The organism is Paraburkholderia sp. SEWSISQ10-3 4 (genome assembly GCF_030464785.1).
Lineage (GTDB): Bacteria > Pseudomonadota > Gammaproteobacteria > Burkholderiales > Burkholderiaceae > Paraburkholderia > Paraburkholderia aspalathi.
Genome location: NZ_JALPRI010000007.1, coordinates 171884 through 229554 on the forward strand (window position 1 = coordinate 171884; position 57671 = coordinate 229554).

The window sequence follows — 57671 nt, forward strand, 5'->3', positions numbered from 1 at the left end:
CATGCCGGCCGTCAGCAAGCTGATGATCGACACATTGAGCAACACATCGCGCAGATTCTGCAGATTCAGAAACTGCGGTTTCGCGAGCCCCGTACCCACGATCAACAGAATCAGCACGACGAAAAGCGTCGTTTCGCGGCTCTTCGCGACGCCCGCAATAAAACCGCCTGGCGCACTGCCGGTGCGCTTGGGGGCTGACGCCTGAACCGGCGCGGGATGGGTCGTCGAATGGCGCATCATGCGGCGTTCCCCAAGGGTGGAATCGGTTGACCGAGCGCCGCACCCATGATGCGTTCTTCATCGGCTTCAGCGCGCGCTATGTCTGCGCTGATACGTCCCTCGTGCATGACCAGTACGCGATCGGCCATGCCGAGTACTTCCGGCAGCTCGCTCGAAATCATCAGTACGGCCATGCCATCGCGCACCAGTTCCGCCAGCGCGCCATACACCTCGGCCTTGGCGCCGACGTCGATGCCACGCGTGGGTTCGTCGATGATCAGGACCTTGGGATTCGTGGCGAGCCACTTGCCCAGCACGACCTTCTGTTGATTGCCACCTGAAAACGTGCCGACTGGCGCGTTCGGGTCACCCGCTTTGAGGCGCAAACGCGTGCCCCACTGATTGGCCAGTTGCGTTTCGCTTCGCGTGGAAATCAGCCCATGTTTGACCAAACGCCCGAGTACCGTCATCGAGGCATTGCGCGCGATGCTCAACTCCAGTGCCAGGCCTTGCTGACGACGGTCCTCCGGGACCAGCGCGAGACCGGCACGCACCGCGGCGGCCGGACTCCCTGCAGCGAGCCGTTTACCGCCAAGCGAAATTTCACCCGAATCGAGGGGATCGATGCCGAAGATTGCGCGTGCCACCTCACTGCGTCCCGCGCCGACGAGCCCCGCCAGCGCGACGATCTCGCCCGCACGGACGTCGAAGGAAATATCCTTGAATACGCCGATGCGCGTGAGTCCACGCACGGACAATCGCACTTCGCCCGGTGGCCGGTCGGCCTTCGGATAGAAGGTTTCCAGATCACGGCCCACCATCTTCGCGACGATGGATTCAGTGGTGAGATCGGCGGTGAGTCCGTCAAATACTTTCGCGCCGTCGCGCATGATCGTCACGCGTTGCGTCAACGTGAACACTTCATCGAGCCGGTGCGTAATGAACAGAATCGCTACGTCACGCTCACGCAGCTTGCGCACGATCGCGAAGAGCCGCTCCACTTCGGGCAGCGACAAGGCGGCGGTCGGCTCGTCCATGATCAGCACGTTCGCGTTCAACGACAACGCCTTCGCAATTTCGATCACCTGCTGATCGGCAATCGAGAGCCCTCGCACCAGTTGATCCGCACGCAGATCGACCCCGAGCGAGGCCAGCAAACCATCCACTTCGCGGCGCATGGCGTCGTACTGAATGCGGCCGATCCGGTCGACCGGCTGCCGTCCCATGAAAATGTTCTCCGCGATCGAGAGATCGAAGAACAGCGTCGGCTCCTGATAGATCACGGCGAGGCCCGCATCGCGCGCTTCGGCAGGCGTCGCGAAGCGGCGCGCCACGCCGTCGACCAGCAGTTCACCGGTATCCGGTTGATGCACACCCGCGAGAATCTTCACGACCGTCGATTTGCCCGCGCCATTTTCGCCGAGCAGCGCATGCACTTCGCCCGGCCACAACGCGAGATCGCCGTCGGACAACGCGCGGACCCGGCCGAATGATTTGCTCGCGTGCCGTAGTTCGAGCCTGGGCACAGCGGATGGGGATTGCTGCACTACGTGTCTCCTTCTTTTTTGCTTTCGGGAATGCGTCAGACGCGGCAGGTACGTCAGATACGATAAAAACGCTCCGCGTTACGGCAAAACAGCGCTTCTTTTTCAGCGTCGCTCGCGCCGTCGACGATCGCCGCGTACGCGTGCCATAAATTCTGGTAAGAGCCGAACAGCCGATCGACCGGAAAGTTCGACGCGAACATCGCGCGCTCGACGCCGAACGTATCGATCGTTTCGAGCACATAAGGCCGTAGGCTTTCGACGCTCCACTGATGATCGAACATGGCGAGTCCGCTGATCTTCACCGCGACGTTCCTGCAACCCGCGAGCATTCGCATACCGTCACGCCAGGCGCGATATCCAGCGACGCTGCCGCGATCCACGAACATGCCCGCATGGTTGACGATAAAAATCGTATCGGCATGCGCGCGCGCCAATGCAGCCGCCTCCTCCATCTGCGACGGATACAGTTGCAGATCGAATGACATGTCGTAACGGTGCAGCAAGGCAAAATGTTCGCGCCACTTCGACTCGCGCATGAAATGACGGCCTACGTAATCGAACAGCTTGTTCTCGTGCACATTCAGGATCTGCCTGATGCCACGCGTATTGGCGAACGACGCGTGCGCTTCGAGCAGTTCGGGTGCGTTCGCCGCGGACAGATCCACGGCGGCGACAATCGCATCCGGCATGCCGCGCGACGCCGGGCGATCCGCAATGGACTGCAACCAGCGGGTTTCTTCGACCGGATCGGCAGGATCGTGGTTCGCTTCCACGTGCACCAGTTTCAGCACCTCGATATCGCCCGCCTCTCGAAGCAGATCGTCGAGCAGGTAGTCGTGCTTCAGGTCGCGCGCGTCCCCCACGAACGACACACCCGGGTTTTCCAGCCACGGATAGCGATGCGTCTTCAGATCCCACAGATGGATATGCGAATCGACAACCTGCATGCGACACCCTCCGCCCATTGGGCAAGCACAGTCAGCTAAGCGAATTCAGACGAAAGACCGGCTCCAGCGGTTGCTGAAGCGGAGTATGGTCAGGGGCCGTCTGCATGATGTCGGCCATGTAATCCCACCATTTGCGCATCACGTCGAGCTGCGGCAGCGCATTCATGGTGTGATTCGTGTTGCGCGTCAGAATGGCGAACAGGTGATGCGAGTCTGCGTCGAAGAAGATCCGATAGTCGCGCACCCCGGCGTTGTGCAATGCATCAACCAGTTCAGGCCAGATTTGCGCATGACGTCGTTCGTATTCCTCGCGCATGCCGGGGTTGAGCACCATCCGGAAAGCGATTGTTTCCATTGCGGCCTGTCTCCCGTCGTATCCGGGCGCTTTCCCTGAGAAGCGCAGAAGCGTCTGGTACGACTATAATTCCTGCGTCGATAGCTTCTCAATCCGTTGTTGGGATTGGGCGATCCACAAACCGAATCGCACCCGGAACCATGAGCCAACATTCAGCTGCCATCGCACTCGTCAATCGGCTCAAGTTCAAGCACCTCGCGCTGCTCGTCGCGCTCGACGACGCGCGCAATCTCCACCAGGCCGCCGAAGCCATCAACGTCGCGCAACCCAGCGCGAGCCGCATGCTCGGCGACATCGAGGAAGCGTTCGGCTTCCTGCTGTTCGAGCGCAACGCACGCGGCATGACGCCCACGCCGCTCGGCGTGGTCACGCTGGCGTATGCGCGGCGCGCACTCGCCGAGCTGACCCGTTTTGCCGAAGACCTCGACGTCAAACGCCGTGGCGGACATGGACAGTTGACCGTCGGCGCGATCATGGGCGCCGCGCCCGATCTGCTGGCCATGGCAGTCGCCGCCCTGAAAACCGAGAGCCCACTGCTCAACGTGCGCATTCTTGGCGAAACCAGCGACCAGGTCGTGCAATTGCTGCATCGCCGCGAAGTCGATCTGGCGCTTGGCCGCCTGACCAGTCCGTTGCAACACAACGATTTCAGCTTTGAGCCGCTCGCACGCGAGACGTTGTTGCTGGTGGTGCGTTCGGTGCATCCGCTGGCGCAGCACTCGCGCATCACATTGCGGGAGCTGATCGACTGGCCGTGGGTCGCGCAACCTGTTACCAGCCCGGCGCGCGTGCTGTTCGAAGAGGAGCTCGCGCGTGCGGGTCTGGCGACACCCGTCAACCTGACAGAGTGCGCGTCGATCTTCGCCACGCTGCAATTGCTCGAGAACTACGACGCCGTGGCCATGCTGCCTGAATCCGTGGTGCGTGATCACGTGCGCGGCAAACTGCTGGTCGCGCTGCCGCTCGAGATCGGCAAGAGCCTCTCCGGCTTCGGCATTCTCACGCGCAAGGAAGAAGCCCTCGCCGAACCGGCGCTGCGCTTTATCGATTTGCTGCGCGGTTTCTCGCGCAAGCTCGCACGCGATGATTCCAGCGCGACGGCGATTGAGCCTGTGATCGTATCCGCACCGGTTCATTGACGTCGACATCGCCCGTTACTGCAAGTTGACGAACAGGCCGCCGTCCACCAGCAGCGCGGCGCCTGTTACATAACGGGCACGGTCGGAGGCAAGGAATACCACGCAATCGGCGACGTCCTCCGGGCGGCCCAGTCTGCCCAGCGGAATACGTTTTTCGAAGTAGGCTTTTTTCGCTTCGTCGGCGAGATCTTCCGCGTTGAGGTCGGTCGCGATCGTGCCGGGCATCACCGAATTGCAGCGAATACCGTACGGCCCCAACGCCACCGCGCATGACTGCATCAACGAATGCACACCGGCCTTGGTCGGCGTGTAGTGGGTTTGCATGCCGCCGCCCACCAGAGCGCTGATCGAGCTCGTCGCCACGATCGCGCCGCCCGTGCCCTGCGCTTTCATCTGCTGCGCGGCGGCTTGCGTGACGTAGAACGCCCCGTTCAGATTGACTGCCACCGTCGACTCCAATATCTCGGGCGGCATGTCGAGAAAGGCGTGAAACGGGCAGATGCCTGCATTGCTCGCGAGCACATCGACTTTGTCGAAGGCTTCAACGGTGCGGCGAACAAGTTCCTGACCGGTTTCGCGTAAGGCAACGTTCCCTTCGATCGCGATCACGCGCCGCCCCAAGGCTTCAATTTCTCCGACCACTTCCGCGACGGCCGAACGGCGCCCATACGATGCGTCGTTATCGCCCCAGTAGTTGATCGCTACATCCGCCCCTTCGGTTGCGCACGCAACGGCTATCGCGCGGCCGATGCCACGCGAGCCGCCGGTAACGATCACGACCTTGTCCTTGAGCAACACGTCATTCTCCTGTTGGCTGGATCGATCAGATGTCTTGCGGGTTGAAATCCGGTCCAACCCACCTTCAATAAGCATTCAACGCGGATAAGGCCGCACCAGCGCACACTCCGGATTGAGCCGCACACCAAAGCCCGGTGTGTCAGGCACTTTCATCCGCCCATTCGCGGGGACCGGCTCATCGAGCAGCAGCGGCGTGAACATCGGCACGACTTCGTCCGCCTTCGGCGCCATCATCAGAAACTCGGCGAACGGTGAGTTGTGCCGCGTGACGACGAAGTGATAGCTATACACCGATGAACCATGCGGCACCACCATCACATTGTGGGCATCGGCGAGCGCGGATATCTTGATGAGTTCGGTGATCCCACCGCACCAGCCCACATCCGGCTGAATCAGATCGCAGCACTGCATCTCCAGCAGCATGCGAAAACCCCAACGCGTCGCTTCATGCTCGCCGGTCGACACCATCATGCCGCGCGGCACGTTGCGGCGCAGTTCGGCGTAACCCCAGTAGTCGTCCGGCGGCAGGCACTCTTCGATCCATTTCAGACCGTACTCGTGCGCCGCCTGCGCGAGCCGCGTTGCATACGGTACGTCGAGGCTCATCCAGCAGTCGTACATCAGCCAGAAGTCATCGCCAACGCGACTACGCATCTCGGCGAGTTTCTCCAGATTCTTCTTGAGACCCGCCTCGCCTTCAGCAGGACCATGCTGCAACGGCAATTTGCCGCCAATAAAACCCATCTCCTTCGCGAGGTCCGGACGCGCGCCCGTCGCGTAGAACACAAGTTCGTCGCGCACCGGGCCGCCCAATAGTTGGTACACCGGTTCCTTGCGCACTTTCGCAAGCAAATCCCACAACGCGAGATCGACGCCCGAGATCGTATTCAGCACCACGCCTTTGCGGCCGTAGTACAGCGTCGAGAAATACATCTGATCCCACATCTTCTCGATGTCGGTGACAAGCTGGCCCTCCAGAAAACGTGCGAGATGTTTTTCGACGATGAAGGCGCCAATCTCACCGCCCGTCGTCACCGCAAAACCGACCGTGCCATCGCTCGCTTCGATCTCGACCACCAAGGTGCCGAGCACATTGATGCCGAACGACTGGCGGCTCTGGCGATACTCCGGATAACGCGCCATCGGCGTGGAAATGTGATCGTCGATCCAGTGTCCGTCGGGTTGATCGTGATAGTCCGCACCGCCACCGCGGACGATGAAGGCACGCACGTGCCGGATAGTAGGCATGGCCATGAAAAGGGCTCCGTTATGGGTGCGTCGAACGTGCAGCCAGAAAATGCGCCTAGCGGGCGCGGTGCAGTAAATGTTGGAAAGACCAGCTTGATTCGGTTCCGTCACGACGCAACAGCGTGCCGATCAGGAGCGCAGCCAGCAGACTCGACGCGCCCAATACGATCAGCCCCGCCGAGGTCGACGAAAACACGCGTTCCGCCGCGGTGCGCAGGCTCGGCGCAATAAATCCACCGAGGCCGCCGAGCGAATTGATCAGCGCGATCCCACCCGCCGCTGCGGCGCCCGTGAGGTAGCGCGTCGGAAATGTCCAGAACAGCGGTTGCGCCGCGATGAAACCACTAGCCGCACAGCACAGCGCGATCAGGCCAATCGACGGGTTATGCGCGAGCCCCGAGGCACCGATGCCGAGACCCGCGAGCACCAGCAGCGCAACTGCCCAGCGCCGGTGTCCACCCGTACGATCCGCTCGACGCGGCACGTACCACGTCACGGCCAACGCACACAGCCATGGCAACGCACCGACGAGGCCCACGCGCAAACCGACCGTCGTGCCGAGCAAAGCCGCCACCTGCTGCGGCAAATAGAAGATCACGCCGTAGACACTCATCTGAATCAGCAGATAGATCGCTGACAGCAGCAACACACGGCGGTCCACCAGCGCCGCGAGAATATGACGCGGCCCATGCGCCGATGCGGCGAGCGCATCGTCGTCGAGCGCGCGGCGCAAGGTGGTGCGCTCCTGCGCGTCGAGCCACCGTGCGTCTTCGGGGCGGTTGTCGAGATACCAGAACGCCCATACGCCGACCACCGAGGCCATCGTCCCCTCGATCAGAAACAGCCACTGCCAGCCGGCCAAACCCATCGCGCCATGCAGTTCGAGCAAGGAACCCGACAACGGACTGCCGAAGATGAACGCCAGCGGCGCGCCGAAATAAAACACGCCCACCGCGCGAGCTCGCGCCGCTTGCGGAAACCAATGCGTCAGGTAATAGATCACGCCGGGGAAGAAACCCGCTTCGGCAACGCCGAGCAGAAAACGCAGCGAGTAGAAAGCGGTCGGCGTATGCGCAAGACACATTGCCGCCGAGACGAGCCCCCAGGTCACCATGATCCGGCACATCCATGCGCGCGCGCCGACCTTATGCAACAGAAGATTGCTCGGTACTTCGAATAATGCATAACCGACGAAGAACACGCCCGCGCCGAAGGCAAAAGCCGCATTGGACAAACCCGTATCGTGCTGCAACGCTTTCTGCGCGAAGCCGATATTGGCTCGATCGAGAAACGCCAGCACGTACATCAGCAACAGAAACGGCAACAGCCGGCGCATGACCTTGCTGTTGATCGCCTCCAGTGAAGCGGGCGAATGCGGATTCATGTCGTCTCCTTCGCAGAGCATGCGGGTCGCGCTCTGCGTTTTTCTACCTTTTGCACTGCCACTGCCACTGCAACTGCCCCTGCTACGGCTTAGGCGAGGCTATGACGACTCAATAAGTGGCGCGGCCACCGGACAGGTCGAATACCGAGCCGGTGCTGAACGCGCAGTCTTCGGAAGAGAGCCAGAGAATCAGCGACGCCGCTTCTTCCGGCAACAGGAAGCGGTTCATTGGAATTTTCGAGAGCATGTAGTCGATGTGCTGCTGCGACATCGAGTCGAAAATCTCCGTTTTCGCCGCTGCGGGCGTGACCGCGTTGACGAGGATGTTCTTCGTCGCAAGTTCTTTGCCGAGGGATTTGGTCAAGCCGATGAGCCCGGCTTTGGAGGCGCTGTAGTGCGAGGCGTTCGGGTTGCCCTCTTTGCCGGCCACCGACGCGATATTGACGATCCGGCCGTAGCCCTGCTTGAGCATCTGCGGCACGACCGCGCGGCAGGTGAGATACGGGCCGATCAGATTCACGTCGATCACGCGGCGCCAGACCTCGGGGTCCAGCTCCCATGTCGTGCCGTTGCCGCCGGTGATGCCGGCGCAGTTGATCAGCACATCGATCGCGCCATGGGCGGCGACCGTTTGCGCCACTGCCTGAACCACTGACGCTTCCTGGGTGAGTTCGACCGTGACGGCGGTGACTTTGCCCAGTTCGCTGAGTTCGCGCTCGCTGCGCGCGAGGCGTTCGGCGTCGATGTCCCATAGCGCGACCGACGCGCCCGAGTTCAACGCCCGTTGAGCCACTGCGTAGCCAATGCCGCGCGCGCCGCCGGTAATGGCGACAACACGCCCCTCCAGATCGATTCGATTCATCGCTGTGCTCCTGTAGCAGGCCCGGGAGGCTTGCCGTTCAGTTGTTGTATTTCTGCTGTCTCTGCTTTCGTCCAGCAAATATACGAGCGGTGCGATGCGCCAACAATCCGTGTATTGGAGAGGGCGATAACAAAAGCGGATCGGTGTGGGCGTGGCGCTCGACGCTTACCGGCTAGTCAGTACACGCCGGACAGACCACCGCTTTCGCGGGCACTTCCTGCTTGCTTCGTCCGAAACTCGCGAGCGCGGCGAACCCCAGCAACGCTAGGCCGCTGCCAAAGAGAAAGTCCGCGGAAATGCCGACATGGTCGACCACCACACCGCCAATGAGCGATCCCAGCGCGATGGCAACCTGAATGATGCTGACAAACAGCGCCGAGCCTGCTTCGGGCGAATCCGGCGTGGCGCGCTGAATCCAGATGCTCAAACAAAGCGGCAATGCGCCGAACGAAACACCCCACGCGAGCACGAGCGCGGCGACGCCGATCGGCGATTGTTCCAGCAAAGGCATTGCCAGCAGCGCGAACATGAGCAGAGAAACCATCACGCCCAGAGACACTTTCAGATTGTGCGTCACCGTCGACGATACGGCGAAGTTCGAGAAGAAGCCAATAATGCCGAAGCCGAGCAGCAGCCACGTAATCGTCGACATCGAAAAACTCGCGTTGTGCAGCAGGAACGGCGTGATGTACGTGTACGAGGAGAAATGCGCGCCGAAGACGAGCGCCACCATCAGCATGCTTCTACGCGGATGCGGGCGGCGCAGCAGCGCAACCAGATCGCGCAGCCGCAATGCGGTGCTCGACGGCAAGGACGGCACGAAAACGAACTGCGCCACGAGCGCGATCGCGACAAGCACGCCGGTTGCCATAAACGAAGCACGCCACGAAGCGAAGCTGGCGATGAACGTGCCGAGCGGCACACCGATCACCGTCGCGCAGGTCACGCCGGTCAGGATCGTCGCCATCGCTTTGGCCGAATCCTTCGGCTGCACGAGGCGCCCCGATGCCGCAGTCGCCAGGGTCCAGAAGCCGCCCAGCGCCGCGCCGAGCAACGCGCGTCCGACCAGCATGACCAGGAAATCGGGCGCAAAGGCCGAAATCAGATTCGACGCGAGCAGCAAGGCCGTGAGCAACAGAAACACGCGCCGGCGATCCATCCGTCCGGCCACCAGCATCAATCCGGGCGCCGAGATGGCGGCAATCACGCCCGGCACCGTGACCATCAATCCTGCAGTGCCAGGCAGCACACCCAGATCCGCCGCGATACGCGGCAGCAGGCCAACAGGTAAAAATTCCGTGGTCACGAATGCGAACGCACCGATTGCAACGGCCACGACGGCGAGCCAGGAACGCAGGGACGACGAAGCCCCATCGTCCGGCGAGGCAATGCTCGCCGGCAGATTATCTTCCATCAACATAGTATTGTTTGCGAGTAACTAAACAACGGGTGGGATTGGAGCAGTCACACCAGACTAATCAAATCGCAGACGGCAAGTCATGAATAAAAAAGCAGGCGGTATTGGCCTGCTTATGATTGCGATCGGAAAAGACAGCGGGTGAAAACCTGAATGGAAGACACCTTAACATCGTATTAATTCGCCCGCTGACGACTCCGTAAAATTGCACTCGGGCGTGTGGGTATTCCGATCAGGGTGCCGTACGTGGATGGAAGTGGAAGCGGTGCGCTCTGTCCCCACCGCCTCCTGAACTGCCGGCCTGCTACTGGCCAAAATAGATCCTGCATTGCGGCCCGGAAGCGCACGGCCGCTCCTGTCGGCCTCCCACTTCCGTCGCGCCTGCAGCCACTCCGCCATAGGAGACGTTCTGCACCGCCTGCCCGGCCGGCATCACGGTCCGCACAGTGTCACCGTACGACATGTCGGTGGTGGCTTGCGCTGATTCGTTTGCGTTCTGCATGAGGGCCTGGCCCGATACGGCCTGGCCCTGCTGGCTATCCAGTGCGCCGGCTGTGCTCGGCGCCAGAAACAGAGCGGTGCTTGCCAACGCCATCAATAAACGTAGTTTCATGTCCAGACTCCTCGAATCCGGCGCAGCAGCGCTTATCCCCTTCGAAAAAGAATTGATCCGCGAAAAAACGTCGTGTCATGAAATCGAACTAACTCACTGCCGAACTGACAAATGGGCGAATGCCTATGCGGGACTGCTGCGGCGAGTCACCGAACTAAATGAGTAAATAGTTGCCAGACCTGAAACCGATGTCGGGCGTGCGCGCACGGCTAGCCGGAAACGGTCGCCACCAGGCTGGAAACGCAGATTGTTGCTCCGCTGTTTCGTTATAGCTCGGCCACTCAGGATTTCAATCCCGGCGGTGCGGACGGCCTTAGTGGCACCCGCCGCCGCTCAATCGGCTGCATGCAGTAACAAAATCAGGCCGGCAGGCGCGTGCGTTACCCGAACAGTGCGTTATGATGCTGGCATAACGCACAAAAATCGGCCCCGCGCGAGGCACCGGCGAGAGACGGAGCGTGGACTTGAGGCCGACTGTTCGCAATCATTGCATTGTCATCACCGTTTTTTCCATTGCGGCCGTAGGGCTTACCCAGCCGTACCTGCCGCGCGGCGGAGCGCTTGAATATTCACTGATTGGCACAGTCAGCCTTATAGCCGGCCTTGTTGGACATATGCTGTACCGCAATGTATGGGGCGACGTTCTTTGACGCAGCCACTGGAATTTCCTTCGATCAATAACCTGACCGCGAGCGGACCCCATATACATGGGCTCGATGCTTTCGCGGCTTCCCCTTGCAATCTGTAACTGACAGAACGCCGGACGCTTTAGAAGGACGAATATCTTATGGACGAAAGGAAGCGAGATAGCATGATTGCGTATCTCCGCCACCGCATGGAAGAGTTTGGTATCAAACCAGAAGACCTCGCCGCCGTGCTGGCGGCCGAACCGAAGGGGCAAAAAGCTGAACGCTACCGCAGCGCAACGGGAGATAGCTGGGACGGCCAGGGTGAAATGCCCCAATGGCTTAAACAGGCAATTAGCGCTGGTCAATCAATCGACCACTTCGAATTATCGGCCACGCCGGCACCCGCCCCGCAGCCGAAAAAACAGGTGGATTGGCTAAACGACCCATTCGCGGGAAGTCCGCTTGCGCGCCCGAACAACCGCTAAGCCGTCCGATCGCCACACCGCCAGAGCAAAGGCATAACCCCGAGGCATCACCCCGTACTGGCTGACGCGCCGGGGCCGTTCACACGTTGCACTGAATGGCGGGATTCGTTGCGCCGTTCAGCGATGCACACGACGCGTCGCCGGTACAAGCCGGCGCCGCCGCGTACTGCGGCAATTCGATAAACGTGCTGAGCTGCCGGACGATCTGCCAGAAGACCTTTTCAAACGAACGGACGCGCTCCGGCTCGAGCATGCCATCGGCAAGCGGATCGGCGAAGTTCCAGCTACACAACGCAGGGTCTCCCGGAAAGCGCGGCGCATGATGCCTGGCGACGCACGCGTCCATGGCAATGACGAGGTCCATCCGCGGCGCCCATTCACCGGTGAATTCCAGCCAGCTTTTCGGGCAGAGCACGCCGAGGTCCGATATACCGGGCCGCAATTGCGCGATCGCAATAGGGTGAACACGCGCGGCCGGCTCCGGCCCCGCGCTGAACGCTTCGAACCGGTGTCCAGCCAGTTCGCGCAGTAAAGCTTCGGCAATGATGCTGCGTGCTGAATTCTCGCGACAGAGAAACAGCACCTTGTATTTTTTGGTCACGCTCACCCCGAGTTTTTTTTATCTCTCTCTATGCGCAATTATGCCGGCCTAGTCTTGCGTCCCCGTGACACTACGATGACGTAAATTGTTGCGCCACAAGAATTTGTATCAGGGCGCTCGATCCACGGATATCGCGCGCTGCATTGGCGACAAAGTTTAGCAGCGCAAAGTCGAATCTTTCATTAAGCCGACAATTTTTCGCGGCGGCGCCTCCTCATACGGAAGCGCCGCTGTCGCGGTGTTCGGACACGATTCGATTGGCGGCGTCGCTTGCGCCGTCCGACGCAGCCGGTGAAGTTTCGAACAACATCGCCGCAGGCTGCGCGCTGATCGACTTGACGCCGTTCGCAATGCCAGGCGCCGCGACGTACGGGATAAACGCCGCCATCGCAACGACAAAAATAAAAGTAACCATGGCCGTCGTGCCTCTCGGAATCTGCAACGTGGAGGTCAAGCGAAGCGGGTCATTCGCGGGGGGAAGTGGAGTCGGCGACAATGACACATGTCACGGACATGTCATTGATTCTAGAAGCGGATAGACCGATGCCGAAGGCCGCCCTCTATATCAATTCGGCCTACGTGTGGGGTCTTTCGGCCAGAACTGTCTGTTCAAAACCGCAAGCCGTTCAGGAACTGGAACCAGAGTCCACCCAGTACGCCGGCCGGATGGGCATCGCTGGCATTTTCTTCGCGCTTGCCTGAGTTGGCGGGCTTACCTGAGGCGTCACGATTGGCGGCATCGTCGTTCACCGTCGTTGCCTCCGCTTTCGCTGAAACGTCGGGTACGTCCACCGCCTTTGCTGCCGCTTCGGCGGCAGCCGCCGCCTTCTCTGCCTCGCGCCGCGCCGCCTGCAAGGCAGACACGCTGTCGGCGATCTGCGCGGCCCGCTGCGCCTCGCATCGACGTCCTAGCAGCACACCGAACAGCACGTCGCGATTGTGGCCGTCGTCGGCGAAACGCATGGCGAGCGACACCATCTCGGCGTAGGCCGCTTCGTCCGCGGCACGTACCGCCGCTTCACGTTCGGCCTGCGCTTTTTGCTGGCGGGCACGCTGCGCTTCCCAGCCACGCATCTGCTCGGCATAGACTGCGTCATACACCTTGCGCTGCGCGGCGTCGGAGAGAATCGCATACGCGTCCTTGATTTCCTGGAAAGTAGCGCGCGCAACTTCCTCGGCGCCGTTGTTGCGATCCGGATGCCATTTCATCGCGGCCTTGCGATAAGCCCGCTTGATTTCTTCGTCCGTGGCGTGCGCGTGCACACCAAGCGTGTCATACAGGGTTGCCATTGCTTGTTCGACCTCGCCGTGATTCGCGTTGCGGACCATCGTAGCATGCAAAAAACGGCTTTATCGTGAAGCGGCACGCCCGGGCGCCGCTGAAAGTCCAGACGAAAAAAAGGCCTCGCCACTTACGTAGCGAGGCCGAGTCCCATGTCAAGGAGATGTCATGGAGGAGACGACTCAATCATAGCCGCGTGTCATCGCGCCCCCAAACAATGGTTCGCCATATGCTTATCGGGGGCCGCCTCAACTGCATTGCACAGGGCGGCGCATGTGGATCGAAAACGGCTTCGATACATCCGTCAAACGGCCCACTGAGCCGCCGATAACCCCGCGCGGTTATATCGTTAGAACAAAAAGTCGCTTCGCCCGGCTCCCGGCGGTCATTAAGATGACACTTCAAAGTCCGGTTCGCCCCGGTTCGTCTACGCGCAGCCCCGCGCCAGCGTCCCGTGAGCCGTTACCGAAGGAGCATTTCGTTGACCAGTTTCGACCATCATCGCCGGCCGCTCGTAATCGGCATCGGCGGCACGACACGTGCGGCGTCGTCGACCGAGCGCGCGCTCGGCTTTGCGCTGCGTGGCGCGGAAGCCGCAGGCGCGAATACCCGCCTGTTCGGCGGCACCTTCCTGCATAGCCTGCCCCACTACGCTCCGGAAAACCCTCAACGTACCGCCGAACAGCTTGAGCTGATCGAAGCCGTGCGCCATGCGGACGCGCTGATCATCGCGACGCCCGGTTATCACGGCGGCGTCTCGGGCCTCGTCAAGAACGCACTCGACACGCTCGAAGAACTGCGCGCCGATGAACGGCCGTATCTGGATGGCCGCGCGGTCGGCTGTATCGTCACCGCTTATGGCTGGCAGGCTGCCGGCTCGGTGCTGACGTCGCTGCGCTCGATCGTCCACGCGTTGCGCGGCTGGCCGACCCCGTTCGGCGCCGGGATCAACACGCTGGAAACACGCTTCGACACCGTCGACACCTGTTCCGACGCCAAGGTCGTCGATCAGCTCGCCACAGTCGGCCAGCAGGCCGCGCAATTCGCCCTGGCGTTCAACGCGCATCGCACGCCGACGGCCGCGCCGCTCGGCAATGCAGTCAAGGAAGCGCAACCCGCCAGATTGCTGCACGCGGTTTAACGCCTTTGCGTGCGATGTCGAGGACCCACGCTTGTGGGGTCCCCGACGCACTTGCGTTTGCGTTGAGCCGGCGGCCATCCCACTGCCTCGACGAACCATTCGACGCATGCGTGCGCTTGCCTCCTCTCCCCGCTAACCGCAGCATCCTCCGACGATACTTTTAAGGCTGACAAGTCACGCCGAGCGCGCTCGAACGCGCTCGTGTTTCCGCTGGTCCAAACCGTGCGCCACACAACAGACCGCTCTCCCACAACGCCGGATAGTGTGTTCGAACGCTGCGACTATGGTCCGATCCGGTCTCCTGAAGACCGTTCCCGAACCTCGCTGATTTGCTTACGACGAAAGATTGGTTCACCCGCTGCGCGGCGCGGCCTACGCTTGATCCTGCCCGCTCACCACCGGTTGCCTGACGCACAGGGTTGCGTCCCGCGCGCCGGCTCCTTAGCAATACACGCGGGCACACTCACTGCCACGATCATGAATTCAAATATCCGCTACAAGGGCTACGAAGTCGCACCGGCTGCGCAACGGCTGCCCAACGGCCTGTTCGCCGCCAACCTGACCATCGAAAAAACGTCTGCAAGTCAAGGCCAGGCTTACTCGTTCGACGCACTCGATTATTTCTTCGACGAAGAGCACGCACTCGCCTACGCGTTCCGCTGGGGACGCATGTGGATCGACAGCCGGCAATAGCACGCCGGCAGACTCATCAGATAGCGTCAAGGCGGTCGCGCGGGTCTCGCGTGCAGAACCATATAGAAGGCCGTCCGGCCTGCGAGCCGGCAAACGCGCACCACCTTGCGCCACCGGGCGTCGATTTTTAAGCGGCTGTGCCAGAATAGGCGACACCTCAGTTAAAGGAGACGCCTGCGATGACATGGACCGTCGATCAACAGTTGGCCCTAACCGCAACCGAAGCGGTCGCCGCGATCCAGTCCGGGCGCCTCAAAGCCGCCGACTATATGGCCACGCTGCTGGCGCGCGCGGCGTCGCTCTCGAGCCTGAATGCGCTCACCACGCTCGATCTCGACGGCGCGCTGGCCGCCGCGCAGCGCATCGATGCCTTGCCGCCCGAAGCAAAAGCGCAATTGCCGCTCGCCGGTTTGCCCATCGTCGTGAAGGACAACATCAACACGGCCGGTTTGCAGACCTCGGCGGGCACGCCCGCGTTGGAAGGCTTCGTGCCGACGACGAACGCGCCTTCGGTGCAACGGCTTCTCGATGCCGGCGCGATCATCCTCGGCAAAGCCAACATGCACGAACTCGCGTTCGGCATCACCAGCACCAACTTCGCCACGCACGCCGGACCGGTGCGCAATCCTTACGACCCCACGCTGATTCCTGGCGGCTCGTCGGGCGGCACCGCCGCCGCGATCGCCGCGCGCATCGTGCCCGCGGGTCTCGGCACCGACACCGGCGGCTCGACGCGCATTCCGGCTGCGTTGACCGGCATCGCGGGGTTTCGTCCGTCGGTGGGTAACGGTGGTGCCGAACGGCGCTATCACGACCCGGATGCCGTCGTGCCGATCAGCCATACGCGCGATACGGTGGGGCCGATGGCGCGCACGGTTGCCGACATCGCGTTGCTCGACGGCGTGATCACCGGAGCGGGGGCGCTGCCCACACTCACGCTGAACGGTTTGCGCATCGGCCTGCCCGAGCCGCTCTGGGAAGGGCTCGAAAAGCAGGTGGAAGACGTCGCGCACGCCGCCTTGCGCCGCCTCGAAGCAGCGGGCGTCATCTTCGTGCCTGTAGCGATGAGCGAACTGGAGATCTTGAACGGCCATGTCGGCGGACCGATCGCGATCCACGAGCCGCGCGAAGACGTGCTCGCCTGGCTCGTCGCCAATAACGCGCCGGTAAAGACAGTCAAAGAATTGGCAGCCCGCATCGCGAGCCCTGACGTGCGCGCGATCTACGACGGCGTGCTCGCCGACGTACTCGGTGCTCATTACGACGCAGCGCTGAAGCAATGGCGGCCGCGCTTGCAGCAGTATGTCGCCGCGACTTTCGCGGATGAGCGTCTCGATGCGCTGCTGTTCCCGACCACGCGCCTCGCCGCGGTGCCGATCGACGACCTGAACGGCTCGTCGACAGTATCGATCGATGGCGCCGCGCCAATCGATACGATGGACGCGTTCCTGCGCAATACCGACCCGGCCAGCACGTCCGGCATTCCGGGCTTATCGCTGGCGGCGGGGATGACTGCCGGCGGCCTGCCGGTCGGCCTGGAACTGGATGGTCCGCTCGGCGAGGACCGACGGTTGCTGGCGATCGGCGTCGCCTTCGAGCAATTGCTCGGCGTGCTGCCGGCGCCAGCGCTCTGACGGTTCTGAAAATGCCGTCGAAGGTGCCGTTGAAGATGCCATTGAAGATGTCGCTGAACACTCCAGTAAAAAAATGCCGATCCGCATGCCGATGACCGTGCCCAAACCCACCCGCCTTCGCCACACTATTCTGCGCACCGCCGCCGCATTGGCGGTCGTCTTCACCGTCGCCTCCTGCGCGCGCCTTGCTGCAGTCGATTCGAACGCGCTCTGGAAAATCGTCGATATGCGCTGCGTGCCGTCGCAGCAGGCCACCGGCACGCCGGGCCAATGCACGGTCGTCGATCTCGACAAACGCTATGCGATCCTGAAGGATATTGTCGGCCGCTCACAGCATCTGCTGATTCCGACCGACCGCGTCACCGGCATAGAAAGCCCGTTCGTGCTTGCGCCGAATGCACCGGACTACTGGGACGATGCGTGGGTGTCGCGGCTGTACGTCGAGAAGTCCGTCAAGCGCTCCTTGCCCGACAATCAACTCGGCCTCGAGATCAACTCGCAATTCCGCCGTACGCAAAACCAGCTGCATATCCATATCGATTGCATGCAAAGCAAGGTGAGCGACGCCTTGGCGCGTCACGCGAAGGACACGCCTGGCGAATGGCGTTGGGATACGCTCGACGGCCAGCGCTATCGGATCATGCGCGTCACCTCACTCACTCAGGCGAGCAATCCGTTTCTCATCGTCGCGCGTGATAACAAAGACGCTGCAGCGATGGCCATGCAAACCATTCTCGTGACGGGTGCGGGGCCATCCGCGGAGAAAGACGGCTGGCTCGTCGTGAATAGCAGTCTCGATGCCGACAACGGCAGCGGCTCCGCGGAAGGTTTGCTCGATCACGCTTGCCACGTGGCGGACGATAAATAAGCGTCTTTTACCGATTGCCCGAACAGGATCCGCGAGGATCCCTGCGCGCCGGGTGATAGCGGCCGGGCGCTGCGCAAGGGCCGGCGATATGGCCCCGCGCTTTTGCACGTATTTGCAGATGCATTGCTGAACAAAATGGTTCTAGTCGCGTGAATTGGTCCGTAGGATCGGTCTAAACCTGCATTCCGACCGATCCAGCCGATGGCGATTTACCTCGACGACACGCAACGTAAAGCACTCGCCCAACAGGCTGCAAGCTGGACATGGCGCACGCAATGGCCGACGTGGCTGCTGATCGCCACGATCTACGGTGGATGGTTCGGTGTGGCGACGCATGCGCGCATGCTCGGCCTGCCGCTGACCGTTGCACTGCTAGCGTTGCTGGGTGCGTGGTACATGTCTCTTCAACATGAATTGCTGCACGGCCATCCGACGCGTTCGCCGTTCTTCAACGCACTATTAGGATTCGCGCCGCTCGCGGTGTGGTTTCCGTACAGCGTCTATCGTGATTCGCATCTTCAGCATCACGACGATCCGCATCTGACGCTTCCTGAGCGCGATCCCGAAAGCTACTTCGTCAGTCAGCGCGTGTGGCAACGTGCGGGTCTGGCGATTCGCGCGCTGCTGACCTTCCGCAATACGTTTGTCGGCCGACTGATAGTTGGGCCGGCTTTTTCCATAGCGGCAACGGGTGTCGATGAACTCCGCACTATCAAACGCGGCGATTTGCGTCATGTGCCGATGTGGGTTGCGCATCTGGTTGCATTGGCAGCGCTGACGATATGGCTTCAACGTGTCTGCGGAGTCCCTGCCTGGGCATTTATCGTCGGCGCGGGATATGGATCGTTGTCGTTAGGTTCGATCCGCTCGTTTCAGGAACATCGCGTGGCACATGCTCACGAGCATCGCACTGTCATCAACGAAGCGGGGTGGTTGTGGCGGCTGCTGTTCCTGAACAACAACTACCATCTGGTTCATCACGACTTGCCTCATGTGCCCTGGTTTGCACTTCGAGAGGTTTATGAAACGTCCCGGCAGCAGTACGTAGAACGCTCGGGAGGGTTTCTCGTACACGGGTACAGCGAATGGCTGAAGCTTTATGCATTCGCCTCGGTTGCGCCTCCGGTTTATGGGGATCTGTCTGGAGCGGCTATTCAGGCCGCAGGACGCACGACGCCCGCGGCACGTTTAGCACTTAGGCGCACGAGCAGAGATTCTCTCCACTGGTAGTACAGTCATTCGCGAAGATCGCGCGGGATGGACCCCAGCATACCGTTAAGCACGGCCGCGCAGCTTACGCTGCTGTAGCGACACCATCCGTTCGACAATTTCTTCCGGCAGTTTCCGTTCCCATCCTCGACATACACAGCAAGGGCTTTATTCAATTCCACGGCCGGTTGGAATTGGCATTTTTTTTGCATCCGTCCACAGCAGCAACCACCGTTGGGCTGCCGATGGCCTATAACAGTATCGGTAGTTCAAGATGATCGTCTATTCAGCTACCGAGGGCACGAAAGCCCGCGAACTTTTGACCGGGCAAGGAGGTTTAGCGAGTACGACCGGACGAATCCATGCTTTGTCTTTTCGAATCCTGAATAGCCTGAGTATCGGAGGTAATCATGAAATGCGGGTACCGTGGATGGATCATCGACGCGGCTCCGGATTTCTCCCTTGGGAAATTCTTCGCACACGCGCGACTGGTCCGTGTTTCGAGTGACGACGACGTTGATGGCGAGATGCACATCGAGCGTGATCTTTCCTACTTCGACACCGAGGACGAGGCGATCGAGGTTGCCCAACAATGGGCGTTTGCATGGATCTGCGATCGCGAAGGCAACGTCGAAAGTACGCAGGCTGGGACGCCCACGTTCCGGAGCCGCATTCCAGCCGAATCTCGATCAGCATGAGATGCTGGATGCGCGGCCCCTGTCGTTTTTTTGCGACCGCTTCGCCATCCACAGATGGCGCCAGGCACGTCGAGCAAGCCTTGGCGGGGAGACAGAAATCATCACACAAGACACCCGATTTGCATCCGCTGCGAGCCTCGATACCCTAAGAAAGCACGTCAGCGTTCCCAACGTTCGGCGTGTGTGTTTGTTCGCCGCAGCATTGCCTGCGGCATTTTTTTAGCATTGCCCAGGCATCGGCCACTGTCTCAGGTCACGGGGTAGCACTTCTTAAGCTTCCCTTCAGCCCCCTGGCGTAAATTAATTCCACACTAACGTTCGCCGCTCACTGCGACTCAGTCCAGCTGTACGCCCGGCAGTGCATGTACGCGTACATAAAAAGATTGGGGGACCTCATGCCACAAGGAAATACAGGTGGTGCCACTCTGGTGGATGCTCGCGCAGCTTACGTGCTTGAACTGGCACGAGGCTGTTCATACATCAGCAGCACTTTGAGTCCGGAAACGCGGGACAGCGCTATCGCTGAGGTTCTCGGCGAATTTCGCGAACTGTACGGCGAACAGGAAGAAACACTCTTTCAGAAACTGCTTGCTGAGGATCTGCTGCGTCGAGGCAGACCTAACGCCGCCGCGGCAGTTCTCGCCTTCAAATTCATCAGCCCGTGAGGCAGGCGCAAGTTACATGAACTGTTCGGGCACGCGCCTTGAAGCGCCACCGCGGGCAGCATGACAATCGTCAGCAACGCGGCCGTCGTCGCCACGGCCCACGTTTCGGTCTCGATCCAATACCCGTTTCACTCGACGTATGACAGGCATAGTTGTTGCACAAAGGAACAAACCGAGTGAACGGCAAGCGCACGATCGTTGAAGGCCAGACACCACGGGCGCGGACAAATGCGAAGCGTGCGCTGGTCCGGTGAAGTTCTGATTCTACGAATCCTTGTAATTGTTACTGCCAGCAATGAACCCCACTCCAGTCTCACGACATCGTCCGGCACTCATCGTCGTGCCCGGCGTCGTCCGCGATTTAGTCCAATTGAATCTTTCCAGAGCCGATCCAGGGAGCACGGCAATGAAGATCCAGTATTTCCTTGTGGCGGCCGCCGTCGCCATGATGACCTGCCCGGTATTTGCCCAGCCACAGACATCTGTGGAGATCAGAGAAGGCGCGGACAGGAGCACCGTAACAGGAACTGCAACGGTAATTGCCACGGTCGTCACCATTGATCCTGCTACCCGGACCGTCACGCTCAAAGACAGGAACGGCCGCGTCGAAGAACTTGAGGCCGGCGCGGAAGTGCAGAACTTTGATCAGCTCAAGGTTGGCGATGTGGTCACCACCGAGTACCGGGAGGCGAGGTCTCTGAGTCTCACGAAAACGAACGGCCCACGGTCTGCCAGCGAGCGGCAGATCTCACAGCCGGCCGCGTCCGGGACCAAACCGGGCGGCACAATCAGTCGTGAGGTGACGGTAGTGGGCGATGTCGTTGCCGTCGATGCAAAGGGGGACCACGTCACAATAAAGGGGCCGCAGGGCACGGTGGATGTGTTGGTGGACCCGGAGCAGTTGAAGAACATTCGCAAGGGTGATCAGGTTAAGATTGTGCACACTGAAGCGGTTGCGATATCCGTCACACCCGGAACGAGCAAGTAGTCATCGGGAGAGTTCACGTACCGCGTTTTGCCGGTACCTGTTGAACACCCCACTCTTTTCGGCAAACCTCCTCCGTACAACTGTCGACTCCTTGCCCCACCGCCCCACGTCGTAGATGAGCACCCGTAGCGCCGAACGTTCGCGCGTTCATCGCGAACCAGTTCGGCGCCGAGCCATCTTACTGGGCCCGAACTTCGATGGAGACCCGCCGGTCCGGTTGCAGGCAAGCGATGACTGCCCTGCTCCCGCCGTCCGGACATTGGGTTGTTGAATCACGGGACCCCACTCCCGTCGCATGAATCACCTCACCGTCAAGCCCATGATTGATCATGTATTCCCTTATCGTCTCCGCACGGGCCAGTGACAACGACTGGTTGACCGCATCCGGCCCGAGGCGGTCGGTATGGCCTACGACCGAAATGGACTGAACACCCCTTCGCTGCTTGATACGCGCGATGACCTGCTCGAGGTTGGCCGCGCCGCCCGGCGAAATCGAAGCCAGACTGGACTGGCCGAAAGCAAACAGGGTATCGGTTTGCAACACGAACTGATCAACCGTTTGCGCCACAGGTGCGGCCGGCTGCGTGGCCGCCGCTGCTGGGGTATCCGGCGCGCCACCACACGCGAAGGTCAGCCGCCGCGTGACATCGGATTCGTCATTATCCGGCAGGAGGCGTCCGACTTTCTGCAGCGGGCGAACCGGCTCTCCCTGACATATCCGTTGGGCCACCTTCATACAGGTAGCAGGTCCTTCGAAGATCCCGTGACATTCGACCTGATGAAGCCGCGAACCGTCCGCGGCCGTAACCGTATATGCGTTAAACGTCGGCCCGGAAGCACTCGAACATCCCGCAAGAAAAACCAGGCTCAGCGACAAACTCCATCCAGAAAGCTGCTTCATTGTGTTCTCCATACTATTTTTTCGTACGTCCGGTTCGACGCACGATCACGTTGTCCGCACTTGAGCGAAGGCGTCTGCGCTCTACCATTGCATGGCCGCACCCATCCCGAAGGTTGTGCCGCCGGGGCTCATACCGACGCCTGCTTTCATCTTGATGTTCTCGGTGATACGAGCGGTTCCGCCGAGCGCGACGGCCTGATAGCCTCGGAAGCCCGCCGTGCCGACGCCAAATGACAACGTCTTGTCCTTGTCGACTTCTGGAATCATCGTCAATGCCGTCGCTGCGGCGATGCCGGAATAGGCATTGCGCGCGACGGAGTTGATTCCCGACTGCAGTTGGTCCACCCGTTGATCGGTATAGGCGTTGGCCTGTGCGAGCCCGGCATTGAGCTGGTCCACGTTGACTGCGTCCGTCCCCTGCGTTCCCGCAGCCACATTTGCCACCTGCCGCGTATCGTTAAGCGAGCCGACGGATACCACGTTGCTTCGGCCTCCGTCCGTGCTGTTGGAACCCAGCGCCACCGAGTTATTCCCGCTCGCGGCCGCGCCGACGCCAACCGCAGTGGCGCCATTCGCGCTGGCTTGCGAACTGTTGCCGACCGCCGTGCTATTCGAGCCGGAAGCTACCGAACCCTGCCCGCCCGCCGAAGAATTCGCCCCCGTGGACGCGGGCGAAGAACCCGGAGTGGACGAGAAGGGGGCACCGCCGCCGCCGCCGCTTTGATTGTTGATCAGCGTGGTCAACTGCGTGGTGACTGCGGCGAGCTGGCTTACGTTGACCGCATCGGTTCCAGCCTTGCCGGCTGCCACGCCGGTGATCTGCCGATTGCCGATATTGACCTCGCCCGCCGACGACTGCGGACTGCTCAGTCCGTACGCAATGTAGTTGCTCAACGCGCCAACCGTCGTCACCGATCCCGCGCCCAGCGCAACGCTGTTTGCCATCGACGCGCTCGCGCCTGAACCCATCGCGACCGCATCGATGGCGCTGCTTTGGGCCCCCGAGCCGATAGCAATGCCGCCTGCATTCGCGGCCTTCGCGTTCGCCCCTTGTGCGATCGACTGTGCGCCGCTTGCGATGGAACCGCTGCCGAGCGCAATCGCGTCGGCCTGTGCCGCGTTCGAGCTTTCTCCGATCGCGACGCCGCCTGGCGCCGTCGCGTCGACGATGGCGCCGTTGCCGATGCCCACGCCGTTGTCACCGTTGACCACCGTCGTCGGTCCGACCGCAATCGACTGCGCGCCGACCGCGAGCGAATCAGCCGCCGTCGAATTCGCGTGAAAGTACATCTGTCCGCTCACGGCGAACGAGGACAGCGCACCCGCAAGCTGCCTGATGGTGACCGCATCCTGTGCCTGCGTGCCGTCCGCGACGTTGGTCAACTGGCGATACGTGTTGCCGGCCGCGCTGCCGAAAGACACGGCGCCGAGCAGCGTTTGATCCGACGTGTTGAAGGGAATCGCATGGGTGCCGTTCGCAATTGAACCGATACCGGATAGAACCGCGCGATTGGACACCGATCCCGAGCCGATCGCGACCCCGCCGGCCACCGAGGCGCTCGACAGAGCGCCCAGCGCAAGCGCGTTGTCCGCCTGTGCGGAGGCACCGTTGCCGCCGGCGAAGCTGCTCACGCCGCTTGCCGTCGCCCCCACGCCCGCCGCCAACGCATTGGTGCCGGTGGCGCCATCGTTGTTGTAGTTGCCACCCTGCGTGCCGCCATCGTTGACGCTGTAGTAGTGCGTCTTGCTGGCCGTCACTACGCTGGCGAGGCTGCCGACCGCCTGATCCGTCGCATAGAGCTGCGAACCGTTCACTGCATCGGTACTAGTCGCGTTCACCCGGCCCGCCGCCACGTTCGTCACCGTACGCTCGTTACCTGCACTGCCCACGCTCACCGTGCTCGTCGGCGCGGTCCCCGCGTAGGTGTAGGCCGTGCCGTTGATCGTGTCGCCGGTCGTTGCCACTGCCGCAGCCGTGGTCGAACCACTGCCCAGCGCTACGGCATTGGCGTTATTGGCCACCGCGCCCTGACCCAGTGCCGTGCTGTTGGCGCCGGCCGCGGTGGCGGCCACGCCTGCCGCAAGCGCGTTGGTGCCGGTGGCGCCGTCGTCGGCGTAATTGGCGCCCTGTGTACCGCCGTCGTTGACGCTGTAGTAGTGCGTCTTGTTGGCGGTGATCGTCGTGGACAGACTGCTGACTGCCTGATCGGTCGCATACAGCTGCGAGCCGTTCACCGCGTCGGTACTGGTCGCGCTCACCCGGCCTGCCGCCACGTTGGTCACCGTGCGCTCGTTACCCACGCTGCCCACGCTCACCGTGCTGGTCGGAGCCGTACCCGCGTAGGTGTAGGCCGTGCCGTTGATGGTGACACCCGGCGTCGCCACCGCTGCGGCGGTTGTCGATGCGCTGCCCAGCGCCACGCTGTTGGCGAACGTCGAGCTCGCCCCTGCGCCAAGCGCTACGGCGTCCGTGGCGCTGCTCTGCGCGCCTGAGCCCACAGCCACGCCGCCCTGGTTAGCGGCATTCGCGTTGGCGCCTTGCGCGATCGACTGCGCACCGCTCGCCACCGCGCCGCTGCCGAGCGCCATTGCGTCGGCCGCGGCCGAATGCGTTTGCTGGCCGATCGCGAGGCCGCCGGGCGCCGTCGCATCGACGACTGCCCCGTTGCCAACACCGACACCGTTGTCTCCGTTGACGACGGTCGTCGGTCCGACAGCGATCGACTGCGCGCCCACCGCCAGCGAATCGGCCGCCGTCGAATTCGCGTGAAAATAGTTCGTGCCCGTCACCGAGAACGATGACAATGCGCCCGCGAGTTGCCTGACGGTGACTGCGTCTTGCGCCTGCGTGCCGTCGGCGACATTGGTCAACTGGCGGTAGGCAGTGCTACTGCCGACGGACACCGCACCCAGCAAGGTCTCGTCGGAGGTGTTGAACGGAATCGCGTGGGAGCCGTTGGCGATGGATCCGACTCCGGGCAGAACCGTGCGATCTGCAACCGATCCCGATCCGATCGCCACGCCGCCGACGACCGAAGCCGTCGCCTGCAGGCCGAATGCGGTTGCGTTGTTCGCCAACGCCTGGGCACCGTTGCCCAGTGCCGTGCTGCTTACCCCGGAAGCCAGGGCGCCGACACCCGCAGCGAGGGCGTTAACACCAGTCGCGCCGTCGTCGGCGTAATTGGCCCCCTGAGTGCCGCCGTCGTTGACGCTGTAATAGTGCGTCTTGTTGGCGGTTACCGTCGTGGACAGCGCGTCGACCGCCTGATCGGTCGCATACAACTGCGAGCCGTTCACTGCATCGGTACTGGTCGCGCTCAACTGGCCCGCGGCAACATTCGTCACCGTGCGTTCGGCACCCACTTTGCCGACGCTCACCGTGCTCGCCGGCGTGGTGCCGGCAAACGTGTACGCGGTCCCATTGATCGTCGCGCCTGGCGTCCCCACCGCGGCGGCCGTCGTGCTTCCCGCACCCAGGGCCACCGCGCCGGCATTGGTGACGGTGGCGCCGGAGCCAATCGCAACGCCTTGCGTCGCCGCGGCCGACACCGTTGCAGCGTCGCCGAACGCAACCGAACCGGCATTGTTCGCTTGCGATGCATTGCCCAGCGCGACGGCGCCCTGGCCGGTCGCTGTATTGGCATTGCCGAGCGCCACCGCGCCCTGGCCGTTGGACGTATTGTTCGCGCCCATGGTTATCGCACCGGTCCCGATCGCCGAGTTCGGATCGCCGATGGCAACCGCGCCGTTACCGCTGGCCGTATTGCCCACGCCGATCGACACGGCCTTGCCGCCTGTAGCGGTTGCCGTCTGACCGATCGCTATGGCGCCGGCCGTGTTCGCGGTTGCCCCGGTACCCTGGGCGATCGAATCGCCACCCGTGGCTTGAGCCCCATTGCCCAAGGCAATATCGTTGGCCGTCGTCGGCGCGCCGTTCACGCCGGCCACCGCATTCAGACCCTGGGCGATCGAATCGTTGCCGAACGCATTGGCCGCTGGTCCCACTGCGATCGCATCTGTGCCAGTGGGGACGCTGTCCGCCAGCACCGAATTGGTGTGGAAATATTTGATCCCGCTGCCATTGTTGATGTTGGAAATCGCTGTCGTATTGGCCGTGACCTGCTGGTTGGTGGCGAACAGCTGGGAGCCGTTCACCGCATCCGTGCTCGTCGCGTTCAATGCAGCCGGCGCCATATTGGTGATGGTCACCGGAGACCCGGCTCCCGCGCCGCCGGTCGCACCGAGCGTGATCTTCGTACCACCCGCCGCGTCGTACTTGACCGCGACATTGGCCGTGTTGTCGATATTCGTATTCAGCGCGGTCAACGCACCGGCGACCGTCGTCTGCGCCGTGGGTCCGCTTACGGCCCCGGTCGTGCTGACGGTGTTGACCGGCTGGCTAAAGCCGGTGAGATCGCCGGTCGCCGCGCTATAGCTGGCGCCGCCGCCCAAGGTGCCCGCGGTCGACGCGCCGAGATTATTGACACCGGTGACAACCGTATTCAGTTGCGAGCCGTTGATTGCGTCGGTGCTAGCAGCTGAGATCACGCCCGCCGCCACGTTCTGCAGTTGCCGCTCTTTGCCAGCCGAGCCGACCGACACCACGCCATTGGCCGCGCTCGCGATGCCGGCTGCCGTGCCGCCATAAAGCGCAGTGGTGCCCGTATGCGGCGCTGCGGTGGTGCTGCCCGCACCCAACGCGACGTCGTTCGCGTTGCTGGCTGACGCGCCGGCACCCAGCGCGATCGCTTTGGCCTGGTTGGCCACCGCGGAATCGCCAAGCGCCAGCGCGCTCGCGCCGTTCGCGTTGCTCGCGTTGCCCAGCGCGACCGCGCCTTGACCATTGGCGGTATTGCCGTTGCCCTGCGCTACCGCGCCATCGCCCGTGGCGGTATTGTTCGCGCCCACGGCGACAGCACCATTACCGGTCGCGGTATTGGGATCGCCAATCGCGACCGCGCCGTTGCCGCTCGCGGTTTGCGCTTGACCGAGCGCGACTGCGCCCGTCCCACCGAGTACCTGGGAGTTATGGCCGCCGGCGAACGAACCGGCGCCGGCTGCTGCGGCGACGGTGCTGCCGTCGCCGATGGCAACCGTGGAGGCGGCGAGCGCTCTTGCAGCATTGCCGATGGCGGAAGCATTGGCCGCGTTAGCCGTTGCGGAGGTACCCATGGCGAGGGCATCTGTGTTGGCGCCCGTCAGAGCCGAATCACCTATCGCGATGGACGACGAGCCAGCCGAGCTCGCGCCGGAGCCGATCGCAATTGCGCGAATGCCCGACGCCGCGGCGCCTGCCACCGTCGCCGGGGTAGACGCGCCGCCTTCCGCAACGGTATCGGATGACCCCAACGCTATTGAATTAGCACCGGTGGCTTGTGAGCCGTTCATCATACCGAGGGCGTTGAGCCCTGAGGCGGCGGCGCCCGCTCCCAAAGCCACGGCATTTTGTGCCGTGGCTTTGGACACTGTGCCGGCGGCCAGTGAAGAGGGACCGGACGCAGTCACGTCCGTGCCGACGCCAATCGCACCCGCCGCCGTTGCGCCCGTGCCGGCGACGGCACGCGGCCCAAGATAAACGGCGTTGAGTCCGCTGGCGATGGACTGAAAGCCGACAGCGACAGCATGCGTCCCGGACGCTGTGGCGATATAACCGATCCCGACGGCTGCCGGCCCGCTTACCACCGACTGGAAGCCAATCGCAGCGGCATAATCGGCGGTTGAGGTAACGTCAGTGCCAATCGCAATGGACCCCGTTCCCGTCGAACCGGTGCCCGCCGCAGTGCGCGCTCCCAGATAAAGGGAGTTTGCACCGGTGGCACTGGCTCCCGCACCAACGGCTATACCGTTGGTTTGCGAACCGGTGGCGCCGCCGCCCAATGCGACGGCGCCTGACGCGGCAGCGTTGGCGCTCGCACCCAGTGCAACGCCGTTATCTCCAGTTGCCTTCGCCAAGGGGCCGACAGCAGTCGACTGGTTGCCACTCGAGACAGCGTCAACGCCAATCCCGATGGCCGCCGAGCCGCTAGCGGTGACATCCGTGCCGATGCCGATCGCAGACTGCGCGGTCGCGCCGGTACCCGGAGCAGTGCGCGCGCCCATGTAAATGGCGTTGATACCATTGGCAATGGCCTGAAAGCCAAAGGACAAGGCATTAATGCCCGTGCTGCTGGCGCCATAACCTACCGCAGTTGCTCCGCCGCCAGAGGCGGTAGACTGTTGGCCCACACACGTCGTGCTGCCACTATAGAAGTTATAGGGCGCCGACGCGCAGCTCAGCTGCGCCTGTGCCTGCGCGCCCCATCCCCCCACGCCAATCAGCAACAGAATGGTCAGGACCCGCGGACTCGAACCGTGCGACACCGCGGCACCCTGCTCGCCACTGCGTGCGTCGCATATAGAAGCAGCCGCTCCCGACTTTCCCTTGCCACGCGACGAGTCCAACTCCGACGCGGCCACGAAGGCGCCAAGCGCCTTGTTCCAGATGGTCCGATATGCTTTGTTCATGTCGTTGCCTCACCAGATAATTGAAATGAGAAGTTCATAAGCGCGAGCGTGTGCATGCACCCCAATTATTCAGGATGCCTATTTATAGTGTTTAAAACGTCTCATCACGGCGCACATTGCTTCAGCGTTGGAACTGAGGCAAGTTGCTTCCGCCCTCGGTGAATGACGAATCCTGAGCGCGAGCGAATACCCACGCTGGCGTAGGAATTCGCATGACTAAGTAGACGATGAGGGTCGGTCAGATGGCCAGTTTTCGGCGAGCTGGCCGCTGAGACGATCGACGAATGTCTGGGTTATGAAGGTCCGAAGGGGGGACGCAGAGGAAGGGCGGTCGCGTGGCGGAGCGCCAATCGGCGGCCAGACTGATGCGCTTTCTTCGCTGAGCCAGTGCCCGGCTCTATTCCGACTGGGATATTCATCGTTACTGCCCCCTCAGTAGCCTGTTGCAACGTTCTCTCGGCTCGTGGCATGACAAATAGTTTTGCGCCAGGCTACACGCACCGTTTTCTTTCTCGCAGCATCTTGAGCACTATGTGAGACAAAGGCCGCCAAGCCATTCGCACTGAATGCGACATCTCTCTTTATTAAATCGTGTAATGGAAAGAAAGATAAGTGCCCGCGGGAACTTTCTCATAGGTCTTTTAATTTGTCTACAAAAAGCCTTTGCGACCATGGACCTATTGCGAATTCGCCTTTTGACTGTGTCGCGCTCGACACAGCATGGCGTTCGCGTCGCGGCCATAAAGCACTATCAAGAGCTGCCGAGCCGTGCTGCGATGGTCATTGATGCGTGCAACGTACTTGATTTCAAAATTCATTCATCACCAAACAAGCTAAATATCGGTCAGAATTTCCTTAAGAGACTATGAATTCCCGGCGCTCTGCCCGGTACTTTTTTAAGTCGGTTTTGTGAAACAATTCTTATTAATAAAATTCATGCAAGACAGATAACGAAGACTCTTCCAGCCTCGCCATTGCTCTCACGCCCTTATGAAAGCCAGGGAGTGGAAATGAAATGGAAATTCATTCGTGGTGCTGTGCTCCCAGGCGCCTCTATTCCTTCAATGTCTGCCCGCGTCGACTGATTCGTTTTTCTTAGAAGTAGGAGCGGACTATCGAAGTATTTTCTCTTCGTGCCGCTTCGTACTTTTATGAACATGGTCTTCCTCTGCTAACTCCAGGCGCTTCGCCCGCTGCCGCAACACAAGGGCGACGGCAGCGGGATACCGACAAATTACTTACCAGCGATAGCCAACGCCCGCGCCTGCACCCACGGAGCCGTGGCCAGAGACCCCCGTTGTGACTGAGCCTTTGACCATCCACTTTTGCGTCGCGACCGAAAGACCGACAGCCATCGCGGACTGCCCGCCGTAGTTGCCGGCCGCGAGTGCTACAACCTTCTCACCCGGCAACACAGCTTGCGGCAAGTTCGCCATGGCGATTGCGGATGCTGTACCCGCGCTCGCGTCACGGCGATATTTCTGCATGTCGTCGCGAACGCTGTTGATTGCACCATTCAGCTGTCGCACGTTGACCGCATCAGTCGGAGCCGTACCGTCTGCGACGTTGGTAATCTGACGCTCAGCACCCGGTGCACCAACCGAAACCGTGTTGTCCCGGTCTGCAACTGAATTTGCACCCAAGGCAACCGAATTATTCGCGGTGGCCTGGCTGTTGGTGCCGATTGCAGTCGAATCCGTGCCGGTGACTTTGGAATTCGTGCCGATGGCGGTTGCACGCGCAGCCGTGACAGTCGAGTTCGTGCCGATGGCCGTACCATCTTGACCCGAGACATTCGAGCCGTTACCAACAGCCGTTCCATTGGGAACGGATACGACCGAATTGTTACCAACTGCCGTACCTGTCGGGTCTGCAACCGTGCCATTCGAGCCGGATGTCGAAATCCTGTCGACCGTGGTGGTGATTGACGTCAGATTGCTCGAGAGTGCCGAAACCTGCGAAGCAATCGAGAAAAGCTGCGAGCCGTTCACCGCGTCCGTGCTGGTGGCGCTGATTTGACCCGCGGCGACATTTTGCAACTGATGTTCCTGACCGACCGCGCCGATACTCACGACGCCGGTCGGCGTCGCGCCTGCGAAGCCACCGAAGGTGACGCCGTTCAGCGTGACGCTACTCACGTTCGTTGCCGCACGTGTGACCGCGCCGGAACCGAGCGCTGTCGATTCAGCGGTCGAAGCCACGGCTGCGTTACCGATCGCGATTGAATTTGCGCCCGTCGCCTGTGCGAGGCCGCCCAGTGCAACCGTGCCCGCTACTGCCGCATTGGCGCTCACACCCATGGAAATGGAGCCGTTACCTTGCGCAAAAGCGCCATTTCCGAGGGCGACGGCTTCGCCGTTTACTGCCTGGGCGCCCGGGCCGATTGCAATGGGCGAGGCAGGCGTAGTCGACGTTGCAGTCGCATTTGCTCCAATTGCAATTGCGGAGTTGAAGGATGCACCGCCGTTTGCGACTGCGCCCACCCCTGCTGCAAATGCACCGTTACCAGTTGCAGAAGCGTGATTACCTATCGCCGTTGAATTTGCTCCGATGACCGACGCTTGTGCGCCCAAGGCGGTTGCACCCGATCCGACTGCACTCGCGCCACCGCCATACGCTACAGCGTTATTTCCGCTTGCAACTGAATTGGCGCCGGCTGCCGTGGCATTCTGGCCGCTTGCAGTTACCGTATCACCCAGAGCGGTTGCGGCTCCGCCATTAGCGGTGACATTGATCCCGACCGCTGTGTTCTGACTCGTGTTGCTCGCGTCACCGGCTACAGCGGGAAAGGTCCCGCCTGTACTCGCGGACGGAGCCGTAGCACCCCCAATCGTTGCAGTCGTCCCTCCGACCTCGCCGCCAACTGCCAGGTTATCTGCATGTGCGTATCCAGCCGAGAGCGTGAGCGCCGCGAGTGCAGCCAGTGCTACTTTCGACTTCAGCGGTCGACCGACCTGCCCTATTTCCGCTTGTCCCGCTTCGCCCTGCACGCCGCGTTGCGTCTCCGCTGCCGCGACCAGCGCGCCAAATCGGCGATTCCAAACCAATTTATATCTGCTCTTGTTCATTACGTTCCGCTCTCACTCGTCTGATGGCCAATAAAAGGATTCATGTCTGGTCTCCGTCACGCTCTATCTGAGTCTTTAGCTTGCCCATGCCATCTGGTTTTTCTCGGCACGCCGTTCCATAGCGGCGGTCGCTACAACGCGTAGACCGCCACAGTCAAGCCACTGATACCCACGGCTACAAATTTTTGAATTAGAAATTTTTCGTAAGGACGCGAGGAATTATGGGCAGCGTTACTGCCACGATCGTTTTGCCGGAGGGACGAAATGCTTTGCCGGAGGGAAAATTCTTTTGATATCCGTGCGGAAACCGCTCGATTTAAATTGAATTAACAATCTGGTACGCTTCGCGGCTCTATGCTGGCGACCGATCCGCGCGAGCCTCAAGCTGCGCAATCAGCCGCCGTTAACCAGACGGTTACCCGTCAGCTTCTTTCGCCTACACGATGTCGCCCCGAAACAGTGCCCTCACGGATGCCCATCTTCTTGTGGTAGACGACCAGCCGGACCAGCTTCGATTGCTAATTGATGTGCTGCGCAAGGCTGGATGCCGGATCAGCGTCGGATTCGACGGGTCACAGGCGTATCAACGAGCACTGGCGATTTCACCCGACCTGATCCTGATGGACGTACGGATGCCGCGGATGGACGGATTCGCCGCCTGCCGGCTTCTTGCCGCGGACCCTCGCACCTCTGCGATTCCCGTCATTTTCCTCACCGTGGCTGGGGAGCTCCACGAGCGCATCAACGGTCTGGAAATCGGTGGCGTGGACTACGTGCTCAAGCCATTCGAGGCGGACGAGGTACTTGCACGGATTCGCGTTCACCTTGCCCGGACACGGGGCAATCGGGATACAGAAGATGAGGTATCCGCTTCGGACTTCACCGGCAACAGCGTCATCGTTCGCGCAGCCATTCGACATTTGTCGCAAAGGCTGAACGATGCGCCAACGGTCGAGCAACTCGCGCGCCTCGTGGGGACCAATGAAAAACGACTGTCGCGTGCGTTCAGGGACAACCTGGGCCGGACAGTATTCGAGTATCTCCGGGACGAGCGCCTGCGGATTGCACAAAAGCTGTTGAGTAGCACGTCATTGAGTATTGCCAGCATCGCCGAAGAAATTGGCTTTTCCAGTGCTGCAAATTTCGCCACGGCGTTTCGTGAGCGGTTTGGCATGCCCCCCTCAACCTATCGAGAGGAGTATCGCAACCGGGACCTGGTTGATACCGCGGAACCCACCCTCGAGGCAGAGTGACGACATCATGACTACAGCTCGGTGGTTCCGCTTACTGTTCATATGTCTGAGCTGGTGGGCCACTCACTCTTTTGCCGTCGGTCTCGACACCACCGGGAAACAGACACAACAGGTTCCCACCTTGGACCAGGTGGAGGTATTCGAAGACGTCTCGGGCAAGATGAGATTGGACGACATACTCACACTTTCCGCGGGAGTCGCGCCAGGCTTCCTTCCGGTGCAGGGGAATCGACTGAAGCCAGGTTTCACCCGCTCGGCATGGTGGCTCCGCGTGGCGGTGGGCAACCGTAGTTCAGCAGCCGCCCCGCTCGTGCTCGTGTTCCAGGACGCGCGCCTTCAGAAAGTGGACTTTTACACGGTGTCCAGTGGCCACTGGACACGTGAGGGCATCGATCCTGTCCGACCCGCATCCGAGTCATTTTCATCCCGCTATTCGTTGGTGCATTTCACGCTCGCTCCCGGTGAAAAGCGCATTTTCCTCATCCGGGCAGCCAGCGATACGGCACTCACGCTTGAACCGAGGCTGTATTCCGCAGCGGCATACGACGCGCTGGAGAAACGCGCGGCGCTCTGGGACGGTGGATTGATTGGCGGCACACTTGCACTGGCGTGGTGCGCGCTGCTCATCGCCTATTTTTCCCGCAGTGTCTCGTTTCTCGTCCTGACAGCACTGTGTGCCATGACAGCGCTGTTCGAAGCTGCGGATCGCGGCTATACGAAGCTATATCTGTGGCCGTTCGCAATCGAGTGGAGTGCGAGAAGTGTGACGGTGCTCGGATGTACCGCCGTGCTGCTGTTCATTGTATTTATCCTGCGCATCTCTCACAGCGAAAAAGCAAACCTGCCAGCACGCTACATACTGTTCGGGTTTGCGTTTCTGGAGTGCGTTGCGGCAATAGGCGCCGCATTCGGCAATCTGTTCGTGTTCGCGCAAGTCGGCGTGTATGTCAATGCGCTGTTCGGCGTCTTCACGGTGATTATCGCTGCACACCTCGCGCGTCAGTCGACCCCCACCGCGCGGATCATGCTGCTCGTCATGATCTTCTCGCTGTTCAGCTTTGCGTTGCGCATGCTCGAAACGCTTGGGTCCTTGCCGACAGCTCTCGCCTGGCTGAAGTCCGACATTCACCCGAATCCCGTCGTTGCAATTATTGGGTTAGCCACCAACCTTATTGTGCTCGCAGCGTGGATAAACCACGTCGGAAAGCAGCGAATCGCGGCAAGAACCGAACTCGCAGACTGGCAAAGAACCGAACACGACCGACTACGCGAACAGGTTGCACAGCGCACATTGGAGTTGAACGAAGCATTGCTTTACGCCGAGGAGAAAAACCAGCAACTGATCGAAACCTTGGGTTACGTGAGTCATGACCTCCGTGCGCCGCTTGCTACGATCACGGGCTATGCCAGACAGTTGCGGGATCTGGCGGATTCGAAGCAGGTGAAACCTATCCAGGCAATCGAACGCAGCGTGAACTATCAACTCGGCCTGATCGACGAACTGGTCGGGTACGCGAAAACTGAGTTGCAGCCATTGGATATCGCGCCGGTCGCAACCGATCTGCCTGCACTTCTCGATGACATTGCCGAATACGCGCTCGCACTCTGCTCGCAGTTGAACAATCAGTTTAACTATCGGGCACTGACGTTGTTGCCCCGTCGACTGACGATCGACGGCCGCCGGTTGCAACAGGTATTGCTCAATCTGCTCTCGAACGCATCCAAGTTCACCCGCGACGGCTTCGTCACGATGACGGTGAGCGCGCGCCTGCAGGACGATCAATGGCACATGGGTTTTGAGGTCACTGATACCGGCATCGGCATCGACGTCGAAGCGCAGTCGAAACTCTTTACGGCTTTTCGCCAGATACAGGCTGTGAACGGTAGCACCGGGCTTGGCCTTATTATTGCGCAGCGCATTGTCAACACCATGGGCGGCGACTTGCGCGTGTCAAGTGCGCCGCATCGCGGCACCTCGTTTACCTTCGAACTCATCGTTCCATCTGCGGCAGATAAGGATGCGTTGCCGTCGAACATCGTAGAGCATTCTTCCGGCGGCTCTGCTCCTATTCGTTCACAACGCAAACACGGGTTCGCCGTTGCCGTTCCTCCAGAGAGCGATCGCCAGGAACTGGCCGTTCTCGCAAAGGACGGACGCCTGACTGACATAGAGCGATGGATAGAAAACACGATCGCCGCTCACCCCACCTGCATTGCATTTCTGACTGACATGCGGCATTGCCTCGAAGCATTGGATTTCGCGGGCATCGAGGCTCTTGCTCTCGCACCGCACGAAACATACGACGTCTCGCGCGCCTGCTAACGTAGCCTGCCTGTTTTCAAACTAATGCAACTTTCGGCCGATATCCTCGAAACACTCGTGCGCAACACAACGAAGAGAGACACGCCACTGAAGCGTGCGACGCTCACCGGAGACAAACGAGGCGGCGGCCGGACGGCTGTCGCTCTTTGACAAACGGGCCGGCCGAGCAGGCTGCCAAGAAAACGGAGCAGCAGAAGATGGTGTGGACAACGGGCGCGAGGCAGCGTGCGATCTCTGTCACAGTGAAGGGGATGTTTTGCGCAGCGGCAGCCGGTCATGCACATGCGCAGGTGACACAACCAGCGAACGATACTCAGGCGAAAAGCGTCGCAGTACAGGCCGATGTGAAGCCCGGCGTCACGCTGTCGGAGATCAAAGTGAAAGACGTGGCAAATGCGGCGTCAGTCGGACTCGTCGGCAAACGCACCGTGACCGGCACGAAGACCGACACACCGATCACCGAGGTTCCTCAAACGATCAACGTCGTCACTGCGCAGCAGATCGAAATGACCGGCGCGACCGACCTCAACCAGGCGCTGCGCTACGTACCAGGCTTCGCATCCTTTGGATCCGACAGCCGCACAGACCTGTATGCGGTGCTGCGCGGCTTTACTCCCACCTTGTTCATCGACGGATTGCAAGCGCCGAATACAACACCCATCGCGAGTTGGCGCGTCGACCCGTACATGATCGACAGCATCACTGTGCTACGCGGGCCGACGTCGGTTCTGTATGGGGCAGGAGATCCGGGCGCGATCGTCGACGTGCAAAGCAAGCGGGCCGACGGCGAGCGCGTGCGCGAGGTGGATGTGCAGGTCGGCAACTACGCGCGCAAGCAGATAATGTTCGACATCGGCGACACGCTCGACGCCGACGGTAAGTACGCGTATCGCTTCGTTGGCGACGCGCGCGACGGCAACGCGGTGACCGGACCGAATGCGGACCAGCGCGTCGCGCTTGCGCCGTCGTTTCGCTGGCGACCGGATTCCGGCACTTCGCTGACGTTCACGGCGACCTACCTGCAAGACTGGAATGATATTTCGCATAACTTCCTGCCCGCGCAGGGCACCGTACTGCCAAACCCGAATGGGCAGTTGTCGCATGACGTCTACACGGGAGAACCGACATTCAATGACTACCACAAGAAGCAGTGGTCGCTCGGCTACCAGTTCTCGCACAACCTCGATTCCATCTGGACGTTAAACCAGAACCTGCGCTGGATGCACCTGTCGCTTAGCGACGCGTCGGTCTTTGGCGGTGGCCTTGCCGAGAGTAGCACGACCGATATCACGCGTTACGCAGGACTGTTTCAGCCCAACTACAGCCGCTTCGACATCGACAACAACGCGCAGGCACGTTTTGGTACTGGCCAGCTCGAGCATACTGTGCTGCTCGGCTTTCAGTACAACCGGCAGACGACGACCGACAGCGTGTGGCTCGCGCTGGCGCCAGAGCTAAACCTTTACAACCCGGTCTACACGCCGGTCACGACCGCGATCTTCTCGGGCCCGACGTCGCTCGGCCGCCAGGACCAGTACACGACGATGAACACGTTCGGCGTGTACGCGCAGGACCAGGTCAAATGGAACCGCTGGACCTTGACGCTCGGCGGCCGCGAGGATTGGGTCAACACGCGCCTGGATGACCACGAGGCCCGCTTGCAGACGAAACAGGATGTCAGCGCGTTCTCCGGTCGTGTCGGCCTCACGTACGAAGGCGACTACGGGCTGTCGCCATACATTAGTTATTCGACATCGTTCAATCCGGTCATCGGCGTGGACATGTTCGGCGGCGGATTGCCCGAGCCGACGCGCGGCAGGCAGATCGAGGCAGGCCTGCGCTGGCAGCCGGCCCGCAAGAACCTGATGTTGAGCGCAGCCGTCTATCAGATCAACCAGACGAACGTCGTGACACCGGCACCGACGAACCTCGATCCCACAGGAACGTCTTCCGTGCAGACCGGAGAGGTGCGTTCGCGCGGTATCGAGCTGAGCGCGGTCGGAAACGTCACGCGCGAACTCTCCATTATCGCGTCGTATATCTATCAGGACGTGAAGAACGTAAAGGCAAACGACGCGTCGCTGAACAACTGGCCGGTCGACATTCCTCGCCCCCGCCAGATGGCGTCGCTGTGGACCGACTGGTCATGGCATACAGGAGCGCTCGCCGGCTTCGGGATCGGTGGAGGGATACGCTACCAGAGCGCATCCGCGGGTGCGCCGGACAACTCGCTGACGGTCGCAAGCTATACGCTGTACGACGCGGCACTCCACTATCAGATGCGCAACTGGCGTTTCACACTGAATGCGGCAAACCTGTTCGACCGTCACTACATCAGCGGCTGCCAATCGTACTCGATCTGCGCATTCGGCAACGAGCGAACCGTGCTAGCCAACGCGAAATACACCTGGTGATAGAGCATTCCCGATTTTTCGGGGCGGCTCCAGATAACGGAATTTAAACCACGCCAAGCCGTCGGCGACGTGTGATGGGGCTCGACTAGTGCGCGGCGACGGCCTGATTCATCTGGCGTGAAGGCGCGCCCGATGCGGACGCATGAGAGTCACTAGGCCCGCAACGCCGCCGAAGCCAGCGATACGAACCTGTGTCGTAAAGAGTGCGGGCTTGGCGTGCGTTCATTGAACGTCGCCAGAGCCGCGGCGCAGCAGCGGCTGCCGGACTCAGTTCGCTGCGAGGAAGTTCTGTACCGCGGCGATCGTCGGCGCGGGCGCTTCGTCCATCAACCAATGGCCGGCGTTCGGCACGATGACTTCCTGCACGTTCGTCGCCGCGTTGCGCATCTGGACCGCCACATTGGCGCCGAAGGCCTTCTCTGCGCCGATCGCGAGCACCGGCATCGTCAGCTTCGCCTGCATCGCCTTGAGGTTGTCGGCATCATCCTTCTGGTCGATCGCGAGGAACTGGGCGAACGCTGAATGCATCGCGCCAGGTCTGGCGTAGATCGCGGCGTAGTGGCGGCGGGTCGCTTCGTCGATCTTCGACGGATCGCCGGCGAACTCGTCCCAGAAGCGGTCGAGGTAGATGCGCTCGCGGCCGGCGACCAGGCGCTCGGCGTCCCGGCCGCCGAAGTTGAAGTGCCACAACGCAGGCATGCGCACGATCTGGCTCCATGGCGGGATGCCAGGTACCGGCGAATCGATCACGACGAGGCGGCTTGTTTTGTCCGGATAGCGTGCCGCGTAGGCGTACGCGACCATCACGCCGATGTCGTGGCCCACGATGTCGGCGCGATCGATGCCGAGCTTGTCGAGCACGGCGCGGATGTCGCCGGCCTGAGTCCACTTGTCGTAGCCGCCGGCGGGGTGCGAGGACAGGCCCATGCCGCGCAGGTCGGGCACGATGACGGTGTGATCCTTCTCGAGCGCGGCGGCCATCGGCGACCACATGTCGCCGGTCTCGCCGAAGCCGTGAATCAGCACGACCGCGGGTCCGTGGCCGCCGACGCGGACGTTGATCGTCGCGTCGTCGTTCACCACCTGCGAGGTGCGGAAGTCGGCCGGAAAAGGCGTGGGCGCCGCGTACGCCGACACGGTGCCCAGCACCAGGCTGGCGGCAAGGCCGGCGACGACTCGGCGGAAACGGCGGGAGAACGTGGACGAAACGGCTGCGGACATGCCTGGCTCCTTAGGATGGGGGGACGGGTATCCCGGATTCGAGAACGTTCGCCGGATGTCGTGACGCCAGTCACGCTTTACCGCCACGTCTGCACCCTCCGAACGCACGCCATCGGCAACAACTCGTGCAAGTTTTTCGGTGTGTCCGTGGGTGGAGTCCTGGAGAACAAATACCTTCGCCATGGTGAATTTTCCTTGCCCTGGGGCAATGTGGATCGGTTGAGATGCGCTGCAGTTCGGCGGTCGAGGCCGGGTGCGGCATCGACTCCACGTATTTTATGACGGTCGTCAGAAAATCCGCAACAGTTTTTTGTGACGATCGTGATAAAATGAGTTTTGGGTTGTTCACTCTCACCACTAACCGAAGGATCCAGATGGCCAGGCCCAGGGAATTCGACGAAGACACGGTGCTCGAAGCCGCAATGCAGCGCTTCTGGAATAACGGCTATGAGGCGACATCGATGCGCGACCTCGCCGACCTCACCGGAATGACTACGCCAAGCCTCTACAACGCGTTCGGTGATAAGAGAGCCATCTACCGTCTCGTGCTCGATCGGTATGTCCGTCTGGCGCTTGAGACCTGCTCGGTGATTTTCGGAGGCGATGAGCCGCCCTTACGCGCATTGGAGCGGTACTTCGACGCGACGATTGAAGAAGCGCTCGCCGACACGCTTCACAAGGGGTGTTTTGTCGTGAACACGGCGCTGGAGGTGGCGCCGCATGACCAGGGCTTCAGGGATGTTGTAACTGGGGTGTTTGGTGAAATCGAAAAATGTGTCCGCGACTGTGTCGCGGCTGGGCAGCACGACGGATCAATCCTTACCTCGCAACCTCCAGCCGACATCGCACGGCTCGCACTGAGCACCATCCTGGGCCTCCGGGTTCTGGCCCGCGCCAATCCCGACCACAATCTGCTGAGCGGGGTCGTTCGGCCGTTTTTCGTTTTGCTAAGGACACCGACTCAGGGAAGTGGCGAATAAGGACGGAAAGTTACGTTCGCGATGGCGGCACCGGGTAGTTGTCGATGCCGCCTACAGACTAATCCGCCTTCACGCCTTCAACCTGAATCTGCAGGCGGGTCAGCGTCTTGAAACCGTAATTGGTGCCCCAAGCAACGCCGTAGTCCGCGCGGTCGAATTGTGCGCTGGCTTCTGCACCGCACACTTCTTTCTTGATCAACGGGTTCATGAAGCACTTGAACGAATCAATCTTCAACGTCAGCGGCTTGGTTACCCCGTGAAACGTAAAGTCACCTGAGACTTCGACCGGCGTGTCGCCGTCAAAACGGAGCGCACTGCCTTTGAATGTCGCGCTCGGGTATTTGCTGGCATCGAGGAAATCTGCCGACTTCACGCGCGTATCGAGTGGCACATTTCCGGTGTCGATCGACGCGGTGTCAATCGACACGTCGACCGTGCCAGTCTTCGCCGCGACGTCAAGCGTCACTACGCCGCTGCTTTTCGTGAACTTGCCCCGCCACACCGAAATACCGCCAAAATGGTCGGCTTCGAAACTCGGATAGGTGTGCCTCGGGTCAAGGTTGTAAGTTGTCGGGGTCGCCATGGCTGAGCCGGCGATCACGGCAAGAATGCCGACTGCAATCAGGTGCTTGTTCAAATCAGACTCCATGAGTGTGGCATGTGTGTGCGACAAATGTTTGAATTGTGTCAGGATCACTAACGGATTTGTTCGTGGCGTGGCGCTCATATTGGCGACGCTCACGCAGTTATCGTATCCAGGTAACTTGCCGAGAACAAGTGAACAGGTTACGTATTCTGTTGCCGTCTGCGCAACAGTGTCGTCTGGCTAATCACGGAGACGAACAGGCACCGGCGCTGATCAGAAAAGCACCTTCGCTGCTAACCATGAGTTAGCTTCTGAAGAAAAATCAACGGGAGAGAGAGCTGCAAAGACGACAAAAGTCGAAGCGTTATTCACGTCGGAATTGACGCGCTGCGCTGTCTGCGGGTAAGTCAACTCCAGATTAAAACCATCGGCCGGAATTCGGCATAAATCGACACATCATGCCTTCAAACAGGCAGACTGAATCGCAAACGGCTACGGGCCCCGCGTCTATGCGGCGGCCATCATCGGCCCGAGCTGGGACCGTGCCACGTCAACGAAAGCCTGCATTGCACTCGAGACATAAGCATCATGCCGCCGGATAAACAGCGTTTCGACGTGCGCCTTCTCTGGCGATATCGTGTGGATACTGACGAGATCCTGTTCCGCTGCCGTCGAGACCACGCCTCGTGGCAATAGCGTGATACCAATACCCGCAGCAACGCAGGCAATGATCGCATCCATTGAACCAAATTCGAGCGGCGCGGCCGTGAGCACCCCCATTTCGGTAAGCAATGTGTCGAGCCGCTGACGGTAAGAGCAACCCAAACGGAAGACAATTGTTTTAAGGTCCGGTACCGATCTGATCACCTCCAGCGAGCGCATGGTGCGCGGTGTGACCAGAACCAGTTCCTCATGAAAGACCGTCTCGGTGTGAAGGTCCGGATGGTCCAGCGGACCTGCTATGAATGCCCCATCCAGCCGACATTCCGCTACATCGGCAGTGAGACCGCAACTCGTTCCGGTCGTCAGGGATAGCCGAACCTGCGGATACATTCGAGCAAAATTACTCAATATCGGAGAAAGCCTAAGCGCCGCCGTCGTCTCGAGCGTTCCAAGTGTGAGAGCGCCTCCCGGTGCGCCGTCATCCAGCGCAGCTATCCTGGCATCCGTAATGAGCTTCGCGATACGCGCGGCATACGGGAGCAAGCGCTGCCCCGCAGGGGTCAAGCTCACGCCGCGCACATGGCGCTGAAAGAGAACGACTCCGACCTCCCGCTCCAAAGCCCGAATTCGCGCCGTCACGTTCGACTGAACGGTATTTAGCTCGGTAGCTGCCCGGTTCATACTTCCGTGACGAGCTACGGCTTCGAAGACCTTGAGGTCGGCAACGTCCATGCTTCGCACCTGTATGAGATGTCCACAACCTTGATAAAGCTCCTCTTCCATCCTACATCAAAGCGAAATTAAACATCCAACGGATACAATTCCCGTTGGTCATTTTCGCAAGCGCCAGAAAGGTTCGAGACAGTCCAAAGTTCAGACGTTTCGCATCCAACGCAAAGACGCAGCGTAAACGGGCAAGGCGGACCTCGCAGATCCACCTTTGAACCGAACACACCCAATGCCACTCTTCCCCGCGCCGGGAACACCGCACTGACAGGCTCGCAAGCTCAACCGCCTGGCGGCGACCATACTTGCGTGTGCCGCCGTTCCTGAATCTAGTGGCCAACCGGCCCCGCGAATACATGACGCTCTTGGGGAACAGCACTCCGCGCCCGATCAGTATCTGCCTGTTTGCTGCGGTCCAGCACGGATACCAGCCAGCACGTCACAAAAGCGAGCGGCATAGTCACTATCGTCGGCGGATCGATCGAGAAAAGTGGCTTCGCATTCCCCATAACATGCACCCAGACGGCCGGGCCTGCGATGGTCAGCAATACGGCGGAGACCAAGCCGACAGTTCCTCCCGCAACGGCCCCAAACGTGGTCAATCGTTTCCAGTAAAGGGCAAGCAGCAACACTGGAAAAGTCGAGCTACAGGCGACCGAGAACGTGAGCCCAAGCATATAAGCCACATTCTGTGTCCTGAATGCAATGCCCAACACCACCGCGACCACGCCCAGTACCAAAGTCGATATCCTCGATACTCGCACTTCATCCACTTGACTTGCCGTACCTTTGCGGAACACACAGGCGTAGAGGTCATGCGAAACCGCTGAAGAACCGGCAAGCGTCAATCCCGACACAACCGCAAGGATGGTGGCAAATGCAACTGCCGAGATAAACCCCAACAACGCGTCTCCCCCCACCGCCTTCGCAAGATGGACGGCAACCATGTTTATCCCGCCCAGCGGCTTGCCCGCGGCATCCAGAAAGTCCGGATTAGAGGCGACCAGAGCGATAGATCCGAATCCGATGACAAACACTAGGGCGAAGAATATGTTCATAAATACACTGGCCCAAAATACTGACCCCCGTGCAGCCCGTGCATCAGGAACCGTGAAGAAGCGCATGAGAATATGCGGCAGGCCTGAAGTACCGAACATCACCGCGAGACCCAACGAGAATCCCGATACGGGATCTCTGGCCAGAAACTGGGGGCTCAGGATCGCATTGCCCTTTGGATGAATCTCCACCGCGCGCCGCAACAGTTCGGAGAAGCTGAAGTCGAATTGCCGCAAAACCAGAAAGCTCATCACAAGTGTGCCGGTCAGCAGCAACGCTGCCTTGACGAGCTGTACCCAGGTCGTGGCGACCATGCCTCCGAAGGCCACATAAAACATCATGAGCGTGCCTACAAGGATTTCGGCGTATATGTAGTCGATGCCAAACAGCAGCTTGATCAACTGCCCCGCCCCTACCATCTGCGCGATGAGATACAACGAAACAATGCATAGCGATGCGCAGGCCGAGAAGATGCGAATCGGCTTCTCGCCAAGACGCACGGAAACCGCATCTGCGACCGTATACTTACCGAGTTTTCGCAGCCTGGTTGCCACCAGAAAGACAACAATCGGCATCCCCGTCGAATACCCAACTGCATAGACCAGACCATCAAATCCGCTACTGAACACCAAAGCTGTCAGGCCAAGGAACGCACCGGCCGACATGAAGTCACCCGCGATTGCAAGACCATTCTGAAACGCCGTTATCTCGCCGCCAGCCGCGTAGAAATCATCGGTCGATCTGGTGCGCTTCGCGGCCCAGTAGGTAATAGCCAGTGTCGCAAGAACGAAGGCAAGAAAGAACACTATTGCGACGCCGTTCCCGTTACCGACGCCGCTTCCAGCGGCAAAGGATTCGGTGCTCACAACGCACATGGAAAATGACAGCGCGAGCAAAGCGCCACACCGATGAATAGTCATAGCAGGTCACCAGGTAATCAACGGATAACTTTCGGCTGTGTCGACACGAAATCTCGCGAGTCTGCGGCGTTTTCGATCAGTACGTACAACCCGATAAGCAGCACGCCTGCGACCAGAATTACTATTCCGTACAGAAACGCAAGCGTAATCTTTGACCCCTCTACCACTGGCGAAGCGAGCGTTGCCGGCGACGCGGCGGCAAGCGTAATGAATCCAAAAAACATCAACACCTCCACAAGCGTCAGGACTATTGCCAGCCCCACCCTCTCACGTCCGGTGTCGACACTGTCTACCTCCATCGTTGCTCCACTCATATCTCCTCCATATTTTTTGTACTACGTATTATTTAGCTCAAAGAACCTGCTTCTCATAGAAGCCTGAAATGACCGAACTTATGGCTTCGTCATATGGCCTATCGCCGCCGCATACATCTGAAACGCTGGCCGCCGGACGCGACGTCGGCGGAACGCAGAGGAAGTCCTTAACGCGAAATTTCGCGCGGCTATCCTGCGGATTTCTTGAAGTCCTCCCCATTGATCCGACTGGAAATGCTGATATTTTCAGCCGGATGTTCATGCAAAATCACGTTAATGATCTTCGGATCCGACCCGATCGAGTCGTGCGTGACCTGGATGATGTCCCTGATAAGTTGTTCACGTCGTTGATGCGTGAGACCGGTCTTGATATGGCATTCGATGAAAGGCATGATGGCTCTCCGGTAGTTCTATTTAAGACGCTCAATAAGTTCTTTGTCGTTCGCCGCACCCTCGACATATTCGGGAAGATGCTCACCGTGCTCGACGAAGTTGATTCCGCGTCCTTCGCGAATCACGAGAAAAATGTCGTTCTTCGTCTCGCCCGTCGCGGCGCTGACCACCCGGAGTAATCCGGCAGCAAGCAGTCGCTTCTGTTCGTCGGTCCGACCAAAACGCATGTCACAAGAAATGAGTGCCATATATATCTCCTAAAAATCTCTCTGGACTATTGAATCCCCGGATGCATAACCGGGAATCGTGGTTCAGGACTTACCTTCACCAAAATGGTCATCAACTCTTCAATTGACTGTTGCTCCAGCGTTGAAACCAGATCGATGATCTGATTTCGAAGCACCTGGTCCGCGTACTGTTCGCTCAACCAGTTGAATTTCTCGACGGTACGTTCCCACGTGAACGGGTTATCCAATCCGCCTTCGAAACCCACATGCTCCTCGGCCAGCACACGACCATCCTTGCATTTGATCGTCACACGCGTGTTTAGCTCGCGCGGATACTGCGCCGAGAATTCAGCATCAGGCTTCACAGTCACTCGCCTGAGCAACGCCTGTGCATCGGCAGCCTGTACACGCTCGGGCTCGAGCTGAGCCGGGCCAACCTGATCGTCAAGCAACGCTGCTGCGATCAGGTACTTGAGGTTGTAGTCCGCCTGCTCTTTAGTCTGCGGGTTATCCTTTGGGCCGAAGCTGCCGCCGCCGGCAATTTCAAATCCAGTCTGAAAGATGTCGCATTGGACTTCATCCACGTCACTGCCCTTCAAACCATGTTTGCGCTTTAACGCGAGCGTAGCTTCGAGAACGGGCTGACCGTGAATAAGCGAGCAGTATTTCTTCATGACCGTCTGGTGAACGACCTCGAGCCGCTGGTCTTCCCAATCGACTTCGAGCGGTTGGTCAAACATTCGCACCAGACCATTGGGACCCTCAAAAAGGCGCAGAGGGCCTGTAAAGCCACGCTTGGCAAGAGACGCTGAATAAACGGCTCTCATACCCGTGATACCGGGAGAAAAGCCCTTCCACTGCGAAACCGGTTCGGAATGCACACACGACAGCGAAATGTTGTCGATCGTCGCGATTGCAATCGCGTTTGCGATCTGATCGGCATCGAGACCGAACAGCTTTCCCGACCCTGCCGCGGCAGACATCGCCAACTGGATTGCGTGATTGAACCCCTTGGCCATAACGGGAACGATCGCCGTAATGCGGCAGCCAATTTCGTAGGACGTTGCCAATGCCAGCATGAACTCCTCACCACTTGCGGACGCATGTTCAGCAGCGGCCAGAATGGTTCCGAAGTTATCGCTTGGATGACAGAGTCCGCCAGGAGACATGTAGCTATCCAGCAGGTCGACGTACCTGACCAAACCCGTGTTGTACAACGCGGCCTGATCGGGCGAAGTCTTGCCGCCTCCAATCAATGAACAGGTCCCCGAGCCACGGTACTCGTCGAACTGATCGCGAAGCGCCTTGAACGGCTTACCTGGCAGCGCTGCTATGGCGCAACCCAGGCTGTCGAGAATATTCCGCTTGAAGATTGCCCTTGTGCCGGGCGTAAGATGCTCCGCGCGTGCGTCGTATGCAAAACGGCCGATACGCTGAGCAGTCGTAGGTGTACTCATTTGAAGTCTGTCCCTCCAAAAAAACCGGATCGCCTCGAATGGCAATCCAATTGTTTCCTCACCCTGATGTCGAGTTCAATGTGACATTGTGGTTCTCAATCCAGTAATACAAACTCGCACCGTTTGAGCCGAACATCAAGCGAAGGTATTACATACCGCTATCTATCCCAGAGATAACTCTGCCACACCAGGATCCTCGTTAGTGCGGTCGCTGCGCCAACGGACCCGCACAAAAGAGTCTGCTCGCTTGCCCCGGTTTTTGCTGTTTCTCAACGGCCAATAGTTTCCGGGACTATTTCGTCGCCGGAATCGAGCTATCTGGTTCGGTCTCAATCACAAACAGCCTCTACGCTGATGGCTTCAGACGCGGACGCAATGTACGCCTTACGGTTCGCGCCGCGCTCGGCTGCGTCGCAGGTCCAGCACTGCGTTTATCGACTCCTGCCGACGACCGGGAATCACTTGAATAGGCGAACCTGCTGAAATGAAACCGGTTTTGGATACGCTTAAATAAACACCAGAGTAGCCGCTCATCATCATGTGTTTGGCTGCGCGTACATATCCCATCACGGCGTTAAACTTGTAGCAGGGATTCCGGGGTGACTCGACGCGAAATTCGACGTCACCCATCAACATTCGGTCCCCAACCCAGAGCTGGGTTTCGAGCAGCCCGCACGTCGTCAAATTCTCTCCCACCGCGGCAAACGGCAGCGGATCGTCGGCACCCGCAACGCCCGCTTCCAGCCGGCGCTCCCGCCACCATTCGTAGTGTTCGACCGGATACATATACACAGCCTTCTCAAGGCCCCCATGCACACTAAGGTCTACCTGCTCATCGCCGACCAGGCCTAGCCTGCGAACCTCGATAGAAGCCTGGTTGTGAAGCGAGCTGACAGGGGTTTTGCGTATTCCGGAGTTAACTACCATCCCTTGCGACGCGCTCCCCACATCCAATGGGGCACTCGAACCCACGCTAACAGCGAGCAGCCGGGCGGCGGTTACGTTGATGATGTCACCGTCCTATTTTTCGCGTAAAGCGAGTAGCCAAGTATCGTGTCCATTTCCCTGACGATGTTTTCAACTATCAATCTGGCCGACAGCACATCGTGGATCAAGGCAGCAGATTCGCCCGCGATCACGGCAGCGGTGTCGTAGTCGTGATTCTCACGAGCACTCGCATACCTCGCCCGCTGCTCATGTATTTGCTGAAAGAGTTCGCGTTCACGCCCAGCCCACTTTTCGGAGAACTCGTTTCGCAGCACCCGGCCCGTGTACGGTGCCGGCCAAACGTTATCGCGCGCTATATCAAACAGAATCCCACGGATGGTTTGCTCACCGCCCGTACAGTCGACGATCCGTCGTTTGGCATCGTCGTGCCCGATCGCCTCCTCGCTTGCGTACATGCGGGTTCCTAACACGATGCCCGAGGCGCCAAGCGTAAGAGACGCTGCAAAACCCCTACCGTCGGCGATGCCGCCGGCAGCAACCACGGGCACCCTCTCACCCACAGCGTCCACAACGGCTGGAACAAGTGAGATCGTGCCGCAGGCAACGCCATGACCGCCGCCTTCTGCACCTTGAGCGACGATAATATCCGCGCCCTGGCTAACCGCCTCACGTGCCATCGCAACAGTCTGAACCTGGCAGATCGCGAGAATTCCTGCCTTCTTCGTTCGCTCGATATGTTTGCTCGCGTCACCGAACGAAAACATGATCGCGGCGGGTGAATGTTCAATGCAGACATCGATAAGGTGCGGTTGCCTGGATAGACTCCATGTAATGAACCCCACCCCGATCCGGGCCCCACGTGCTGCGGCAAACTGCTCCCGCAGCCACGTCTCGTCGCCGTACCCGCCACCTATTATTCCGAACCCGCCTGCGTCAGTGACCGCTGCGGCAAGCCTGCCGCCGGCCACCCGGTCCATCGGCGCAAGCAGTATCGGATGATCCACACCAAGTATCGATTTAAGTTGCTCGTATCGCTCAAACATCGTCGTCTCCTCGCTTTTTTCGTCAACGAATCTGTCTCGTCTGCAATCACAGGTGTAATACTGCTACTCAGATCGCAGCACAAGAAACGATTTGTTTTGATACCAGTAATCTCTTAGATAGATAGGGTGCAGTGAATGGTCGCAAACGCCCGCCGTTGGGGGTGAGACACGCTCGCCAGGCGTGTTTATCAGTTGTTGGTGCCTCCGGGCTCCGAGTACATCGCAGTCTGAAGAAATTGAAGCAGCTCTTTGTAAGCGCTGCTCTCATAGCTCGCTTGTGCAACCAGATACGTATCGATCGTGGCGAATTTCTGCGCGCAAATATCCATCGGAACACACTGCAAATCCAGAATGGACCTCGGGCAAAGTGCGAAACACGAACCCGCCGCAACGCTGGCCAGAATGGCGTGATACGAAACAAGCTCCGTGACTTTCCAGCCACCGCCCGTCTCCAGACCAGTGATGCCCAACCATTGCTCGAGTACGTTCCGATAGGCACAACCATCGGAAAAAGCGGCCAGCGTTTTGATCCTGAGATCCGTAGGCCGGTTTACCGTTGGATGGTTGGGCGGCAACACAAGCAGTAGATCCTCCCGGTATGCGCGCGTTGCGCGTAGCCCGCGCGCAGCGAACTTTGGTCGCGGATCGCGTGTGCCCGGAAAACTACTATCCGCGACAAAAACGCAGTCGAGATGTCCTCTCTCCACATCATCGACCAGTGAACGTGACGTACCGATCGAAATCTCCAGCCCGACCTGCGGCCACCTGCTGTGGTACTTCGAGAGCAGGGCCGGAAGGCGCGCCGCTGCCGTGCTTTCCATAGCGCCGATGCTCAATCGTCCGGGCTGCTGCTCCGGACTCATCGCAAGCCTCGCTTCTTCTGCGAGGTACAAGAGCCGTTGCGCATAGCCCAGCATTGTTCGGCCACTCGGCGTCAAGCTCATCCGTTTTCCACTTCTGGAAAAAAGCTGGACCTGCAACTCCTCTTCCAGTTGTTGCACGCGCATCGTTACATTGGACTGAACACGGGCCAGATGACGAGCCGCCCGGGTCACACTCTGTTCGGTGGCGACAGCACAAAATATTTCTAACGATGAGAAATTCATATCGCCCCCAATCTGATTCTCGCTCTGGAATACAACCTATACGAGTGTTCAGTTCGGCTGGACGTACCGTCAACCGGTGGGCGGGAAAAACTCTCTTTCCATCGTGGCGTAAATCTATGTCAAGGTACCGGGTTCAAAGTGCCGATTGCAGACCGGGCGTTTAACTCATTGCCCGGCCACGACTTCACACAAAGAAAAACGCCGCACCGTGCTGCGTGCGGCGTCCAATCACATGCCATGCCAGTTAGCCTACTTCGCCGTAGGCATTGCAAATTCGGCACCCTTTTCCGTGCTTTCCGGCCAGCGTTGCATGATCGACTTCTGCTTTGTATAGAAGCGAACACCTTCTTCGCCGTATGCGTGCGTATCGCCGAACAGGCTGCGCTTCCAGCCACCGAAACCATGCCAGGCCATCGGAACCGGAATGGGCACGTTGATTCCGACCATCCCTACTTCGATGCGCCGACCGAATTCGCGAGCGATGTGCCCGTCCCGCGTGTAGCACGCCACACCATTGCCAAACTCATGAGCATTGATCAGATCGACCGCTTCCGAGAAGTCCTTCACACGGACGCAGGCAAGCACGGGTCCAAAGATTTCTTCCTTGTAAATCCGCATCTCCGGCGTGACGTTGTCGAACAGCGTGCCGCCCGTGAAGAAACCGCCCTCGAAGCCGTCTACCTTAAGGCCGCGACCGTCAACAACCAGCTTTGCACCTTCGTCGACGCCAATCGCGATGTACCCTTCGATGCGTTCGAGCGCCTGTTGCGTAACTATTGGCCCCATTTCCGCATCGGGCTCCATGCCGTTCTTCACAATGAGACTGCGCGCACGCTCGGCAAGCTTCGGAATGATTTTGTCAGCAACATCGCCTACGAGAACAGCAACCGAAATAGCCATGCAACGCTCGCCGGCAGAACCGTACCCGGCACCAACCAGTGCGTCGACAGCTTGATCGATATCGGCATCGGGCATGACTACCATATGGTTCTTGGCGCCGCCCAGCGCCTGCACGCGCTTGCCGTTCCTCGCGCCCGTTTCGTAGATGTAGTTGGCGATCGGCGTCGATCCAACAAAACTCACCGCCTTCACATCCGGATGCGCAAGCAACGCATCGACTGCAACCTTGTCGCCCTGAACCACGTTGAAAATGCCATCGGGCAGGCCTGCCTCCTTCATCAGCCTTGCCATGAACAACGACGCCGACGGGTCCCGCTCGCTTGGCTTCAGAATGAATGCGTTGCCCGCCGCAATTGCAACAGGAAACATCCAGCAGGGCACCATGCACGGGAAGTTGAACGGCGTAATGCCTGCGACAACGCCTAGCGCCTGACGTACTGTCCAGTTGTCCATGCCGGTTGAAACCTGCTCCGTGTAGTCCCCCTTAAGCAGTTGCGGAATGCCACACGCGAATTCGATGACATCGATACCGCGCGCCACCTCGCCTTGAGCATCAGAGAAGACTTTTCCGTGTTCCGCTGTGATGATTGCAGCCAGCTCATCACGATGCCTGTTCATCAACTCAAGAAACCGCAGCATGACGCGAGCCCGGCGAATCGGCGGCGTATTGCTCCACTTCGGAAATGCAGCCTTGGCGCTTGCCACAGCGGCGTCAACATCTGCGACGTCGCCCAGCACAAGTTTGCGTGGCCGTTCGCCCGTGGCAGGATTGAAAATCGCCTGGGTACGCACGCCTGATCCACGTACTCGCTCGCCATGAATAAAGTGGGTGACGTCGGCTGTGTCATTGAACGCTTGCATCTCGATTCCTTGGTTGATGGGTGGTGAATGAAGTTTAGGAGTCTCCATTGCCCATGCAAAGACGCTAAGATTGAAATGATTGTTTTCAATGGTGAACAAAAAGCACATGAACACGCAAAAGGTTGAAAGCCTTTGGACGCATTTGCACTGGTTGACGGTTCTTGCCGAACAAGGCACGTACACCGCGGCGGCTGCTCGCCTTGGTGTGAGCAAAGCCGCAATGAGCCAGCGCATCGCGGAACTGGAGCGAGCCGCAGGCGTCGCACTGGTGCAACGTACCACCCGCAGCGTACGACTCACCGAAGCCGGGCAGCGGCTCGTCGACAACACGCGTCTGGAGTATGAGCATATTGCAACGAGCTTTGCGACGGTACGGGAGATGGCGGGCGTTGCACGCGGGTTGATCCGGGTAACGGCGCCGGTGGCGTTCACGCGGCAGCAGTTGGTACCGAGAATGTCTGCGTTTCTACGGGCAAATCCCGAAGTACGCGTACAACTTGAAGCGTCTGACCGTCTGAGTTCGATCACCACCGAGGGCTTCGATCTCGCCATCAGACACAGCGCCCAGGTTCCAGAGACTCATGTCGCATGGAAGCTGTGCGAGACGCAATCTGTGATCGTCGCGACAGCCGCTTACCTGAAGCGTCGAGGCCTGCCTGAATCACCCGCGGATCTTTCCGCTCACGATTGCCTGTTTTACCCTCGTGCGTTAGGGTCTGGAATCTGGTCGTTCGAACGCAGAACAGCGCGACGCACGCACTCCGCTCCTCTGATGATCACGGTAAACGGCCCTCTTTCCGCTAACAATAGCGAAGCATTGAGAGACGCCGCCCTTGACGATCTGGGCATCGCGTTACTACCCGATTTCACGGCACAGGCCGCGATTCAATCGGGGAAATTTGTCGTTCTCCTGCCCGATTGGCGACCAATAGGCACCTTTGCCGAACAACTCTATGTGGTTCGGCCATACACCCCGCACGTACCACGCGCTGTCGAACTGTTTGTCGCCTATCTGAGGGAAACTTTCGCCGCAGGCTTTCCGCCATAACATCCCGATACGCTTTCACGAGAACCCCGTAGATTTCGAAACGGATTCCCAGGCATCAATTTCGCGGCTCAATGCGGATATTTTGTCCCGGACCACGCGTAATGCGTCATCGCCCAGCACGAGGTGGACCGGCGGGTCATCCTCGTCGATCAGGTCCAGCAGGACCCTCGCCGCTTTAGCCGGGTCCCCCGGTTGCTTCCCGTCTTTCGCCAAACGGGCACGGCGGATCGGCGCAAACACCGTATCGTAGTCGTCGATGCTGTGCTCCGTACGCACCATCGATCTCCCAGCCCAATCTGTTCGAAACGCGCCCGGCGCGACGGCCGTCACCTTGATACCGAAGCTGCGTACTTCCTGCTCCAGGGCTTCCGATATCCCTTCAAGCGCGAATTTGCTACCGCAGTAGTATGAGATGCCGGGAAATGTAACGAGCCCCGCCATCGACGTGATATTGATGATGTGACCCGTGCGCCGTATTCGCATTGACGGGAGCACGGCCTTGATCATCGCCACGGCGCCGAACACGTTCACATCAAACTGTCGACGCAGTTCCTCCAGCGGTGATTCTTCGAGAATGCCTTCATGACCGTATCCCGCGCTATTCACGAGAACGTCGATCAGGCCGACGCGCTGGGCGACTTCATTGATCGCGGCATCGATGGAATCGAAATCTGACACGTCGAGGAGTACGCCGTGCGCATGGTTCGCATGCAATCCCTCAAATTCAACTTTCGCGGGATGGTTTCTTACCGTACCGATCACAATGTTGCCGGCGGCCAATGCGGCTTTCGCCAAAGCACGGCCAAACCCGGAGCTTGCACCGGTAATCAAAAAAATCCGCTGGGCGGTTTTGCTCACGATTGAAACCTCGCTTTGGGTAAACTTCGAATTGCCAGAACCACTTCCTCCGCGCCTCAGCTCAACTCAAGCAGGCTGAATTCGCGGATCGAAGTCGAACTCAAGTCTGATGCCGCCCGGTTCGTACACCATCGTGTGACGCTTGGGTCCTTCGCCCAGGTTCTCCGGTGCGAACTCAACCACTACACCTGGCCATGCGGAAACCTGCGCGAAAATGGCGTCGAGCGCCTCCTGACTGCCAACCCGCAGCGCGAGGTGATGTAGACCGACATTCGCCTTGCGGTCAAACTCCACACGATTCGCCAGATCCTTGACCTCCCAGAGTGTCAGCATGACGCGCCCGTCGGACACAAAAGCGGCCGGATAGGCTGGTCTTTCACCAACCTGCGTCCAGCCCAGGGCGTTGACGAAAAAGTCCCGAGTGACGTTCAAATTCCGGACCGTCAAGCCGACATGGTCGATGCCAAGTGTTAGAGGTGCAGCAGCCATCGCAATCTCTCCTTTCAAACTCAGACAATATTAGCCAGCGCCGAAATGGCCTCGCATGTACGTACTATGCAGGGGAAGCAGGAAGTGCGTTTGCGAAAATCGCAGGTCGTCCCTTACGCCGCCGCCATCAAAGGCCCGAGCGCCGAGCGCGACACCTCGACGAAAGCACGCATGGCACTCGAAATGTAGGCGTCATGCCGTCGGATGAAAAGCGTCTCGACACCAGCTTTCTCGGGCGAGATCTCATGGATCGCAACGATATCCTGCTGCGCTGCCACCGCGACCACGCCCCGCGGCAGCAACGTGATTCCTATACCGGCCGCCACACACGCGATGATTGCGTCCAGCGAGCCGAACTCGAGCGCCGTCACGAGAATTCCCCTCTCCAGAAGCAGCGCATCCAGCTGATGCCGATACGAGCAGCCCACGCGAAACACAATCGTCTTCAGGTGCGGGATCGACGTCAAAGACTCCAGTGAGAATATGCTGCGAGGCGTCACCAGCACCAGCTCTTCACGGAAAATGGTCTCGCTGTGAAGCTCCGGGTGGTCGAGCGGACCTGCTATGAACGCCCCATCCAGACGGCATTCCGCGACATCCACCGCGAGGCTGCGGCTGGTTCCAGTTGTCAGCGACAGCCTGACCTGCGGATACATCCGCGCGAAGTTGCTTACTATCGGCGAGAGCCGCAGAGCCGCTGCGGTTTCCATGGTTCCCAGCACCAGGGAACCGCGCGGCGGACCGTCGTCCATGGCCGCCACGCGGGCGTCGGCAACGAGCTTGGCAATTCGCGCCGCGTACGGAAGCATGCGCTGACCCGCCGGCGTCATACTCACACCGCGGACATGCCGCTGAAAGAGCGCTACACCCACTTCTCTTTCCAGTGAACGGATCCTGGCCGTTACGTTGGACTGAACAGTATGCAACTCGACGGCCGCCCTGTTCATGCTCCCGTGGCGAGCAACCGCTTCAAATGCCTTGAGATCGGCAACATCCATAACACTGTCCTGTCAAAAAGGCGCCTGTTTCAGCGTTAGCCGAATCGCGAATGCTTGCCCTCCAGATGCCGCACGATGGCGTTTCGGTCGCGATCGGAATGCCTCGTATTCTGGACGAGCTTCGACGCGAAATTATTGCAGTCAGTGGCAATTCAATTGTTCCTGGGCGTCACATATGCGTCAGCGCAGTGCGGACTCAAACGTGGTGCGATAGGCAAACAGCGAAGGCGTCCCCCCACTCATGAGAAACAGAACTTTTTGTCCCGCACCGAATATTCCGTTCTCGATGCTCTGGATCAGACCCGCGAACGCTTTGCCGCTATATACCGGGTCTAGTAGAAGACCTTCCTGGCTGGCCAAAAGCGTAACTGCCCGGCGCATTGAACTGGTAGGTAACCCGTAGCCGTTCCCGAGCTGATCACCATGGAGAACAATGTCGTCGCTGGAAACCGTGAGGCCTGATTCAATCAGGTCAAGCGTTTGCTGCGCTTTTTCAAAAGTCGTGGCATAAGCTTTTTCGAGCGGCGCAAGAACCGTATACCCCACCACTTTCGTTGGCGACACACCAGCAGCGATAGCACCGGCCACAAGCCCCGCTTGCATGCCTCCGCTGCCGTTCGCAACGACAATATGGTCGAAGAGAATGCCGCTTTTCGTGGACTGGTCGAGAATCTCAAGTGCACAGGAAACATAGCCCAAACAGCCTACCGGGCTCGATCCACCGAGCGGACACACATAAACTTTTCGTCCCTCGCCGCGCAACGTTGCGGCTCGTTCCTCCGCAACCTGCAGTGCGCTAACGTTTCCTGGAATGTCGTGAATGAGTGCGCCAAAGAGACGATCCAGCACCACATTGCCATTTTCGACGTAGTCGTCGTCTTCGATCGGAACCAGCCTTGAGAGCACCAGTTCACATTTCATTCCTACGCGCGCGGCCGCCGCTGCTGTCAACCGAGCATGGTTTGACTGCCGGCCGCCGACCGTGATGATCGTGTCCGCGCCGGCCGCCTGCGCCTCACCGATCAGAAATTCAAGTTTGCGCAGCTTGTTGCCTCCGCCCCCAAGGCCGTCAACGTCCTCTCGTTTGACATAGATTTCAGCGCCGCCCAAGTGCTGGCTCAATCTTGGGAGCGCCACAATCGGTGAAGGTCCGTCGCGCAATTGCGCTTTGGGATACCGGGAAAGGTCGGGCACTCGTAATGTCATTTAATCGCTCCACAAGTTGGCTGATCGTTCAGCCCGGATTGGAATTGTCGAAGTTGCCTCGCCTGCAATAGATTGCCGATCCATTGCTTGCGATTGCTATTCGGCCGCCAATAGCGCATGGACTTCCGACACTACAGCAGCCCCCTCCCCGACGGCGGATGCGACGCGCTTGATCGACGTCGAGCGCACGTCGCCGATTGCAAAAACGCCTGGAACACTTGTCTGGAAGGCGAAGCGGGCGAGCGCCGACTCCGTCGAACCCGTGCGGCCGGTTATGACGAAACCTTTGTCATCAACTTCCACGCCGCAGCCACGTAGCCAGCCGGTGGCTGGATCAGCGCCGGTAAAAAGGAAGAGGTGGCGAGTCGGGATTCGCGTGCAACTCCCAGTCGAGCAGAAATGAACCTCCGTCAGGCCGTCCTCGTCAGACACGATAGACTCGATGACGGCATTATTATGAATCGTCACGTTGGCGATCGAGCTTACGCGATCGATCAAATACCTCGACATGGTGTCGCGCAAGCTCTCGCGTCGAATCAGCACATGTACATGTGCTGCATAGCTCGCCAGGAAGACGATTGCCTGTCCAGCGGAATTTCCCCCTCCCACAAGCACGATTTCCGAGCCTTGACAGAGGCGCCCCTCGATCGACGACGCCCAAAAGTTGACACCATGAATCCCATGCTCATCTAAACCCTTAATCTGCGGGCGGCGATAGGCGGCACCGGATGCTATAACGACCGTCTTCGCTCGCGCGCACCGCCCATCGCGGAGTTCGACCTTCAAGGGCGATTCCGTGCAGTGCAGTTTTGCCACTTCGGTAGGTATGACGATTTCCGCTCCGAATTTAACCGCCTGCTCAAATGCGCGGCTCACGAGAACGTGACCGGAAATGCCGGTTGGAAACCCAAAATAATTTTCGATCCTGGCGCTTGCACCGGCCTGTCCGCCAAACCCCTTTGAATCGAAAACCAGCACGGATAGCCCCTCTGACGCTGCGTACACGGCTGCTGCAAGTCCGGCTGGACCGGCGCCAACAATAACGACATCGTACGTGTCAGCTTCATCGAAGCCGCACAGGAGACCAAGCTTCGACGCGAGGAGTGTTTCGTCAGGATTGTGCAGGATAGCGCCATCAACCAGCACGGCCAGTGGCATCTTTCCTTCTACGTACGGTGTTTTCGAAAGGAAATCGCGAGCCTCGTCGTCCGTGACCGGATCAAGAATCCGATGCGGGTGATTGGTGCGTCGTAGCATATCCGCGAGGACGATGAGTCTCGGATCGGTTGAGGCCCCTAGCAGGATCGGACCACTACCGTCCTGAATCAATCCGACGCGTCGCAGAATAAACGCGCGCATGATCTCCGAGCCAAGCTGAGCTTCCGCAATCAGAAGCGACCGGAGTTGCTCAGGCGAGATGAGGAACGCGTCGACGTCAGTGATGGCAATCGCATCGACGAGGTAGGGTTTGCCGCTGAGGGTTGCCGTCTCCCCGAGAAAGTGTCCCTCACTGACCTCCTGAAAAAGGTGAGACTGGCCGAACCCGTTTCGTACGATCAGATGGACCGTCCCACGCGTCAGGATTCTCATGCCTTCGCTCTGCTCTCCAGCGCGAAACATAACGTCGCCGGCCTTCCAATGTTCCGTCGTCCCGAAGCGAGCCGCCTTGGCTATCCGCGCTTCCGTCAAACGGGGGTACATCTGATACCGGCGTCGTTCAATCTGGGTACGTTGTGCTGCCTCGACGGTTTTGTAGTCTTCAGGCGTGACACGGCCCCCTGATACA

At 59.8% G+C, this 57671-nt stretch carries 48 protein-coding genes (2 of these 48 running past the window's edge); 15 read left to right on the top strand and 33 right to left on the bottom strand.

The genetic code is table 11. The features are described 5' to 3' along the window. The 4 genes in view from M0D68_RS17030 to rhaM are tightly spaced (at most 53 nt apart) and all read right to left on the bottom strand, a layout consistent with a single transcriptional unit that may run on beyond the window. On the bottom strand, nucleotides 1-240 hold the start of the coding sequence (locus M0D68_RS17030; protein WP_211706966.1) for an ABC transporter permease. Its footprint begins 819 nt before the window's first position; the window shows 240 of its 1059 coding nt (coding positions 1-240); the start codon lies at nucleotides 238-240; the stop codon falls past the left edge of the window. Next, the gene (locus M0D68_RS17035; protein WP_266210784.1) at nucleotides 237-1766 is read right to left on the bottom strand and encodes a sugar ABC transporter ATP-binding protein; all 1530 of its coding nucleotides are present in this window, start codon (nucleotides 1764-1766) and stop codon (nucleotides 237-239) included. Before M0D68_RS17035 ends, M0D68_RS17030 begins: the two co-directional genes overlap by 4 nt. A gap of 53 nt (nucleotides 1767-1819) precedes the next feature. Next, on the bottom strand, nucleotides 1820-2713 hold the full coding sequence (locus M0D68_RS17040; RefSeq protein WP_211706967.1) for an amidohydrolase: 894 nt from the start codon (nucleotides 2711-2713) through the stop codon (nucleotides 1820-1822). Nucleotides 2714-2744: 31 nt separating this feature from the next. Continuing rightward, entirely contained in the window at nucleotides 2745-3068 is a 324-nt protein-coding gene (gene rhaM / locus M0D68_RS17045; protein WP_200651976.1) for an L-rhamnose mutarotase, read from the bottom strand. Nucleotides 3069-3208: 140 nt separating this feature from the next. On the opposite strand from rhaM, the gene M0D68_RS17050 reads away from it, so the two are divergent. Beyond that, entirely contained in the window at nucleotides 3209-4207 is a 999-nt protein-coding gene (locus M0D68_RS17050) for a LysR family transcriptional regulator (RefSeq protein WP_200651975.1), read from the top strand. Nucleotides 4208-4222: 15 nt separating this feature from the next. On the opposite strand, the gene M0D68_RS17055 is transcribed toward M0D68_RS17050, so the two are convergent. The 6 genes from M0D68_RS17055 to M0D68_RS17080 all read right to left on the bottom strand — a co-directional run bounded on the left by M0D68_RS17055 (nucleotide 4223) and on the right by M0D68_RS17080 (nucleotide 10529). After that, complete coding sequence (locus tag M0D68_RS17055) at nucleotides 4223-5005, bottom strand: SDR family NAD(P)-dependent oxidoreductase (protein ID WP_200651974.1); 783 nt, start codon at nucleotides 5003-5005, stop codon at nucleotides 4223-4225. 75 nt (nucleotides 5006-5080) lie between these two features. Next, entirely contained in the window at nucleotides 5081-6259 is a 1179-nt protein-coding gene (gene rhmD / locus M0D68_RS17060; RefSeq protein WP_200651973.1) for an L-rhamnonate dehydratase, read from the bottom strand. A 49-nt stretch (nucleotides 6260-6308) separates the two neighbouring features. Then, complete coding sequence (locus M0D68_RS17065; RefSeq protein WP_211706968.1) at nucleotides 6309-7637, bottom strand: MFS transporter; 1329 nt, start codon at nucleotides 7635-7637, stop codon at nucleotides 6309-6311. Nucleotides 7638-7746: 109 nt separating this feature from the next. After that, a complete protein-coding gene (locus tag M0D68_RS17070; protein WP_054035966.1) occupies nucleotides 7747-8499 on the bottom strand; it encodes an SDR family NAD(P)-dependent oxidoreductase in 753 nt (250 codons plus the stop codon). Nucleotides 8500-8671: 172 nt separating this feature from the next. Further along, nucleotides 8672-9919, bottom strand: coding sequence for an MFS transporter (locus M0D68_RS17075; RefSeq protein WP_266224858.1), 1248 nt, complete (start codon nucleotides 9917-9919; stop codon nucleotides 8672-8674). A 301-nt stretch (nucleotides 9920-10220) separates the two neighbouring features. After that, a complete protein-coding gene (locus M0D68_RS17080; RefSeq protein WP_211706969.1) occupies nucleotides 10221-10529 on the bottom strand; it encodes a hypothetical protein in 309 nt (102 codons plus the stop codon). Between the two features lie 787 nt (nucleotides 10530-11316). On the opposite strand from M0D68_RS17080, the gene M0D68_RS17085 reads away from it, so the two are divergent. Further along, on the top strand, nucleotides 11317-11643 hold the full coding sequence (locus tag M0D68_RS17085) for an H-NS family nucleoid-associated regulatory protein (protein ID WP_093636065.1): 327 nt from the start codon (nucleotides 11317-11319) through the stop codon (nucleotides 11641-11643). Nucleotides 11644-11722: 79 nt separating this feature from the next. Here the strand turns inward: M0D68_RS17085 and M0D68_RS17090 are convergent, their stop codons facing one another. From M0D68_RS17090 to M0D68_RS17100, 3 genes are all read right to left on the bottom strand, one after another. Then, on the bottom strand, nucleotides 11723-12244 hold the full coding sequence (locus tag M0D68_RS17090) for a low molecular weight phosphatase family protein (RefSeq protein WP_093636173.1): 522 nt from the start codon (nucleotides 12242-12244) through the stop codon (nucleotides 11723-11725). Between the two features lie 214 nt (nucleotides 12245-12458). Beyond that, nucleotides 12459-12659 (bottom strand): hypothetical protein, encoded by a 201-nt coding sequence (locus M0D68_RS17095; protein ID WP_093636175.1) that lies wholly within the window; start codon nucleotides 12657-12659, stop codon nucleotides 12459-12461. A gap of 194 nt (nucleotides 12660-12853) precedes the next feature. Next, entirely contained in the window at nucleotides 12854-13534 is a 681-nt protein-coding gene (locus M0D68_RS17100; protein WP_093636177.1) for a J domain-containing protein, read from the bottom strand. Between the two features lie 473 nt (nucleotides 13535-14007). Here M0D68_RS17100 and M0D68_RS17105 point away from each other — a divergent pair, with 473 nt between their 5' ends. The 8 genes from M0D68_RS17105 (at nucleotide 14008) to M0D68_RS17140 (ending at nucleotide 21422) form a co-directional block, all read left to right on the top strand. Next, nucleotides 14008-14667, top strand: a complete 660-nt coding sequence (locus tag M0D68_RS17105; protein ID WP_097396232.1) for an NADPH-dependent FMN reductase — start codon at nucleotides 14008-14010, stop codon at nucleotides 14665-14667. A 477-nt stretch (nucleotides 14668-15144) separates the two neighbouring features. Further along, a complete protein-coding gene (locus M0D68_RS17110) occupies nucleotides 15145-15360 on the top strand; it encodes a transcriptional regulator (protein WP_093636067.1) in 216 nt (71 codons plus the stop codon). Nucleotides 15361-15539: 179 nt separating this feature from the next. Then, nucleotides 15540-16994, top strand: coding sequence for an indoleacetamide hydrolase (gene iaaH / locus M0D68_RS17115; RefSeq protein ID WP_211706970.1), 1455 nt, complete (start codon nucleotides 15540-15542; stop codon nucleotides 16992-16994). Between the two features lie 73 nt (nucleotides 16995-17067). Beyond that, complete coding sequence (locus M0D68_RS17120) at nucleotides 17068-17862, top strand: CDP-diacylglycerol diphosphatase (protein ID WP_200621499.1); 795 nt, start codon at nucleotides 17068-17070, stop codon at nucleotides 17860-17862. Nucleotides 17863-18063: 201 nt separating this feature from the next. Beyond that, entirely contained in the window at nucleotides 18064-19092 is a 1029-nt protein-coding gene (locus M0D68_RS17125; protein WP_266210785.1) for a fatty acid desaturase, read from the top strand. A 389-nt stretch (nucleotides 19093-19481) separates the two neighbouring features. Next, entirely contained in the window at nucleotides 19482-19769 is a 288-nt protein-coding gene (locus M0D68_RS17130; protein WP_266224859.1) for a hypothetical protein, read from the top strand. Nucleotides 19770-20164: 395 nt separating this feature from the next. Next, nucleotides 20165-20434, top strand: a complete 270-nt coding sequence (locus M0D68_RS17135; RefSeq protein WP_211708067.1) for a hypothetical protein — start codon at nucleotides 20165-20167, stop codon at nucleotides 20432-20434. Nucleotides 20435-20840: 406 nt separating this feature from the next. Then, nucleotides 20841-21422, top strand: coding sequence for a hypothetical protein (locus tag M0D68_RS17140; protein WP_211708068.1), 582 nt, complete (start codon nucleotides 20841-20843; stop codon nucleotides 21420-21422). 178 nt (nucleotides 21423-21600) lie between these two features. Here M0D68_RS17140 and M0D68_RS17145 read toward each other — a convergent pair whose 3' ends face one another. The 3 genes from M0D68_RS17145 to M0D68_RS17155 form a co-directional block, all read right to left on the bottom strand. Beyond that, a complete protein-coding gene (locus M0D68_RS17145; protein WP_211708069.1) occupies nucleotides 21601-22323 on the bottom strand; it encodes an OmpA family protein in 723 nt (240 codons plus the stop codon). A gap of 81 nt (nucleotides 22324-22404) precedes the next feature. Then, nucleotides 22405-28827 (bottom strand): ESPR-type extended signal peptide-containing protein, encoded by a 6423-nt coding sequence (locus M0D68_RS17150; RefSeq protein ID WP_211708070.1) that lies wholly within the window; start codon nucleotides 28825-28827, stop codon nucleotides 22405-22407. 1238 nt (nucleotides 28828-30065) lie between these two features. Beyond that, entirely contained in the window at nucleotides 30066-31895 is a 1830-nt protein-coding gene (locus tag M0D68_RS17155; RefSeq protein ID WP_211708071.1) for a YadA family autotransporter adhesin, read from the bottom strand. Between the two features lie 443 nt (nucleotides 31896-32338). On the opposite strand from M0D68_RS17155, the gene M0D68_RS17160 reads away from it, so the two are divergent. From M0D68_RS17160 to M0D68_RS17170, 3 genes are all read left to right on the top strand, one after another. Further along, nucleotides 32339-33148, top strand: a complete 810-nt coding sequence (locus tag M0D68_RS17160) for a response regulator (protein ID WP_211708072.1) — start codon at nucleotides 32339-32341, stop codon at nucleotides 33146-33148. 7 nt (nucleotides 33149-33155) lie between these two features. After that, entirely contained in the window at nucleotides 33156-35471 is a 2316-nt protein-coding gene (locus M0D68_RS17165) for a sensor histidine kinase (RefSeq protein ID WP_211708087.1), read from the top strand. 197 nt (nucleotides 35472-35668) lie between these two features. After that, complete coding sequence (locus tag M0D68_RS17170; protein WP_211708073.1) at nucleotides 35669-37885, top strand: TonB-dependent siderophore receptor; 2217 nt, start codon at nucleotides 35669-35671, stop codon at nucleotides 37883-37885. Nucleotides 37886-38152: 267 nt separating this feature from the next. Here the strand turns inward: M0D68_RS17170 and M0D68_RS17175 are convergent, their stop codons facing one another. Beyond that, nucleotides 38153-39106, bottom strand: coding sequence for an alpha/beta fold hydrolase (locus M0D68_RS17175; RefSeq protein WP_211708074.1), 954 nt, complete (start codon nucleotides 39104-39106; stop codon nucleotides 38153-38155). 224 nt (nucleotides 39107-39330) lie between these two features. Between M0D68_RS17175 and M0D68_RS17180 the strand changes: the two genes are divergently transcribed. After that, entirely contained in the window at nucleotides 39331-40086 is a 756-nt protein-coding gene (locus M0D68_RS17180) for a TetR/AcrR family transcriptional regulator (protein ID WP_266210786.1), read from the top strand. 58 nt (nucleotides 40087-40144) lie between these two features. Here M0D68_RS17180 and M0D68_RS17185 read toward each other — a convergent pair whose 3' ends face one another. The 11 genes from M0D68_RS17185 to M0D68_RS17235 all read right to left on the bottom strand — a co-directional run bounded on the left by M0D68_RS17185 (nucleotide 40145) and on the right by M0D68_RS17235 (nucleotide 51286). Further along, complete coding sequence (locus tag M0D68_RS17185) at nucleotides 40145-40735, bottom strand: YceI family protein (RefSeq protein WP_200621040.1); 591 nt, start codon at nucleotides 40733-40735, stop codon at nucleotides 40145-40147. Nucleotides 40736-41179: 444 nt separating this feature from the next. Continuing rightward, a complete protein-coding gene (locus tag M0D68_RS17190) occupies nucleotides 41180-42067 on the bottom strand; it encodes a LysR family transcriptional regulator (protein WP_054036079.1) in 888 nt (295 codons plus the stop codon). Between the two features lie 323 nt (nucleotides 42068-42390). After that, complete coding sequence (gene actP, locus M0D68_RS17195) at nucleotides 42391-44037, bottom strand: cation/acetate symporter ActP (protein WP_211708075.1); 1647 nt, start codon at nucleotides 44035-44037, stop codon at nucleotides 42391-42393. A 17-nt stretch (nucleotides 44038-44054) separates the two neighbouring features. After that, nucleotides 44055-44351, bottom strand: coding sequence for a DUF485 domain-containing protein (locus M0D68_RS17200; RefSeq protein ID WP_128576379.1), 297 nt, complete (start codon nucleotides 44349-44351; stop codon nucleotides 44055-44057). A 188-nt stretch (nucleotides 44352-44539) separates the two neighbouring features. Continuing rightward, nucleotides 44540-44743: a tautomerase family protein gene (locus M0D68_RS17205; RefSeq protein WP_093645835.1), complete on the bottom strand. Its 204-nt coding sequence runs from the start codon at nucleotides 44741-44743 to the stop codon at nucleotides 44540-44542. A gap of 18 nt (nucleotides 44744-44761) precedes the next feature. Continuing rightward, the gene (locus M0D68_RS17210; protein ID WP_054035934.1) at nucleotides 44762-44992 is read right to left on the bottom strand and encodes a tautomerase family protein; all 231 of its coding nucleotides are present in this window, start codon (nucleotides 44990-44992) and stop codon (nucleotides 44762-44764) included. A gap of 26 nt (nucleotides 44993-45018) precedes the next feature. Then, nucleotides 45019-46428 carry an MmgE/PrpD family protein gene (locus M0D68_RS17215; protein WP_211708076.1) on the bottom strand — a complete coding sequence of 470 codons (1410 nt, stop codon included), beginning with the start codon at nucleotides 46426-46428 and terminating at the stop codon, nucleotides 45019-45021. 384 nt (nucleotides 46429-46812) lie between these two features. Beyond that, a complete protein-coding gene (locus tag M0D68_RS17220) occupies nucleotides 46813-47355 on the bottom strand; it encodes an MOSC domain-containing protein (RefSeq protein WP_128576377.1) in 543 nt (180 codons plus the stop codon). Nucleotides 47356-47426: 71 nt separating this feature from the next. After that, nucleotides 47427-48419, bottom strand: coding sequence for a nitronate monooxygenase family protein (locus tag M0D68_RS17225; RefSeq protein ID WP_211708077.1), 993 nt, complete (start codon nucleotides 48417-48419; stop codon nucleotides 47427-47429). A gap of 188 nt (nucleotides 48420-48607) precedes the next feature. After that, nucleotides 48608-49525, bottom strand: a complete 918-nt coding sequence (locus M0D68_RS17230) for a LysR family transcriptional regulator (protein WP_200621045.1) — start codon at nucleotides 49523-49525, stop codon at nucleotides 48608-48610. Nucleotides 49526-49774: 249 nt separating this feature from the next. Beyond that, entirely contained in the window at nucleotides 49775-51286 is a 1512-nt protein-coding gene (locus M0D68_RS17235) for a CoA-acylating methylmalonate-semialdehyde dehydrogenase (protein ID WP_211708089.1), read from the bottom strand. 106 nt (nucleotides 51287-51392) lie between these two features. Here M0D68_RS17235 and M0D68_RS17240 point away from each other — a divergent pair, with 106 nt between their 5' ends. Beyond that, entirely contained in the window at nucleotides 51393-52334 is a 942-nt protein-coding gene (locus M0D68_RS17240; protein ID WP_200651981.1) for a LysR family transcriptional regulator, read from the top strand. Nucleotides 52335-52349: 15 nt separating this feature from the next. Here M0D68_RS17240 and M0D68_RS17245 read toward each other — a convergent pair whose 3' ends face one another. The 5 genes from M0D68_RS17245 to M0D68_RS17265 all read right to left on the bottom strand — a co-directional run. Continuing rightward, nucleotides 52350-53192 (bottom strand): oxidoreductase, encoded by an 843-nt coding sequence (locus tag M0D68_RS17245; protein ID WP_211708078.1) that lies wholly within the window; start codon nucleotides 53190-53192, stop codon nucleotides 52350-52352. 66 nt (nucleotides 53193-53258) lie between these two features. Beyond that, on the bottom strand, nucleotides 53259-53681 hold the full coding sequence (locus M0D68_RS17250; RefSeq protein WP_211708079.1) for a VOC family protein: 423 nt from the start codon (nucleotides 53679-53681) through the stop codon (nucleotides 53259-53261). A gap of 113 nt (nucleotides 53682-53794) precedes the next feature. Beyond that, a complete protein-coding gene (locus M0D68_RS17255) occupies nucleotides 53795-54679 on the bottom strand; it encodes a LysR substrate-binding domain-containing protein (RefSeq protein WP_200621048.1) in 885 nt (294 codons plus the stop codon). A gap of 180 nt (nucleotides 54680-54859) precedes the next feature. Then, complete coding sequence (locus tag M0D68_RS17260) at nucleotides 54860-55885, bottom strand: D-cysteine desulfhydrase family protein (RefSeq protein WP_211708080.1); 1026 nt, start codon at nucleotides 55883-55885, stop codon at nucleotides 54860-54862. Between the two features lie 96 nt (nucleotides 55886-55981). Then, on the bottom strand, nucleotides 55982-57671 hold the 3' portion of the coding sequence (locus M0D68_RS17265) for an FAD-dependent oxidoreductase (protein ID WP_211708081.1). It continues 17 nt past the right edge of the window; 1690 of the gene's 1707 nt are visible here — the last part of the coding sequence; its start codon lies beyond the right edge, outside the window; its stop codon occupies nucleotides 55982-55984.

Coding starts and splice junctions, on each gene's coding strand:
- rhmD (WP_200651973.1), bottom strand. CDS start 6,259: ATGGCCATGCCTACTATCCGGCACGTGCGTGCCTTCATCGTCCGCGGT.
- M0D68_RS17220 (WP_128576377.1), bottom strand. CDS start 47,355: ATGGTAGTTAACTCCGGAATACGCAAAACCCCTGTCAGCTCGCTTCAC.
- M0D68_RS17160 (WP_211708072.1), top strand. CDS start 32,339: ATGTCGCCCCGAAACAGTGCCCTCACGGATGCCCATCTTCTTGTGGTA.
- M0D68_RS17235 (WP_211708089.1), bottom strand. CDS start 51,286: ATGCAAGCGTTCAATGACACAGCCGACGTCACCCACTTTATTCATGGC.
- rhaM (WP_200651976.1), bottom strand. CDS start 3,068: ATGGAAACAATCGCTTTCCGGATGGTGCTCAACCCCGGCATGCGCGAG.
- M0D68_RS17215 (WP_211708076.1), bottom strand. CDS start 46,428: ATGAGTACACCTACGACTGCTCAGCGTATCGGCCGTTTTGCATACGAC.
- M0D68_RS17180 (WP_266210786.1), top strand. CDS start 39,331: ATGCGCTGCAGTTCGGCGGTCGAGGCCGGGTGCGGCATCGACTCCACG.
- M0D68_RS17110 (WP_093636067.1), top strand. CDS start 15,145: ATGAATTCAAATATCCGCTACAAGGGCTACGAAGTCGCACCGGCTGCG.
- M0D68_RS17140 (WP_211708068.1), top strand. CDS start 20,841: ATGAAGATCCAGTATTTCCTTGTGGCGGCCGCCGTCGCCATGATGACC.
- M0D68_RS17135 (WP_211708067.1), top strand. CDS start 20,165: ATGCCACAAGGAAATACAGGTGGTGCCACTCTGGTGGATGCTCGCGCA.
- M0D68_RS17255 (WP_200621048.1), bottom strand. CDS start 54,679: ATGGATGTTGCCGATCTCAAGGCATTTGAAGCGGTTGCTCGCCACGGG.
- M0D68_RS17065 (WP_211706968.1), bottom strand. CDS start 7,637: ATGAATCCGCATTCGCCCGCTTCACTGGAGGCGATCAACAGCAAGGTC.
- M0D68_RS17125 (WP_266210785.1), top strand. CDS start 18,064: ATGGCGATTTACCTCGACGACACGCAACGTAAAGCACTCGCCCAACAG.
- M0D68_RS17040 (WP_211706967.1), bottom strand. CDS start 2,713: ATGCAGGTTGTCGATTCGCATATCCATCTGTGGGATCTGAAGACGCAT.
- M0D68_RS17145 (WP_211708069.1), bottom strand. CDS start 22,323: ATGAAGCAGCTTTCTGGATGGAGTTTGTCGCTGAGCCTGGTTTTTCTT.
- M0D68_RS17185 (WP_200621040.1), bottom strand. CDS start 40,735: ATGGAGTCTGATTTGAACAAGCACCTGATTGCAGTCGGCATTCTTGCC.
- M0D68_RS17200 (WP_128576379.1), bottom strand. CDS start 44,351: ATGAGTGGAGCAACGATGGAGGTAGACAGTGTCGACACCGGACGTGAG.
- M0D68_RS17205 (WP_093645835.1), bottom strand. CDS start 44,743: ATGCCTTTCATCGAATGCCATATCAAGACCGGTCTCACGCATCAACGA.
- M0D68_RS17210 (WP_054035934.1), bottom strand. CDS start 44,992: ATGGCACTCATTTCTTGTGACATGCGTTTTGGTCGGACCGACGAACAG.
- M0D68_RS17225 (WP_211708077.1), bottom strand. CDS start 48,419: ATGTTTGAGCGATACGAGCAACTTAAATCGATACTTGGTGTGGATCAT.
- M0D68_RS17230 (WP_200621045.1), bottom strand. CDS start 49,525: ATGAATTTCTCATCGTTAGAAATATTTTGTGCTGTCGCCACCGAACAG.
- M0D68_RS17170 (WP_211708073.1), top strand. CDS start 35,669: ATGGTGTGGACAACGGGCGCGAGGCAGCGTGCGATCTCTGTCACAGTG.
- M0D68_RS17080 (WP_211706969.1), bottom strand. CDS start 10,529: ATGAAACTACGTTTATTGATGGCGTTGGCAAGCACCGCTCTGTTTCTG.
- M0D68_RS17100 (WP_093636177.1), bottom strand. CDS start 13,534: ATGGCAACCCTGTATGACACGCTTGGTGTGCACGCGCACGCCACGGAC.
- M0D68_RS17250 (WP_211708079.1), bottom strand. CDS start 53,681: ATGGCTGCTGCACCTCTAACACTTGGCATCGACCATGTCGGCTTGACG.
- actP (WP_211708075.1), bottom strand. CDS start 44,037: ATGACTATTCATCGGTGTGGCGCTTTGCTCGCGCTGTCATTTTCCATG.
- M0D68_RS17165 (WP_211708087.1), top strand. CDS start 33,156: ATGACTACAGCTCGGTGGTTCCGCTTACTGTTCATATGTCTGAGCTGG.
- M0D68_RS17050 (WP_200651975.1), top strand. CDS start 3,209: ATGAGCCAACATTCAGCTGCCATCGCACTCGTCAATCGGCTCAAGTTC.
- iaaH (WP_211706970.1), top strand. CDS start 15,540: ATGACATGGACCGTCGATCAACAGTTGGCCCTAACCGCAACCGAAGCG.
- M0D68_RS17130 (WP_266224859.1), top strand. CDS start 19,482: ATGAAATGCGGGTACCGTGGATGGATCATCGACGCGGCTCCGGATTTC.
- M0D68_RS17095 (WP_093636175.1), bottom strand. CDS start 12,659: ATGGTTACTTTTATTTTTGTCGTTGCGATGGCGGCGTTTATCCCGTAC.
- M0D68_RS17190 (WP_054036079.1), bottom strand. CDS start 42,067: ATGGACGTTGCCGACCTCAAGGTCTTCGAAGCCGTAGCTCGTCACGGA.
- M0D68_RS17150 (WP_211708070.1), bottom strand. CDS start 28,827: ATGAACAAAGCATATCGGACCATCTGGAACAAGGCGCTTGGCGCCTTC.
- M0D68_RS17070 (WP_054035966.1), bottom strand. CDS start 8,499: ATGAATCGAATCGATCTGGAGGGGCGTGTTGTCGCCATTACCGGCGGC.
- M0D68_RS17120 (WP_200621499.1), top strand. CDS start 17,068: ATGCCGATCCGCATGCCGATGACCGTGCCCAAACCCACCCGCCTTCGC.
- M0D68_RS17155 (WP_211708071.1), bottom strand. CDS start 31,895: ATGAACAAGAGCAGATATAAATTGGTTTGGAATCGCCGATTTGGCGCG.
- M0D68_RS17075 (WP_266224858.1), bottom strand. CDS start 9,919: ATGTTGATGGAAGATAATCTGCCGGCGAGCATTGCCTCGCCGGACGAT.
- M0D68_RS17240 (WP_200651981.1), top strand. CDS start 51,393: ATGAACACGCAAAAGGTTGAAAGCCTTTGGACGCATTTGCACTGGTTG.
- M0D68_RS17260 (WP_211708080.1), bottom strand. CDS start 55,885: ATGACATTACGAGTGCCCGACCTTTCCCGGTATCCCAAAGCGCAATTG.
- M0D68_RS17175 (WP_211708074.1), bottom strand. CDS start 39,106: ATGTCCGCAGCCGTTTCGTCCACGTTCTCCCGCCGTTTCCGCCGAGTC.
- M0D68_RS17085 (WP_093636065.1), top strand. CDS start 11,317: ATGGACGAAAGGAAGCGAGATAGCATGATTGCGTATCTCCGCCACCGC.